This window comes from Bradyrhizobium sp. BR 1433 (assembly GCF_051547665.1).
GTDB classification, from domain to species: domain Bacteria; phylum Pseudomonadota; class Alphaproteobacteria; order Rhizobiales; family Xanthobacteraceae; genus Bradyrhizobium; species Bradyrhizobium australafricanum.
This window is the reverse complement of sequence record NZ_JBPUGG010000001.1, coordinates 6659730-6716858: the sequence shown is the minus strand read 5'-3', so window position 1 is coordinate 6716858 and position 57129 is coordinate 6659730. Positions and strand designations below refer to the sequence as shown.

Here is a 57129-nt window from a genome sequence, read left to right as displayed (position 1 = left end):
AGCGTGCGGGTCACCGCAGCGGTGACGATGGCGCCGGCGAGCGCCAGCCCGATCGTGACCTGCAGCACCGCGCGGTTGTCGGCGAGCTCCAGCCCGAACAGCGTCACCGCAGGCATGCCGACCAGTCCATTGGACCCGCCGGTCCATCCCGGCGTTTCAAACAGCAACAGTTGCGTGATCTCGGTGAGGACGAACGTGACCAGCACGAAATAGACGCCGGTCAGACGGAGGACCAGCGCGCCGAGCGGCAGCGCGAACAGCGCCGGCACCACGAAGCTCGCAAGCCCCAGCAGCAGCACATCGGTCACGCCGTGACGAAGTCCCAGGATCGCGACAGTGTAACCGCCGATCGCCATGAAGGTCGGCACCGCGAAGGTCATCAGATTCATGCGCAGCATGATGTAGACGCTGAACGCGGCCGTAATCGCGATCAGCATCTGGTTGGCCAGCGAATAGACCATCGGGTTCTGGCTGAGCCAGGGGACTACGAAGGCGGCCGCGATAACCACGACGCTTGCTGCCTCGGCCAGGTCGCCGCGCTTGGAAAGGGTGCGGGCTGTCATGTGCTCAAGCTCCCCGAACCCGGTGACCGAAAAGACCCGATGGCTTGACGACCAGCATGACCAGGACGAGCACGAACAGCGCGAGTGCGCCCTTCGAGCCACCGAGATAGACCGCAGAGAACGCCTCCGCCATGCCGACGATGAAAGCCGCGACTGTCGCACCACCGACGCTACCGAGACCGCCGAGAATGACGATCAGGAAGGACGTCGCCAGCACAGGATCGCCGATATGCGGCGCGAGCGACAGGATCGGTGTGACCAGCGCGCCGGTGAGGCCGGCGAGCCCCGTCGCCAGGGCGAAGGCGGCCGGGAACAGAATCGCGGGACGCAGTCCCTGCGCTGTCGCCACCGCGCGGTCATCGGCCAGCGCTCGCAGCGCGCGGCCGAAATCGGTGTAATAGATCAGGCCGTAGATCGACAGGATCCCGACGATGCAGACGCCCAGCACCACGAGATTCTCGATCGGCACAAAGAAGCCATGGCCGTGAATGACACCGGTCAATGGAAAGGCGAAGGCCGGAGATTGCGGTCCGAACACCACCAATATGCCGCTCGACATCATCAAATAGAGGCCGAGCGTCAGCATCAGCGTCGCCAGATGATCGTCGATCACGCGATCCAGCACGAAGCGTTCGAACAGGAATCCGAGCAGCGTGGTGCCCAGCGCCGCGCAGATCACCGCCAGCGCGTAGGGCATGCCAAGATAGGTCACCGCGGCATAGGCGAGATATCCTCCGAGAACGTAGAAGCCGCCATGCGCGAAATTGACGACTCCGAGAATGCCGAAGATCAGGGTGAAGCCGAGGGCGAGCAGCGCGTACTGCGCACCCAGGCTGATGCCGATGAGGCAGGTGGCGACAAAACCTTGCACGGAGTACCCGCTACTTGCCGCCGGCCGCTTCGACCCTGATGGTCGGTTGCAGCTTGCCTTTTTCCACGAGTCCGACACCGAACGGGAACGACAGTTCCTGGTTGATGCCGAAGAAATCCTGCCCGATCCAGTGACCGGGACCGATATTGGGATCCTCAACCGGCAACGATCGCAGGGCCTCGGCAACCTTGGCCGTGTCCGAGATGGTACCGGCCTTGGCGATGGCTTTGGTTACCATGCGGGCGGCGGAGACCCACTGAAAGAACAGATTGTTTTCCGGCCGCTCGGCACCGAGCAGCTTCTTGTACTCGTCGGCGATCAATTGCACTTTCTCGTCGATGAGAACCGGCTCGTACCAATAGAAGTCCTTCAGCACCTCGTCGCCACCGGCGACGCGGGAGATTTCGGTGTATCCCGGACCGCCGAGACGTCCGATCGGTCCCTCAAAGCCAGCCTGACGCAATTGCTTCACGATGATGCCGGCGTCGCCAGGGGGCGATGAAGCGAGATCGACGGCGTCGGGCTTCGCGTTCATGATCCGGGTCACGATCGGCGCGAAATTGGTGGTGCCACGCTGATAATATTCTTCGGAAGCGGTGATGCCGGTTCTCTTGTATGCGTCGGCGTCGACGCTCGCGATATCCGTGCCACCCTGGTCGTTCGGCGCGACCAGCACCACGCTCTTCATGCCGAACTTCTGCTTGGCGATCTTGATGATCGGCTCGGCCCAGCCCGAAGGACCCGGCCCCATGTGAAAGACCAGCGGCAACTGCGGCGATAGCGCATCCTTGGCGTAGCCGTTGCCCATCACCAGCATCGAATTGCGCTTGGCGATCGGCTTCACGCCGGTGAGCTCGGGCGAGCCGATCGGGCCGATGATGAATTTAACGCCCTGCCCTGCCAGCGTGTTGGCTGCAGCGGCGGCGCCTTCGGCCGTGTACTTGCTGTCGATGGCAACGACGTTGACCTTGCATGGCGTCCCGTCGACCTTGATCAGGCCGTCCCGGTTGGCCTCGGCAGCGACGAGCTCGACCGCGCCGCGCAGCGCGAGGCCCCATTGCGCAGCGGGACCCGACAGAACGCCGACGACGCCGAGCGTCAATTCCTGTCCCGCCGCCATCACCGAAACATTCGAACTGGCCAGCGCAGCGCCGATGGCGATGCCGGACAACAGCAAATTTCTCCGCGTAGTGCTCATCACTCCCCCCGTAATTTGTTGCGGCTCATGCGCCGTCCACTTGTTGCGTGGAAACCCGAAGCGTTCCGCTCCGGGGCCGCGCGTATCGCTCGGCGCCGGGACGCTAGGCGCGCGGAGGTCGCCCTGTCAATGAAACGTTTCATCGAAAATAGGGCAGATCAGCTATGCTTGAGATGAGCCACCGTTCTCGACATGCAATAAATATGAATAATAACAGTAATTTACCCTGTCGATCGAACGATCCATCAGAACTCCAAACGACGCACCGCTACTGACACACCTATGCAATGAAACGTTCCACTTGAATCAACCTGGCCTGCCCGTTAGCTTCCGTGACCCGTCGCGGACAGAAGACGACGGCCAAGGGGAGAAACTCGATGATGCGGGGCGCCGTGACGGCCGTGCTTGCCGTGCTTGCGATTCAGTGCAGCCAGGGAGCGCTAGCAGCCGAACCTCAGTTCAAGCTGCGGGCTTCGGTGGACACGTCGGCGACACACGGACGGACATTGTCTGCCGCCGACTACCTGAAGAAGCTGCAGGAAAAATCCGGCGGCCGGATCACGACCGAGCTGTTCCACAGCGGCCAGTTGTTTCGCGACCGCGACGTGGTGAAGGCGCTGCGTCAGGGCGCCGTCGAGATGGCGATCCCCGGCACCTGGGTGCTGACCGGCTTCGTCCCCGATGCAGACGTCTTCCAGCTGCCGGCATTTTTCGGGCAGCCCTACCCGGTGGTCTATGCTGCTGCCGACGGCAAGATCGGCGAGATCATCAACAAGCAATTCGAGAGCAAGCTCGATGTCAAATTGCTCGGCCCCTGGCTGCAGCTCGGATATCAAAACACCTACAGCACCAACAAGGCGATCCGCGACTTCGCCGATCAGGCCGGCATGAAGATCCGCAACTCCGGCGGTGCCGGACAATCGGCGCGAGCCAAGTTCTTCAATGCAACACCGAACGTCACAGCCTGGCCGGACGTTCCGCTGGCGCTCTCGCAAGGCACGTTCGACGGGCTGAGTTCGACCGATGAAAGCCTTGCCAGCGCAAAGCTCTGGGAATCCGGCGTGAAATATGGATTTGCGGATCGCGAATTCGTCGGGTTCTACGTGCCGATGATCAGCGAGAGCTTCTACAAGAAGCTGCCGCCGGATCTCCAGAAGCTGGTCTTCGACCTCTGGCAGGAGAACATCCAGGCCTACCGCAAGAGTATGGAAGAAGCTCAGACCGAGGCGCGCCACACGCTGGAAAAGAACGGCATCGTGTTCGTTTCGCCGTCCGAGAGCGCGCTCGCTGCGGTCCGCGCCAAGATGCTGCCTTTGCAGGACGGCATCGCGAAGGAGTTGCGGATTTCGCCCGCCTTGCTGCTGCAGGTGCAGGCGGATGTAACGACCGTCGGCCATTGATTGCCACCCATGATGAAGATCTGGAACAGGCTTGAACTCCTGTTGATAGGAGTTCTTGGTGCCGCCGCGCTGACGGTCGGGACCGCTCAGGTCATCGGTCGCTACGTGAACAAGGACTTCGCCTTCATCAATGGCGAGGAGGTAGTGGTCTATCTGACGGTCTGGGCGGTGTTTCTGGCGTCGAGCCAGTTGGTCCGGACCGATGGGCATGTCAGGCCCGACGTCGTGCTGCGACTGTTGCCGCCGCAAGGGCAAAGATGGGTCGAGGCATTCAACTGCTGTGTCGCGATCTTGTTTTGTGGCGGCCTGGCCTATTGCGGCTTCCAGGTTGCGGATGTCGCCCGCAGCCTCGACGAGCGCAGCATCACGGGCCTCGAATTCCCGATGTGGATCTACTACTCGGCCATCCTGACCGGCGCCGTGCTGATGCTGTTGCGCTACGTCATCAAGCTTTATTTGCTCGTATTCCGCTTCGATCCCGCCACCATGGTCATCGCCGTTCACGATCACTGAGCGATCGACGACGTCAGCCGTCTTGATGACCGATCTGCCATCGGCAAACTGACCGTCGTGGTCCCGCATCGGGACGCTTCAGGTCCAGCAACAACGAGACCGACACGATGTGGACGATGCTTTTCCTGCTGATGTTCTTCGGGCTGCTCTGCGCGGGAATGCCGATCTTTCTGGTGTTGGGCCTCTGCGCGGCGGTCCTGTTCGGCTTCAGCGACCAGCCTCTGGTGGCGATCGCGCAGAAGATCGCCGATGAAATGAATTCCAGCACACTGATGGCCTTGCCCCTGTTCGTGATGGCCGCCGCATTCATGCGGCGCGGCGGCGTCGCCAAAGCGCTGGTCGATGTCGCGATCGCCTGGTTCGGACGATTGCGGGGCGCACTCGGTCTCGTGACGGTGGTGTCATGCACCCTGTTTGCCGCGATCTGCGGCTCCTCAGTTGCGACCGCGCTCGCCATGGGCACCATTCTGGTGCCGGCGATGATCGAGCGCGGCTATCCGCGTCATTTTGCGCTTGGCGTGGTCGGCGCTTCCGGCACGATCGGCATCGTGATTCCTCCCAGCCTGTCGCTGATTCTTTACGGACTGATCGCGGAGCAATCGGTACCGCGCCTGTTCCTGGCCGGCATCATGCCCGGGCTGCTGCAGGCAGCGATGTTCTTCGGCTGGGTGTTCTACTACTCGCACAAATACGAGCTGCCGCGCGAACCGTCCGTGCCTCGCGCCGAACTGGTGCGGATGAGTCTCAATGCCCTGCCCGCGCTGTGCGTACCTTTCATCGTGATGGTCGGAATCTACGGCGGCCTGATGACGGTCACCGAAGCAGCCGCGGTCTCGGCCACGGTGGCTCTTCTCGTCAGCCTGTTCTTCTATCGCGGCTTTAAGGTCAGCCAGACGCTCGAGGTGATCGCCGAGGCAATCAAGAGCGCCGCGACGATCATGATCATCGTCGCGACCGCTTTGGCGTTCGGCCACTGGATGACGGACTCGGGCATCCCGGCCTCGCTGGTGAAGTTCACGCTCGACAACCAGCTTCATCCCTGGCAATTCCTGCTCGCGATCAACGTGCTGCTGCTCGTGCTCGGATGCTTTCTCGAGGTCGCCGCCACGCTGCTGGTGGTGATGCCGATCCTTGCGCCTGCGCTGAAACCGCTCGGAATCGATCCCGTCCATTTCGCGATCGTCTTCACCCACAACATGGAGATCGCGCTGGTTCATCCCCCGGTCGGACTGAACCTCTACGTGCTGGCCACGATTTCGACGGCGCCGGTCACCGAAGTGGTGCGCGGCGTTCTGCCGTTCCTCGGCCTGCTGCTGCTGTGCCTTGCAATCATCACCTATGTCCCACAGCTTTCGCTTTGGCTGCCCAATCTGGTCTATGGCGCGGGCTAGCAGCGCGGATGGTCTCGACGGAGAACTCGAGCATGTCATCGAAATCAATTCATTGGGCCGGCGAATTCTCCACGCTCGCGCTCCGCTACGGCAACAGGCCGGCTGTCGTCGACGCCGCCGGCACGACGTCCTATGCGGAGTTGTTCGCCAAAGCCGCCGGCGTTGCGGATGCCCTGATGCAGGCCGGGATCGGCCCGGCAGATGCCGTGGCTACATTGTTCCGCAACAGCGCCGACGCCGTTGCGGCCACTTTCGGCGTCATGCTGGCGGGCGCCGTCGAAGTCCCGATCAACCCTGCGCTGAGCAGCGACGAACGCGCTTACTGCCTCGCGGTCTCCAACGTTCGTCTGTTGATCACCGGCGCGGCCCTCGCGACCGAAAAGGCCGCCGGCGGTCCGATCATCATCGAGGTCGAAAGCATCGAACGGACCGCGTTGGATCCGGCCGCCTTTCCGCAGGTCGACGGCGACGCGCCGGCGCGTATCGTCTTCACCTCTGGTACCACCGGACGCCCGAAAGGCGCGGTTCACAGCCAGATCGGCCGCTGGACGGCCAACATAGTGCTGCGGGCGAACCTGCCGTTCCGCCCGGATGCCGGCAGCAACGTCCTGCTGATGACGCCATTCTCGCACGGCTCCTCGTTGATGACGCATGCCTATCTGTCGTCGGGTGCGGCCGCGACACTGCTCGACGGCGTCGACCCGCCGCGCGTACTTGATATCCTTGCACGCGGCGCATGCGATGCGATGTTCGCGCCGCCGACCGTGCTGGCAAAGATCGTGGCTGCCGCGGGCACGCGCCAGTTCTCGTCGCTGCGCACGATCTTCTGCGGCACGGCCGTGCTGAAGCCCACGCTCTACGCGCGCGTCAAGGAGATGTTCGGCCCCGTGGTGCGGGTGACCTATGGCAAGAGCGAGGTATTCAATCCGATCACAGTGCTTGAAGCCGAGGAGACCGAGTCCTGGTATGCATCCGGAGGCGAGGACGCCTGCGTCGGCTGGCCCGCTCCCGGTGTTGAAATCGTCATCCGCGGCGAGGACGGCCGGCCCGCCGCGGCGGGCGGCGACGGCGAGGTTCTGATCCGTGCACAACACCTGATGACCGGGTATCTCACCACCGAGGGTTTTAGCGCGCTCGCACCGAATGAATTCCACGAAACCGGCGATCTCGGCTACGTCGATGCACGCGGCCGGCTGCACCTCACCGGCCGTAGCGCCGACGTCATCAAGTCGGGCGGCTACAAAGTAGCGCCGGAAGAGGTCGAACGGTTGCTTGCGCCGGCGCTGCAGCCATCGGAAGTCGCGGTGGTCGGCATTCCCTCGGACTATTGGGGCGAGGTCGTTCTGGCAGCGGTGGAAAATCCCGCACCAGGCTGGGAGGAGCGCATCAATCGCGTGGTGCCGAACATGACCGACTACAAGCGTCCGCGCCTGCTGATTGCCCTCGACGAATTGCCGCGCAACGGAATCGGCAAGATCCTCCGCGGCGCCATTCGCACCGACGTGCTGTCCCGGTTCCGCATCACCGAAGGGCCGCGGCCGCGGCTCGAAAAGCGCTCCTAGTTCAGCGCGAGCGACGAAGCCGAGTTCGCGTTGCAAGCGCAGAGAATGTGGCCGCATTACGGGCACTTTACTCCGGCCGAACGCACAGCACGCCGTTTTCACGAGAACGGCACCGTCCAGCGAACGAGAAGGCTTACGTAGCGCCCCAATCGACGACCTGTCGCCATTACGTGGCGTTTGCCCCAATAGTTGGAGTCGTGATCGCCGCCCTTGGCCTTATTTCGTGGCTCATCGGACGAGTCTGCTGCGACATCCTCTCCGGTGATTGACACAGCCTGGTTCAGGACTCCCATCATCGGGACGCTGCCCTGCAGTATCGCTGGATCAATCTGTCAGAGATATCGGGCGGGGTGTTGCGTGCACGCAAACAGACTGCGGGCGCGGGGCTGGTATGCGTCGGGGCCTCCCACTCCGTTCCGCTACGGAACAGAAGCCCGACAGTGACTCTCCCTATTGGCTCGACAAGCACTGCAGGCCCGCGCTTCGCTCTCGGTCGTCTTCGAGCTCGCCCCCAGTTCCATGCGAAGATAGTCATCTATCCACCGACGCGTTGCGCCGGGACGTGATCTGCAATGCATAATGCGCGTCACGAAAGTTCCAAACTCGCCTAACGCCAAGCGTCTCTCGTCCTTACCGTGAGCAGCCCGCGTTTGGCGCAGCCTGTTGCACCCAAGTTACAGCAATTCCGCACGTGTCTGATAGGCGATGAACTTGGGGCTGGGCTAGTACAAGAAAGTTGGAATGAAAAGATGAAGAAAATTCTGCTTGTCACCGCCAGCATGATCGCGCTCGGCGCGGTCGCGCCCGCTTCCGCGGCTGATCTCGCGCCGCAGCCCTACACCAAGGCTCCGCCCTATGTTGCTCCGACCCCGATCTACAATTGGACCGGGTTCTACATCGGTGGCCACGTCGGTGGTGCGTTCGGTGGCAACGACAACGTCCTCGCCCCCGGCTTCGGCGGTGGCAACGACGGTGTGTTCATGGGCGGCGTGCAGGCCGGCTATGATTACCAGTTCGCGCCGAGCTGGGTGCTGGGTCTTGAAGCCAACTATAGTTTTCTGGATACCGGTTCGAGCTTCGCTAATCGTGGCCTCGGTTCGGTAACCGGCCGCCTCGGCTACACTTGGGGTCCGGCGCTGCTTTACGTCAAGGGCGGCTATGCCTGGGCTGACACGCGCTTCTCGAACGGCTTCGGCGGCGACGGCGGCCGTGACGGCTACACCGTCGGTGCCGGTCTCGAATACATGTTTACCCAGAACTGGTCGGGCAAGCTCGAATACCAGTACTATGACTTCGGCACCGTCAACGTGTCCGATTCTCTCGGCTTTATCGGCAGCTTCCGCAACGACCAGCACACCATCAAGGCGGGCTTGAACTACAGGTTCAACCTGGGCGGCCCGGCCGTCGCCAGGTACTGATCGCTCGCTTAACTCCAAGCGACATGAGAGCTCCGGGCCAAACAAAGGCCCGGAGCTTTTTCGTTGAAACGGTGGTATCTCCCGGATTGGAAGCCTCTAGCGCGGTCGATTGACGCACGTTGACGGGCTGATCCGTGACGACATGACGCACGACGATCAATGCGTCATGGAACTGACCTCCAAGGGACGATGGCAGCTAACGCTCATCGGGATGATGGAGCGCGAACAGGAGGCCCGTTGCGAGCGGTTCGGCCGGGGCTGGTTATTTGGACAGGCCGGTCGGATTTGCCGCGTGGGCGCCGCGCGCTGCGAAGCTTCAGCGCCGATGCCTGATCTGCACGGCCTTCAGATAGTCGGCAACCTGCTCAGCCCAATCGGCGGGTGGCGCCACGCCTGTAACTTGCGGGCTGCGACCGCAGCCAACGCAGATCGGGTGGGTGTCCTGATCGCTCTCGAAGCTATAGGCATCCGCGCCGTCGGTAATCACGCACGGCGTCATGTCGGAGCGCTTGCGGTCGCAGCGTTTCATCATGGCCTCCGTTCCCCGGCGAGTGCTAGCCGACACACTTTGCGAGTCCAGTGCTGGATCATGAGTCGCCCACCACCGCCGAGGAAAATGCAAAGTGAAACGCATTCGATGGAACAGCAACACGCGTGGGTGTTTTGGTTGTTGATTGATTATGATGCAATCGTGACCATGGAACCGGTGCTGTTGGCACGGACTGCACATCCCATCACGAAGCGGTTGTGATCTCATTACGCACATCGGATCGACCGAGCACGCGCATCGGCTCGGCCAATCCGAAAATACTGGCAAAGACGGCTCCGGCGCGGCCCTCAGACAGCACGTCGGGGCCGTCGCTTGTGTCAGCGGAGCTTGCGAGATGGGCGACAGCCGTGAAGTGCCATTGTCGGATATGCACGCGCGCGTGTTGACGCGGCGTTGCGGCGCTCAATAGCTTTGCCGGTTGGGGTGGCTTGATGCGCGGTGATGGCGATGTCGAGAATAGAAGTGAGCGCGGAAGAGAAGGAATTAATTCTAATGCTGCGCGAATGGAAACGCGACGTGCGCGGATTTGGGTCGTCCGAGGTTTTGATTTCACGCCAGCATGGACGCGGATGGGAAATCAGGCTTGCGCTCAACGCGGATCAAGTGTCGTCCATCGGACTGAGCTTCGGCCTGGCCTGGAATGCACTGGCGGCAACACAATTGGGTGCCGCACGATAGGACGACCTGCGTTGTGCATGAACCATGATACAAGCACGGCAGCGGAACTGGTTATGTTGGCACAAAGTGCACTTCCATCCAAGGCCGCGTGTGATCTGATCGTCACTCGGATCAGCCGAGCCCCACAGCGCATCAAACTCGGATAGTCCGAAGCACTGGCGAAGACGGCTCCGACGTTGAAACCCCTCAGACTCACGTCGGAGCCGTCGAAAAAGGTGGCGCCAATGAAAACTCGAACAGGTACCGAATGGGCCATCATCGCCGCTGAATGCTGGCTCGCAGTGGTCGCGGTGGCGATCCTACTGATCGCGCTACACCCGGAAGTTGGCTGATGGCGATACGCGCGGCTGTCGGGATCGAAGGGACGATTTCGGTTAGGGCTGGTGCCCAAGCGCATGACGCAAGTCGATATTCGTCGTCGCCTTCAGGACGATCGCCGCAGACGAGCGAGCAGAGCATCGCCGCCCCTCGGGCCAGCGCCTTGACCGCGTCTACCGCCCAGGAAGCCGAGAGACGGACCACGCGGCCGGCATGCTTCAACGAGCAACCGTAGACGGAGATCTCACGAGTTGCGCTGTTGGGCGCGTCATTCGACTGTTCGGCGGCAACGACGGAACGAATCTCGTCGATCCGTCGACACGCGCGGATCGCACACTCTCTCAACTCATCGATCGATTGCGTTTCTGCCCGCGTCTTTTCAACCGCTTCGATTTGCGAATTGAGGGCTGCAAGTTCTGCCTGGAGCAGCTCGAGTAGCGATTGGTTGGAACCAACCGCCCTTTCCACTCTTTTTGCCCGCATTGTCATCCCCAAATACGGTTGTACATTCGTGACAACGATTCGTGGCTTCATTATGAATCACGCTGCCGAAGTGATCGTTCATTGCGTGATGCGCAATTTCGTCCGGGACCTTGAGCACAACTCATCGGCGATGGTCGAACCTCGAACGAGAACGCCCCTGATCGTGTTCTCGTATTTATCGCGACTGCAAATGCACGGCCTTTGCCAGGGCTCGCGCCGCCTCTTCCGGAGAAGCCTTGTCCGTATCGCCGTCGACCATAAGGTTAGCGGCGCGCATAGCCTCAACAGGCACCGAGCCGACAAGCGGAACAAGTGCTCGCTTCAGCCGCGCATCGGCGGCGCGCTTTGGCGCGATGAGGATCAGCGCATCATAGGAAGGTATCGCATGCTTCGGGTCAGCCAGCACGAGCAGATCAAGCGCCGCGATACGCCCGTCGCTGGAGAACGCGGAGATGACATCGGCCTCGCCGGCCTCGAGAGCCTGGTACATGATCGTTGGATTGTACGAGCGTCGCGTTCTGAACGACAGACCATAGGCATTCCTGAGCGAGCGCCATTCCGGTCGGCCCAAAAACTCAAGGTCATCGCCGATGCTGAGTTGAGGTGCAACACGAGCAAGATCGGCAATCGAGGTGACATTTAGTTCCTGCGCTTTCTCCCGTTTCATCGCGAGAACGTAGGCATTTTCGAAACCAAGCGCACCGAGTACCGTGACGCCCTGCTCCGCTTTCATCCAGCGGACGATCTCCGCCTGCATCTCCTCGCGCGGTGGCATGTCGGTGCGACCGATAACGTTGCGCCAGAGCGTGCCGGAGTAATCGACGTAAGCATCAATGTCATTGTGAGCCAGCGCGCGAAAGGCGATAGCCGAACCGAGCCCATCCTTGCGCGTTACGCCGACTCCTTCAGCCTTCAGCCGGTCACCCATCAGGTCCGCCAGAATGAACTGTTCGGAGAAGCTCTTCGCGCCGATGACATAGGTTTCTGCTTCGTTCGAGAGCAGCGGCGCGAAACCGGCGAGCGTGCCGAGAGCAAGCCCGGCGATGCCGAACAACACACGCTTCCTGCTGCGTTCAGATGCCCCTGTCTCCACAAGACCGAGACAGAAGTCGGTGATCAGAGCAAGCCCGGCCGCGGCGATGCAGCCGAACAGCACGGAAACCCAGTTCTCGGTTTGCAACCCCGTAAAAATGTAATTGCCAAGGCTGGTTTGGCCGACGGGCGTGGAAAGCGTGGCTGCTCCAATCGTCCATACAGCTGCAGTCCGCACCCCGGCCATGATGACAGGCGTGGCGAGCGGCGCCTTGACGCGTGTCAGAATCTGCTGGGGTGTCATACCAACGCCTTCTGCCGCTTCGACGATAGCTGGACTGACGCCATTCAAGCCAACCACACTGTTGCGCAAAATCGGAAGCATGGCATAGAGCGTCAATGCGATCAGCGTCGGCAAGAATCCCAGCGCGGGGATGCCGAAGCCGAAGAGCCGTGCCGTCAATGTCGAGAGCGCAAGGAGCAACGGATAGAACAGTGCGAGCAACGCAAGTCCCGGTATGGTCTGGATCAAGCTGGCGATGGCAAGCACCAGCCGGCGTAGCCATGGTCGTTCCGCTGCGAGGGCAGCCAGCGGCAGGCTGACGAGCAGTCCAAGCGCCAGCGCCGTGGCGCAGAGTACAATATGTGGTGTAAGATAGGTAGGGAGCAGGCGCCAGGCGTCGAACAAAGCGTCTAATCGGGCACTGGAAAGCAGCTCTGCGCCGGCATCAGGCACGGGCAGATCCGTTCTTGGTCGCAAGCGCGGCGATGCGCTCCGCTTGACGTCGCGGCACTTCCATCAAGGCGGTCACGTCCGGATCGTCAGAACCAGAGCCCATCATCAGAGTATGCGGCGTATCGTCGGCGAGTACGCGGCCGTTCTTCATGACGACGATTCGATCAGCCATCAGCGCAGCTTCCTGGATGTCATGGGTCACCATCAGGGTCGTCATGCCGAACCGGTCGTGCAACTCGCGGTAGGAAGAACCCAGGCTGTCGCGGGTGACAGGATCGAGCGCACCCAGCGGCTCGTCCATCAGAACAATGCGCGGTCGGGCGGCGATTGCACGCGCGACGCCAACCCGTTGGCGCTGACCTCCGGACAACATGTGCGGAAAGCGGCTGGCGTAATCCTGCGGCAAGTCCACCATATCCAGCATCTCGGCCACCCGCGCTTCGATCTCGCTCGCCTGCCAGCCACGCAATTTGAGTGTCACGGCAATGTTGTCGGCAACTCGCATGTGTGGAAACAAACCGATCCCCTGAAAGACATAGCCGATGCTCCGCCGCAGCATCGGCGGTTCGGCTTTGCTTACAGGCACTCCGTCGATCCTGACTTCTCCAACGTCAGGATCGACCAGTCGATTGATGGTCTTCAGCAGCGTGGTCTTGCCGGATCCCGAGCCGCCCACGAGCGCGACCAGTGACCCCTGCTGTACGTCGAGCGATACGTTGGAAACAGCAACACTCCGCCCCCCATCGTAGGATTTCGATACAGCATCGATCTCGATATACGGCACGGAATTGGACGGATTCGAAATCGGCGAAGCTGTCATGAACAGGGCCTCCCTGTGGACTGCAGAACTGCCAGAAAATGAGCAAGCAGGCGTCAGGGCATGATCCACTTGGATGCACAGGTCCCTGGGTCACACCCACGCCCATCTTCGGAAGGCGAACCCGTCACGGCTCCAACGCGACCTGCAGGCCGTCGTCGCCCTCAACATGGACATAACGGGGTCCGATCGGACGCCCCCTGCCGCTGGCAACAGTGACAATGTCTTCCAGGGGAGCGGCGCGCGCATCCGCCTCAGGCCGGGACAACATCAGATCGGCGTGAAACAGCCCTTCCGACTCAAGACCGGTAGCATCGATGCCAAGAGCCGCCAGGCTTGCCAAGCAACTTTCAAACTCTTCAGCATCGCGAAAACGACGCTGGATAAAAGTCGCGCCGGCAAGACGCTCCGTCACAAGGCCACGCTTCGCGAACGTCGCGGCTAGAGAATCGAACGGGAACATTCGTAGCACGAACGAAATGATCCATGGACGCTTCTCCGTCGCATCGAGAATCTTGCTGAACGTCTTCTCGGTGACGTAGCCGATGCACCCAGTCGACATGATGACATCCGCGGATCGGACAAGATGCGCGCTGCCCGCCGAGAGCGCCTCCGTTTCAAGATCTGCGACAATGCCCTGCTCAAGCAGACCTACACCCGTCGCATACCTTATCGCCGGCGCCGATACATCGAGACCGATAAATCGCGCGAGACCGACATCCGGCCAAGCCGAATAAAAATTGCGATCGAGGCGCACCAATGTCTCAGAACCGATCGCCCTCATCTCGCGTCGGGCGTAGCGATGGCGCAAGCCCCCGAAAGTCAGTGGAAACCGATGCACCGCTGCGTTGATTCCGTATGAACAGCCAACATCAAGTACGGTCGGCTTAGCGCCGGTTTCTGAAACCTTCGCTGCCAGAATTTGGCGCACAACCGGCTCAGCCACGTCCGGGATCATGTAATCCAAATCTCCCAGGACAGAGAAATACGCCCTGGGATCATCCAGGGCATAAATATCATCGAAGACGGCCTTGGACTGATTGATGCGCGAAAAATGTGTTTGCAACCCGGTCTCCTATTTCAACTTACAAGCCACTCGACGGCTGCTGCGTTCAAGTGCTTGATGCCTTATTGCAGAGATTGACCGACGCACAAACCTATTGCGCTTTTTTCAACCTCGCTTTGTGGAACTGCGCTGAGCACTGATGCGCACGCGCGTATAACGCCGCCTCCTTTCGAGACCATCGCCGGTTGGGGCGGCTTGATCTGCGGTCAGGATGATGTCGAAAATGCCAGTCGCTCTGGCAGAGAAGAGAATCAACTCTGGTGCTGCACGAATCAAAGCGTGCGGGCAGCCGGCCGCGATAGTCGACAATGCTGGTCAGGCACGGACGCGACGGTTGGGAAATCACGCTCACGTTGCGGGCCCGGTGGCGCCGGTCGCGGCACCGAAGAACATCTCGCAGAAGCATGGAACGCACTCGCGCCAGCACAGTTGCCGACAACAGGTTGAGACCGCGCCAATAGGAAGGCCGCTCAGATGGGAATGATTGGCCCGCGTAGTTGGCCGATGGATCGAACTCGGCCTACGGACAAGGCGCGCTGGAGCAGTTCCTCGGCAACGGCAACTCACGCACGTGGTTTGGGGGCCATGTTCAGAAAATGCGCCAAGCCGCCACGCCGAGGATGAACCAAGCTTGAAGCTGATTTGGTGGAACAGCAACTCGCGCATACGCACAGGGCTATTGACGGTTTGCATCGCTCGCGAGGCCGATGTTCAGGAACTTTGTCGGTTCCGCTGCAACGATGAGGCCCTGACAGCACTGAACGGACCGGGCTCCTCGCACGGTATCGTCAGCGAGATTGAGCGTTTCCAAGCGTCTCGAACACCGTCTGCTGCCACCAATCACCTTCGATTTGATCGAGTACGGCGAGATCGAGCATCGGCCGCAAGGCGCTGTCTTTGGGCAGTACGATCGCATAGCTCTCGCTGCTGAAGCTGGTATCGACGACGCGAGCCGAGGCCGAGAAGTCGCTGCGAACCATCCAGGTCAGCAACGGCTTGTCATGAACAAAGGCATCGATTGTCCCACGCCCCAGCGCGGAGAGGCCGCCTTGGATGTCCGGAAACGTTCGAAACGAAAGCCGCTGACGAGCGAGGTAGTCGGTCGTCGCGGAGTTCGCGACCGCGCCGACGCGCACGGAACGCAGGTCGTTGAAGCCGTGAACGGCGCCCTCGAGCCCTCTGCGCGTAAGGGTGGAGGTGATACCGGCGGTGAACACCGCAATCGCGATCACGGAAGCGATCATCCATCCCATTGCCACGATCCTGCCGGGGAGTGTTGTCGGCGCATTCTGAGCAGCCCCGGCTTGCGTCATGGCGATGGTCGACCACCAGAAGCTGGAGCCGAGTTCCCTTGGCGCCGCCACCGAAGTGCTCCGTTTTGCGCCGTTCCAGCATCCAGATCAGGAATCCGACCGCCATTGCGAAACCAAGCAGCACCGCGACGGCCTGGAAGAATCCGAAAGAGAGAAGCGCCCGCCCGATCGCGACCCAGGGGTTTTCGTTGACCGGCACCGCAACGCCGAGCCCGGTGTTGTAGAACGGCTGCGTAAAATCGACTTTGCGCGCACGCTCGGCAGTCACTGTAACCGCCGCGACGCCAACATCGAATCTGCCGTTTGCGACGCCGTCCAGCAAATCCGGCACGCTCTGGGTTTCGACCAGGCGAAAACGTAGGTGTGCCTGATCGGCGATCCTTTTCCAGAGCGCGATGCTCATACCGCTCCAACTCCCATCCGGCTGCTTGATGGCAAATGGAGGGGCCTGCTTGGTCGCCACGACTAATTCCCTGTCAGGGGCCGCGGCAGCTTGGGCGTGAAGGGCGCCGCAGCCGAACGCGGCCACCGCCAGCGCCAGGATGCATAACCAGACCGGTCGAATCGACGTCCGCTTGCGTTGCGAGATTGGATCTCCCCGCCTGGCGCGGTGGGCAGCCATCTCACACGACACCTGCCCCAAGTGGCGGTCGTGCAGAGCTGACGGGAAAGCCTCGAATGAACTCATTGCTCACCTCGATGCATACCGGGATTGCCGGCCGGAGCTTCGCTACTCTCTTGGCAGCATTCGTCACACGCCTGTCCGTCAAAACAAAGGCGAAGGAGTCTTCGGCCATGTCCGGAGGGCTAACTAACCTCAGGTTGAATTCCACAACGCATACGCTCGATCGTCGACGTTGCGAGTGACGGCCGAAGCTGCGTTCTCGGCATGGTCGGTTGACCGGTTAGTCCATCAGGTTCGCGTTTGCTTCTGGGAATGGAACAGCGCGTCGACGGATTGTTTCGGGTCCTTGATCCCAGAGCGATCCTTGCGATCGGTCTTCTGTGCCTCGAGCTTCTGCACGACGCGGACAATCATCGACGGCCGTACGCTCGGCTTCTGCAAGATGTTTGCCGATCGCAAGACCTGCAAGGTGATCGGCTGTCACGTGATCGGAGAGCGGGCGGTGGACGTCGCCGAGGTGGCGGCAATCGCGATCGCCGCCGGGATGCGGGTCGACGATTTGGCCCAGCTTCCGCTAGCCTACCCCATCTACGTAAGGATCTTGGCCCGGGCTGCGGTGATGGCGGCAGGACAGCTCGGCTCGAGCATAGGCTGGCAAGCGCACCGGTTCGAGAATGTATCGCCTGCGACCCGCCAGTCGGGAGAGGTCGGGGAGCGTCGGTGACCTTCCCGGGTCGCCCGTCGCAAGGGCGATTTCCGCAAATTTCGGTAAGTATCGAGACGTTCGAACGGCCCACGGAGACTGGCTAGCCGTCCCGACCAGTAAGCCGATTCTGGTCAACCCACAGCACTTGAAAACCACCCAATCCCTGCAGTCGGGCAGCACCCCGCGACGGGCAGAACGGCTAGTTCGTTTTGTTCGCGCTGATACCCCCTTTCAGCGACGAACACGGTAGCCACCGCAACGAAAACGCTAGGCAATGGCGGCATTGGCGGGATTACCCAGTCCATGCCATTGAATTTGCTTGGGATATCCCTCCTGCCCGGATCGCCCGTCATTTCCCGGCCCAGTGTTTTCAATAGGTTGAGCCTCAATTTGGAAGTCGAGCTTGTTCAGAAGGCGCCGCCTCATGAAGACTGGAACGAAAGCAAGGCGTCGAAAGCCAAGAGAGCCAGTGACGGTCTTTTGGCGCGCGTTCGCGCCGCGTCATGCGCACGGGTCGGCCGGCCCGTCATGTGCACGTCGACATGCGTGTGAGTGACAAGGTCATCGCCTGTGGTCGCGTTCTTTCCGGATCACGAACGGACCCGAAGTTTGACGATCATTGTGAACCACCCCACAGCCCGGATGCGGCCGAAGTGATAAAAGGCATTTTCAGACATTGGACAAGACCGCTGACGGTCTCCGGCGGTCCGAGAACCGCAGGTTTGTTGATTTTCTCTCCAAGACAGGGTTCCATTCCGGCTCCATTGAGCCGAGGTCGTGCAATGCCTGCCGGAGCTGTCGCGAGGAGCAAGCCGCCCACACGCCAAAATGGGTGAATGCACGCCTCCGGTCTCAGGAGTGGTCAAACAACCCTCGTGCGGACGCCCGGACCGCGGCAGTGCTGCTTATCGACATTGCCGGCTTCACAGCGAAGACCGACCGCGCTGCCGGCGACGGCGCTGAAAGCCTTACCTACTTCATCAACGATTGCTTTGCGATACTGGCCGACGTGATTGATTCAGAGGGAGGCGACATCGTCGCTTTCGCCGGTGACGCCATTCTCGCGATTTCGGGTCGATCCGGACGCTGCCGTCGCTACCGCGCAGGCCGTGCGCTGCGGCCTTGCGCTGCGACAGGCCATGACCGCCGGGCCGGGCCGAGAAGCGATCAGTGCGCGTACGGCGGTGGAAACCGGCGAAGTGTTCTTCTGCAGGCTCGGCGGCTGGCAGGACAAATGGCGCTATGTTGCAGCCGGAGAACCCTTTTACAGCATCGGCCTCGCCTATCAGAAAGCCGCGATCGGCGACATCGCGTTGTGTGCAAACGCCGCGCGGCTGTTGACGGGCTCGTGCGAACTCGAGCCCATGCCCTATGGAGCACGGCTCCTTCGGAATGAACTCGCCTGATGCCGTCGCACCGATAGACCGCACCATCTTCGGAAGCCACACGGGCAAGGCCGATGCCAGCGACTGGGTCGGCGAGTTTCGCACGCTCACAGTGGCGCGGGTCGGCCTCCCCGATTTCAATTTCGATGATGATTTCTTGACGAGACTGCAGGCCTTCGTCGTTGACGTCCAGCAAATCGCCGAACGGCTCGAGGGAACCGTTCATCAGGTCCTGATGGACGACAAGGGCCTGACTCTCACGCTCGTCTTCGGATTGGCTCCGCTTGCCCACGAAGACGATCCCTTCAGGGCAGTCGAGGCGTGTCTGCGCCTCCGTCGCCAGCTGGAAGCGAAGGCCATTCCGATTTCTGTCGGCCTGGCGACCGGCCGCCTGTTCTGCAGCAATTATGGCGGCCTCCATCAAAGGACATTCGGGATTTTTGGGCAGGCCATCAATGTGGCCGCGCATTTCGCCGAGGCCGCACAGGGCGACATCGTCTGCGACGCCACGACGGCCCAGGCCGTCGGCGCAGGATCGTGTTCGATCTGCTGCCACATCTCCAGGTCAAGGGGACGGGCGCATCGATGTTGGCGTTCAGTCCGGCGGCAGTGACCGACGATTTCCATGCTCCACCCCGGCGCACCATCATCGACCGCGTCAGCGAAACCGCGATGCTCAGGAGCTGTCTCGACGGTCTGAAGACAGGAACCGGTAAGCTCGTCCTCATTGCAGGCGAAGCCGGCATCGGAAAATCGCGCCTACTCGAAGACTTCATCGGATCGGCGCAGGCCGACAATCACGCCGTCCTGGTTGCAAATGCCACGGCGATCGAAAGATCGACGCCCTATTTCGTGTGGCGCGCCGTATTGCGGCAGATCTTGCAGTTTGAAGGACCGGGCGACGGACCGCGGGTTCGACGCGAATTGTCGGAAGCGCTGCTCGAAAACGAGTCGCTGCTGAATTGGCTTCCGCTGCTCGAAGAAGTCATTCCACTGGGATTTTCCGAATTCGCCTTCACCGAACAGATCGTCGGCTCGGCTCGCGCGAGCGCGATCGAAGAACTCGTGATCTTCATCCTTCGCCGATCGAGCGTTCGCATCCTCCTGATGGAGGACGTCCACTGGTTCGACGGCCCCTCGATCGAACTGCTAGGCGCCGTCGCGCGCCGGCTTTCGGACTTCCTGATCGTGGTTACTGAGCGGACCCGGACGACAGCGATCGCAGAGCAGCGTCTTGCCGTCGAACTCGCCTCATCGCTGCAGCTGCGGCTCGACCGGCTGTCGCGCGACGACGTGCGGCTGCTGGTGAAGCGGCGCCTGAGATCGTCCGAGGTTCCGCCGGAACTGGTGCGATATGTCTACGGTCATGCCAGTGGAAATCCGTTCTTCAGCGAGGAACTCGCGCTCGCGCTCAGGGACACCGGAAAGATTCAGGTTACGCGGGGGATATGTTCGTTCGATGAACAGAGCCTCGCCGATTCCAGTATCTCGCTCTCGACCAGCGTTGAACGCGCAATCGTCAGCCGGATCGACCTGCTATCGCTCGACGACCAGCTGGTGCTCAAGGCCGCCAGTGCGGTCGGCGACGCCTTCTCCTCCGAGTTGCTGGATCAAATCGTCCCGGAGTTGTCCGCTGCCACCAAGGCGGAATGCATCCGCCGATTGATCGACTTCAACTTCCTGCAACTCGATCGCGAGACGCGGCCACTTTCCTTTGTGTTCAGGCACTCCATAACGATGGAGGTTGCCTATCATGTCTTGTCTTTTGCGCAGCGAAAAACCCTCCATCGGCGGATTGCCAGTTTCATCGAGCAGCATCACGCCGAGGAGCTGCAACCGAATTATGCGCGCCTGGCAAGGCATCTCAAGCTGGCGGCGAGCCGCTGCGGGCGATCGCTTACCTCGAGCTTGCGGCGCAACAGTCGCGCAACAACTCGGCAAATCGCGAAGCGATCCGTTACGTGGAGAAGCTATTCGATCTCACGCAGCGCGAAGCAATCCAGATCGGACGCAGCCGCAAGGCGGCTTGGGAGGTCATCCTCGGTGACGCTTGTCACGAATTGTCGGACTACGAGAGCTCCGCCAACCACTACCACCGCGCGATGGAGTTGCTTGGTCATCGTCTTCCGGCGAGCAAGACCGAACGAATCAGCGCGCTTGTTCGCAACGCCGCAACCCAGTTGAGGTTACGGTACACTTCGTCGAAACAAGTGGCCCTGGCTGAGCAGGACAGGTCCGACATGCAGCGCGTCGCTCATATGCACGAATTTCTGTCGGAGCAGTATTTCTACCAGAATAACTCGCTGGCCGTGCTCAACGGAACGCTGGCCTCGTTGAACCTGGCCGAAAAATGCGGCGCGATCCCGGAACGATTCGAGGATACAGCGCGCTGGCGCTCGGAATGGGGATGTCCGGCATGGTGGGGATCGGCCGCAGCTACGCGGCGCGCGCGATCCAACTTGCGGAAGGTTACGGCTCGCTGCCCGAGATCGCGCGGGTCCAACTCGTGCTCGGCGTTCTCTCTTATGGCCTCGCCGAATGGGATAATGCCGAGGCGCATGGCGAACATGCAAGACGTTGTTACGAGCGCCTGGGAGACCGAAAGCGTGCGCAGAACAGCGAGACGATGTTGATCTTCATCGCGCTGTTGCGGGGATATATTTCGCTCGCCGACGAGCGGCTTGCCAGGCTGTTCGCGGAACTCTCCGACAATTCCCCGCCGCAGATCCGCGCTTGGAGTCTTTCCTTACGGGCGTTGATCGACATCACCCGGGGCGGGGCCGATGCCGGATGCCTCGACAAACTGAAAGCGCTGGCGGGCCAGCGGTTGATCCGCACCGAACAATTGCTTTGCACGGGCGTGGCCGCGGCCGGCTATCTCGAGCGCGGCGAGGCCGCGGTCGCCCTTGAGCTTGCGGAACGGGGACTTCCGATCCTGCGCGAATGCGGCGTTGTGTGGGGCGGATATGCCTTCGGGCCGGCAGATCGCCGATGTCTTACTGAGCCATTGGGAGCAAGCTTCCGGCGCGGTCTCTTCGAACATTCGAAGGCCAGGCGAAGCTGGCGTGCCGGGAGCTTTCCCGGCTCGCTCGAACATCGCCGATCTGCCGTCTCTACAGTCTGTTAATGAACGGCCGATTGTGCTTCCTGACCGGTCAACCGGCGCGGGCGCTCGAGAATTGGAAGCGCGCCGCCGAAGTGGCCGAGCTGCTGCAAACCCCCCGCGAGCAGGCGCAGGCGATCTATCGAATCGGCCTTGCGACCAGCGCGAGCGATCCTGAGCGTGAGTCTCGCCTGCGGCAGGCGGCCGACATCTTTGAACGCCTCGGCGCCGCCAAGGAGCTCGCCGAACTGAAACGTGTCCATCCATCGCCGTCGTCGCAATGGAGACAGGCTTGAGCCAGCGCCGCATCATCATCGTGGGCGGCGGAATGGCGGGACTTTCCGCCGCCTATCAGCTCAGCCTTACATCGGAATTGCGCAAGCAATATCACGTCACGGTCTATCAGCTGGGATGGCGGCTCGGAGGCAAGTGCGCCAGCGGGCGCGATGCGCAGGGCCGCAACATCGAGCATGGCCTGCATATCTGGTTCGGCCACTACCTGAACGCTTTCCAGATGTTGGCCGAAGTTTACCGAGACTTGCCGCGGAAGGGAGCGAAAGTCGATTTGAACACTTTGATTCTCCCACAGGGTTACACGCCGATCGGCGATCCCGATGGGGTTAAGCCGACCGTGTATGACGTCAACTTCCCGACATCGAAGAAAGTCGGTATACCCGGCAGAGAACCGGCTGACCTCAGCATCGCCAATTGTCTGTCGCACGCGATAGGGCTGTTGATCGACTTCCACGACTATGCGCTCGGGTCAGACTCGCCGATCGTCAAGCTCGACGAAGTTTCGATCGAAACGATAAAAATGCGCGACGACCCGCGGTTTCCCCCCTCAAGACTGCTTGGTGTGGTGACGGCAAGGACCTGTCTGGAGATTGCCTCGGCATGGCTGTTGCATCTCGACGAAGACATGATCTCGTTTGGCCCCGCGGACATGGAATTAGTCCGCCGGGTGCTTCAGGGCGCTGCTGGCGCCAGTTGTCATATGACCTTTGCGAATACCGCCAGCCGGTCACTTGTTCGACCAGGCCTTGCGACTAGCGTGGCCGCTGGTGGACGGCATTTTCGACGACATCGTGATTGAGCAACGATCCATCCAGCAGATGGACGGCGAGGACTTTCGCCGCTGGTTGGTTCGTCATGGCGCCGAGCCCTTACTGGTCAAGCAGTCGCCAATGGTGAGAGCGCTCTACGACACGATGTTTCAGTATCCGGACGGAGACATCGCCAACGCGAGCTACGGCGCAGGAACCGCGGTCCAGGTCCTGCTTCGAGCACTCGGAACCTATCAGGGAGCCGTGGCGTGGGAGCTGCAGGCCGGTGCGGGCGAAGTGATTGTCGCTCCCCTGTTCGAGATACTCAAGCAGCGAGACGTCGAGTTTCGGTTCTTTCACAAACTGACCGATATCAGGGTCTCGTCGGATGGGCGATCTGTCGATTCACTGCACTTTGACGTGCAGGCGATACCGAAGTCCGGCTATGAATGGACCGTGCCGATTGGCGATGGACTGTCCGGCTGGAGCAGCCAACCCGACTGGCTTCACCTCGACGTGCCCCCGAACGGCTGCGTTGATTTTGAATCGTTCTGGTGCAACGAGCGGGTCGGCACCGACGTAAAGACACGCGTCGACGATTTCGACGATGTCGTCCTGGCGATACCGCTCGGCGCTTTCAAGAAGTTCACGGGCAACAAGAGTGTCGAGCGACCGCCCGGACCCGGCCTATCTGGCATTGAAGCAAAGCACGAGCCGTTCGACGACCTTTACAACTACAGCACCGGCTTCTGGAATATGGCGGCAAAGCTTCGCCTGGTGCCCAGCATCGCAGTTCAGCTCTGGAGCACGCGCTCGCTTGCCGACCTCGGCTGGCCCGGACAAAAGCCCGCGCTGGTGTCAGGCCCCAATCCTCTCGACATCTGGGCGGACATGTTCCAGCTCCTGCGGTATGAGCGCCGCGCCCCTCCTCCCTACTCGCTTCACTACCTCTGTGACGTCTTCCCTTCGAAATTGTACGCAGCGCCGCAGACAAGCCGGCATGCCCAGGAGATGGCAAATCTGCTCGCCTATCTCAAGACGCTGGATTGGCTCGAGCACAAGGCTAAATTCATCTGGCCGAAGGTGATGACGAACGGTGCGTTTGACTGGACCGTGCTTTACGACGATCAGGATCGCCACGGCTATCGCCGGATCAGGGCTCAGCACGTCAAAGCCAATATCAGTCCCTGGGACTGCTGTGTCGCGACCGCGGCCGGCACCAGCGCCTGGCGCCTGAAGACCGACGAGTCCGGCTTCAAGCACCTGTACCTCGCCGGAACCTGGATCGACACCGGCTTCAACACCGAATGCGTTGAAACAGCCGTGATCTCGGGAATGCAGGCGGCGCGCGCGATCACCGGCGCAGAGCTCGAAATTCCCGGCGAGCGTTTCCTTCACGCTACCCGACAATTTGTGTCTCTCTGTGATGTTATGCGCAGCTGCGCGCCCGCTCCCGCTGAATGAGGATCGGCCGCATGGCGCTCAGAAAGATTGCAATCCTGGGAGGCGGTGTCGCGGCGCTCAGCGCGGCGTTCGAGCTGACGGAACAGGATCCGCAGCATCAGCTGTTCGACATCACCGTCTACACGATCGGCTGGCGGCTTGGCGGCAAGGGAGCGGTCGGCCGCGACAAGGAAAAAGGATATCGCGCCGAAGAACACGGACTTCATGTCTGGACCGGTTTCTACGATAACGCATTCGAACTGGTCGACCGGCTTTATGCCGCGATGAACGATCTCGATCTCAGCCCGCCGTTCGGATCACGCGAGAACGCCTTCGAGGGCCTCGATCGATCCGTGCTCATGGAGCCGTTCAATTCCGGTTGGACTTCATGGACTATCGACATTCCACCCCATGAAGGAATTCCGGGCACGCCCCGTCCAGCAGTCTCGCTCGTCGATTTTCTGCGCTCACTGCTCGAATGCTCGGTGCAGCAGAGCCAGTCGATCGCTGGTTTCACCGACCAATGGCCGGCGGGGACCCAGCACTCCGCCGTGGCGGCCGGAACAACCGACGGTCCGTTCAGAACGGCGCGGGCGAAGATCGATATCCTGCCCCAGGATCCCAGGGCGGTCAGCCCGAGTGACGCCGCCGAACTACAGACGATACTAAGGCATGCGCGGACTCAGGCTCTGCGACAAGCCGGCGTCAGCTGCGATGTCTCGCGACCCGCGCGAGATCGTGGCGGAGGTCGCTCTGACGATCGCGATCGGCATGTTGAGCGACGGCGTGCTGTGGCAGGGCTTCGACTGCATCGACCATCAGGAGTGGACCGATTGGATGAGGTCGAACGGTTGCTCGGATTCGACGCTGGATTCCGCCATTATCCGTGGCTGCTATGATTATGTGTTCGGGTTCTTCGGTAGCCGCCACACGGATAAATACGGGAATGTCATTCCCTGCAGGAATGTGGCGGCAGGCACCGGCACCCGCATCCTGTTGAAACTGCTCTTCACATATCGCGGGTCGTTCTTCTACCTTCTCAAGGCGACCATGGGCGAGCTGCTGTTCGCTCCGCTCTACCAGGTGCTCACGAAACGCCACGTCAAGTTCGAATTCTTTACCAAGGTCGAGCACATCGGACTGTCTCAAGACAAAGCTTCGATCGAATTCATCGACACCACCGTGCAGGCGACCACCCACTCCGGCAATTCTTACGATCCGCTGATCTGGATCGGCGCAGATGGCACAATCCCGAGCTGGCCTTCCCATCCAGACTACTCTCAGCTGGTCCAAGGACAGGCTCTGCGGGACCAAAGAATAGACCTGGAATCGGCGTGGACGAAGTGGCCCGCGTCGCCCCTCCCCGAAAGCTGCTGCGAGGGAGGGATTTCGACGATGTCGTGCTCGGTATCGGCATCGGCGCATTTTGCACGATATGCAGCGACCTGATCTGCCACACGCCCGGCTGGCGAGAGATGGTCGATGCCATCAAGACGACGGCGACGGTAGCCTTTCAGGCATGGACAAACGTCGGCATGCGAGAGCTCGGTTGCAAGCAGGATCGAACGGCTCTTTCGGGATTCGTATTGCCGCTCGATACCTGGGCCGACCTCAGCCTGATGTTGCCACTGGAAAAATGGCCTCACCCGCCTCCCAAGGGGTTGGCATATTTCGTTGGCTCCCTGGTCGACGATCCCCTGAATCCGCCGCCCCCGTTCTGCAAACACAGTTATCCGGCCAGGATGCTCGCGCGGCAAAGGCGAAGGATGCTGCACTGGGTCGAGAGCAATCTTCACTTCCTATGGCCCGGAATTGAAGGCCCCGGCCATGCCATTCGGTGGGAGCAATTCTTCGACTATCGTGCTTATTCTCCCCCGACTCGAAGGCGGTTCTTCGCGCAATATCCGAGGGTGAACATCAATCCCTCGGACCGATATGTGCTATCGGTTCCCGGCAGCGTGTTCAAACGCATGGAGGCCGGCAAGTCGGGGGTCGACAATCTCTTTCTCGCCGGCGACTGGGTTCGTACCGGTATTAATGCGGGTTGTATTGAAGCATCGGTCATGGCGGGCCGCGCCGCGGCAGCCGCAATTGCAGGAGTAGATATTGCCATGCCAAACGCCAACGACTTCGACGACGTTTCGCTGCCAACCGCCTTGTTGCCGGCATTGGACCTGTTGCGCAAGGTTGCCACTAACGCCGTCGCCGGTACCGGCGAAATCGAGGCGTTTTGCGTCGTCCAACAACGGCCGCGCTGCGAACTCGAGAAGATGCTACCCGATGGGCTGACACTCCTCGAACCTCCAGCGCCCCACAGCACGATCAAGACAGCGCATCACGGCGCGTCGTCCGATGCAGAGGGCAAGACGGAAAAGACACCGGAGATTATTCCCGAGCCACCGCATCATGTCGTCCTGATCTTTGCCCGGCAACGCAACGTGCGTCCAGGACCACTACCCTTCGGCGGCGCGCACTACTTGGAAATCGCCCAGCTGATTCCCGACGTTATCCATAAGAACGCACCTTCATTGCAGAACGTCCTGTTCAGCTACATGCCGCAATTGTTCGTGAGCTCGCTGGCAGCCACGTTGATCGGCCAGAATTTTTACGGCTTCAACAAACAGGTCGCACGAATCCAGGATGATAATGACTCCTTCTCCATGCGAAGCTCATCCGGCACCATAAGAACCTGGTTCGAGCGCGACGGCGTGCCCGGTGGCATCGACAGCTATCTCGTCATCAAGCAACTCCGCGACAAACTGGATCAGCCTCTGGTCGGCGTCCAGCCGGATGGCAATTTCATCTACTCGATGCTGAAATACGGTCTTGGCGGTGCGGTCGTTCAACCCATCAAGGGCAAGGTCGCGCTATCCTCGCCTTTCGCCCATAAGGCAGAGGAGATCGAACTCGCACCGATCTCAAAGCCGCCGCAAAAGGACGACTCCTGGGATTCCGGTTCATCGCGCCTTGGACGCTCAGCCTGCCCTTCAACTTTCCGGCGGGGCAGCCGAGTTCGAGCGCAAGAAATCTGGCGAGGGCCACCGGCGAGTACAGCACGGCATTGCTGGGCCGTATCTTGGTACGACGCTGACGGCCGGGAAGCTTGGCGCCACTAATTCGCTCAATGGTCGCCAAGGCACCGCACTCGTACGAAGGTCTTAGAATGACGACCGCCATCAAAACGGCGAGAGTCGAGCGTGAGGATGCAGCGCCCCGACCCGACAGCTGAACGCCAGGCAGTCTTTCACTCGTTACTCGTGCCTTGGCCGCAGAGCGCGCCGGCCCCCGAGCTGGCGGACCGCGTGGAAAGCACCATCCCTTTGGAGGCTGGAGGATAAGGCGGTGGACCGCGACGGTATGACGAATGCCGCATGGTAGCGGGGGTCCGCTACATCGCGAAACCCACTATTTCGGAGGTCCTGTTTTCCTACGAGAGAGCAGCCTAACTCGGAACGCCGCGGCTCCACAGTCCGCAAAAGGCCGCCGTTCGTGCCCGATCTTCGCCGGGCGCTAACGATGCTCGAAAAGAAATGAACCGGAAGGTTCATGGGGGCACCGCGAAACTCTTGTGATCGCTAATCGCGCCATAGGTCGGCACCAATACGCATGTCGCATGGCAAAGCCAACGTGGCTTGTATTAATGACGTTTCCAGTTTTGCGGCAAACCGAGATCGATGAGTCTACGGGATGCACCACCGCTCGACATAAAGTCGAGCTCGCCACGCCGGCACCAATTCCAATCAAGTGCTCCATTCGTTAATCCGCGCCGTGAAAGAAAACGCGAGTGCCTGGAGGCCACGTCCGTTGGCTTCCGATCGGACTTGCTCCAATTTCCCAACCCGCGCCTCCCCATAGGACGTCAACCACACCAAGGTCGCCCTTAGCATCACGAACGAAAAATATGTTGGGCGCTGAATTAGTCTGCAGCGCCCCGCTTTCTCCATTGGCCTGCAGCTCTAACAAGCGCCAGACATCCGCCAGTTTGGTCCCATCGGGAATGCCCAGTTCTCCAACGATCGCGTTGTTATTTGAGGGATTCTTCAAGATGTGGATTTGCAGACATCTATTGACCGCAGTTTCGAACTTGACTGCAAACCTGCGCATAAACATTGCGCCAAGCCACGAGATCCTGACGCGGGCCGTCGGTGTGATGTCTTCCTTAAAGTGTTCCCGCGCGACGAACGTTTCAGCCTCTAACGCCTCGCCAGCCTTCACCTTCAGCGAGCATTGGGTTCTGACATGTGGCGCAACGGGATCATTTTCAGTCCTACTCTCATCCGCAGTCGTGCTGAACCAAAATAGTACCAGAACAGAGACGAGATACGGAATAAGCACCAAGCGGCGCGCGGTTAAATCGCCGGCAACCTGCACGAAATTACTTCCATTGATTAGTCTGCGATTGATTCTGAGCCGGCTGGCTCGCGATGCTTGCCAGCACTCAGCGTGGGACTTAGCCGTTCGGACGGATCGCGACCTACCCTCAGCTTCAACTCTGCTAGGTCAATAAATTCATCCGCCTGCCGCCGAAGTTCGTCGGCGATCATCACCGGCCGACTCGCGATGGTGGAAACCACGGTGACGCGGACGCCGCGACGCTGCACCGCTCTGACCAGGTGACGGAAGCCGCCGTCGCCGGAGAACAGCACGATCTGATCAACGTGCTCGGCGAGCTCCATGGCATGGACCACGAGCTCAATGTCAATGTACCCCTGCGCCTTGCGGCGACCGCAGGCATCTACGGAATCCTTGGTCGGTTTTGTTATAACCTCATAGCCATTATAGTCGAGCCAATTGAGGAGCGGCCGGGCCGCCAAATCTTGCTGATCCTCGATCATCGGCGTGTAATATAACGCCCGCTGCAGTGTTCCGCGACTTTGAAATTCCCCAAGCAGGCGCTTGTAGTCGATCTCGAAGCCGAGTGTCTTGGCAGTTGCGTGGAGGGTAGGGCCATCGATAAAGAGCGCAATCTTGTCGAAGGGAGACATATTTTAATTCACGCTCTTCATCTGTCGTCTCCGATTCTGTGGCAGTCTGCTATGATCGGCGCGTCTATACTTCGATCGCTTTGGCTACACCTCAACGAACATGGTACGCAACGAACGAAAACACTCATTTTTTGCCCGAGTGTGTCATCTCGGCTTGCGACCTTTGCTAACTCATCGGATCGTTTGCTGAGAGTACTGACTGAGGCAAGTCATAAGCGCTCGAGATAAGCTTGTAGCAACAGCACGCCTTCTGCTCGAGGAGCTTGCGTTCATCGATCTGCAAGGCGCCCCGCGTCTTGCTGATGAGCCCTTGTTCTTCGAAGCGGATTAGGGTCTCGGTCACTCCGGCTCGACGCAATCCCAAGACGGACGAGAGATAGTCATGGGTAACTGCCAACACACGAGCGTCAACAGCGTCACTCGCAAGACATAGCCAGCTCGCGAGCCGCTGTTCACGATCGTGCCGAACACCACACAATCCTGTCTGAACGCACTGGAATGTCAGCGCTTGAACGTACTCATAGAGACGCTCTCGGACTTCAGGACGCTCCTTCATCACCCGATCCAAATCTTCAACACGAATCCTGTGCGCGCTTCCGGGAAAGAGAGCGACAGATTGATGTGTTGAAATATGTCCTCCCCACAAAAACGAAGCGCCGACCACGCCTCGATTCCCTATTACCGCTGTTTCGAGCATGCTTCCGGCCGCGACAATCCTTAGTGAGACGAGGCCCGCTTCAATGAAATAGACGTGCTCGACGTGCCGCTTCGGTTCATGCAGAACCAGACGTTCTTCTAGAACGACCGGTTCAAGGCATTTCCCTATTGCCGCGAGGTCTTCCAGAGAAAGGCGCGCCAGAATTGCATTTCTGATAAAAGGCCGCTTCTTCGGCTGTGCCGTAAACGGCCGTTGAAACATCTGCCGCGTGCCGGACGCGCGCTTGAGCGCTGCGCCTCTGGAGCAGTCAGGAGCCCCGGGGGCAGCGCTCTCGCGGTCAGTCATTGACTTCTCTCCTGGCATGCGGTTTGAGCCCCGCCCGCTCACCGTAAGGAAGAATTGATTACGACTGCTTCAATTGAACGGATGTATGCGTGGCATCGGCACTCGCTGGAGCATCAGCGTCACATCGTCGCCCCTGCTTTGTGGTAGGGGCACGCAATCCGAGCCGAACCTCAACGTATCTCACGAGCGCGCGCTGCCCGGCTCAGCATCAAGGAGTTCGACTGGGAAGTGGCCAAGTATTCTCTGCTTACAACGCTCCAGATCAGCCTTGCTCATCTGTCATTCGTTGCTTCGTGGAGAATGCGTTCATGTAGGACCTCTTCGCTGAAGAATGCTCCGACGAAGATTGTACGTAAGGTACGGATGATCTCGTCCCTCAACGGAGTGTGTCGTATTGGCTTCAGATTTGATCGTTTCGTACAAAACGTCATGCGCGCGGCATCGTCACGGTGAGGTGGAGCCTCTGCCAGCACAGCGAAAGAGATTTCAATTACTTAGTCTATCGCGGGACGGAGTCTCATCCGAAGGTAGACGATAAAGGCAGCCCTTACCCCATCGACCATTGCTTCGAAGCGGTGACGTTCGAAATTACCCGCAATGGTTGATCGTCTGGTGGTTGTGATGCTATATGCACGCACGCCGGAATGTTGGGGTATTATTTCAGATGAATTGGATCGACGGGCGCGCAGAGTCGCTGCGGGCGCTGACAAGCTTGCGCTTTTTCGCAGCGGTCATGATTGTGCTGTACCACGCTAAAAGCTATTTTCGTTGGCCTTGGCTCTCCGAAGTGCCGGAAGCCGCCGTGTTCGGCGTGTCATTTTTCTTTGTGCTGTCGGGCTTCATTCTGACGCACGTTTATAGTTCGAAGCCCTTGCCGGGATATTGGCGATTTATCGGACTGCGGATCGGCCGCCTTTGGCCCGTACATATCTTTGCGGTTGCAGTCGTCGGCGCGGCCTTGTTGTTCCCGGATGGTCGCCTGATTAGGCACGATTATCTCTGCTTCGATCGGAACGATATCCTATTCAACCGCTGGGTTGAATTCGGCCTAGTGGTGGCCTTAATGCAATCTCTGTCGCCGTATATGGCGCATATCTACGCTTGGAACTCAGTCTCTTGGTCAATCTCAACCGAGTTCTTCTTCTACTTGGCGTTCCCCTGGCTCATCGTCGACATTTCGCGCTCATGGCACTGGAAGCTTTTTGCATCAGCCGCTCTTGCAATCTTACTGACTGCGGTACTTCAATTCTTTGGAATTCCAGATGCGACGAGCGATCCATTCAGGGCGTCGGTCCAGGAAACTATTAATACCAATCCACTAGGTCGGCTCTTTGAGTTCTGCCTTGGCATGTCGGGGTGGGTTCTGTGGAAGCGCTATCTGCAGCCACTCAGCGCAACTGTTACCGCGTGGACGATCGCCGAACTTATGGCCCTTGCATTCGCCATGTTCTGGTGCCTCGACGCCTATTGGAATGTCAGAGTGTCCCTCCCGGCAATCTTTGGGCCTTGGTTCGCCATCTCCGGACCGTCCTGGTCCTTTCTAATCGTGGTGACCGTATTTGCAGGTGGGAAAGGACTGATAGGTAGAATACTGAATGCGCCGCCGTTGGTTTTGCTAGGTCAGATGAGCTTCTCGGTCTACATGCTGCATCAAATCCTAATGAAGATCTATTTCACACATAATCTTGTTGATCAGCCATCGATCGTGTTCTTTGCACCACTGCTGGCGTTCTCGGCACTTTCCTTCTTTCTGATAGAGACCCCCGCACGAAACTTCTTCGCGCGGATTGTCCATGGCAGGGCGACAGTGATCGTCAGGCACTCAAGTTATTCAAGCACCTAGTTCAGCCTCTTCGCGGAGGAAGTCGGGAGCCGCTGTCTTTCTCGTAAGGTCATACCACCGGCAATTCCTACGCCCAGGACATACATCCACCCCTCGTGAAAGTCGAACAGGTGTGAGTTGAAGAGCGAGCTGGTGATGTTCTGGATAACTACAAGGAGTCCGATCCAGCTCGCTAATCCGTCGCTGCGAAACAGCAACAGATGAGAGGCCCACATCGCATAGAGCGCAACGATACCGACGATGCCCCATTGAATTGCAACGTTGAGCGTTTGATTGTGCGGGTTCCTCGTTACTTCCGCAGCGAGCCCTGTCTTCCCGACGGCCTCTCGCTCGAACAACGTCTGCGTTGAGCCGGTCCCATTTCCAAAGATCGGAGCGTCCGCAAAGAATTTGAGCGATTTTTGCCAGTACTCCAGGCGCATCCCAGTCGATTTCGGAACGTTATTCTTGGAGTATTCATATTCAGTCCGTATATCCGCGACGCGCTTACGCAGATAGTCGGAGGTGAACCAGGCGGTAGCTGCAAGTACGCTAACAGCCACAAGAAACAGCACTGACTGACGACGGTCAAGATACCTTACCGCGAAGGCGATGAGCAGCACCGGAACGTAGATGAGTGCTGCGCGCGCCGACACAACAAATGCCAAGTTGGCGATAAAGCCAAACATCAGAGCGGCGCATGCCGCTGTAGCGCAATAGCGACACTCTTTATAAAGGCCAACCGTCCAGGGCGCGAGCGCTACCATGCACAACGCAAACTCCTGACTTTGGTCGATGTAGTTCTTTACCGGGACTCCGGCACTTTGAGTGACCGTCAGTTTCAAGTCGGGCTCAACTAGAACAATCCATGAAAGCGCCATCAGCAACGTACAAGATGAAACAAAGCCGATGAAGATCCAGCTGCCGCGCTCCGAGCGCTGAAAATGGTAAACTAACGATGGTATTACGAGCAGCTTTATGAGCGGCTTAACGCCCAAGAGCTTTGCTTGCCACGGAGCATCAGCCCACAGTGTCCCAACGACCGCAAGCACAAACATCATGAGGGGCAATAGGCAGTAAGGTTGAGTGACTACTCGGAGGAACGGACGAGCGTCGGCTGTTGAGATCAGCGGAATTAGCGAAAGTAACCACAACAGCAGCAGGATTGTGAAGCCGGATGTCGACCACGGCAACATCACAACAGCTAGAACAGCGAGGACATCAGCGCATAAAAATCGAGCGTCTCGTCCGAGGGAGAAGCCAAATCGTTTGGACAACGTGAGTTCGATCATGTTCGAAAACTGTAGCCGGTATGATTGAAGGAAATGACCCCGCGCCAATCCCCTAGAAAATCCACTGATTGGTATGACCATCCGCTCGATCAATAGCCGTCCGCACGTGAGTACTCGCTCAAACCGGCATCAGCTCCGGCGGATTATCGAGCTCCCTGCAAAATGCAGACGTTCTCTAATTCGAATCATTCAAGGCGTCACAGCTGGACCTGATCGACGCGCAGTGTTCGGGACGCTCTCCATTTTGGATCAACGCCCTTAATGCTTGCTCGTATCGAGAGAGCATGGTGCTTGCGTCTAGGTTCCGCTCGGCGCTGCGACGGGCGGCCTCTTTCATCCGTTTCAGCAGCTCCCGATCGCGAACAAGCGTTTCAAGCCTATCGACAAACTCATCAATCATGCGCGGCTGACAAAGAAATCCGTTTGCACCGTCGCGAATGAGTTCGGGCAAGCCGCCAACGGCTGACGCAATAACGGGAACGCCCATCGCGAGCGCCTCTAAGACCACCACCGGCCTGCCGTCTAATCTCGATGGCAGGACCAGCGCATCATACGATGATATCCAGGGGCGAACGTCCCCGACCTCGCCGATGAGGTGAAAGCGGTTGCCGACGTTTGTTGCCGCCACTGCCGTCTTAATCTTGGAGTGGAGCGCGCCGGCTCCCGTCATCACAAAGTGAATTGGCAAGTGCGATGACCTTCGAGCGATTTCGACGAAAGCGAGAGGATCTTTCTCGTCAGACCATCGCCCTGAAAAGCCGACAATGAGTTCTTCCGGCATCGCGCCCACTGAATGGACTACGGCAGCGTCGCGTGGGCGTGGCAGATATTCCTGCAAATCAATTCCGCTGGGGATCTGCAGCACCCGAGCTCGGGCCTCCCCTGCGTCCAACAGAAACTGCAAGACCTCCCTGTTCTCTACAAAGTCGATATCGATCAGGTGGGCGTATTTCCTGTTGTTCTTTGTGTGGCCACTGGTATTGAACAACAAATCCGCCACCCTGATCTTCGGAAATTTGGCGCGAATTACGGGCAACAAGTGGTACATAAAAGCGCTTCCAGCGATCCAGAGCGCGTTTATCTCGCGTGAGGCGATCAGATAGGATACGAACTCTGACCACCGATCTGGAGCGACGAAACGAGGCAAATGAAAGATTTCGGCGGTCGCTCGTTCAAACCAGCTCGTGGAGTCGCCATGTTCGTGCCCGGGATCGATAGAGGTCACGACCGTTATTCGCCACCCTTGCTTTGCGAGATGAGCGACAATCCCGCTCAGCAGGCGTTCCGCTCCCCCTATGAGCGTAAACGGAAGCGCGAGCAGGATCGCAGGTCCTCCGCTATTGGAAGAGCGCACTGAAGCCTGGACCAAAGGATTGTCAGAACGCCTATCGGCTGCCGCGACGAGGCGCGAGTTACGAAGCGAGGCGGGAGTGACGAGGTCACCGAGAGCCTGCCGGATCAGCATACGATGAACAGCCATGCCATGCAGGTCGGACTGGGTGCTCAGGCTCGGCCCGTGCCGCCGGTATAGGAAGAGGTGGTCACCGGACATGTTATGGATTCGAGCGCCCATTGCTGCGAGTTGAGCCCAAAACAGCCAGTCCTCATACACATGTCCAGTTGTTGCGCGATCAGTATCGCGGTAGCCGCCGGCCTTTTCCCATAAGCTTCGACGAAACACTGCGCATGTCAGAACGTGATTGCCCTCGAGCATATCGGAGAGTACAGGCTCGCCGAGGATACCGACCCGTTCATCAGAGCTTCCAAATTGCTGCATTGCGCAGGAAACCACATCGTACCCGTAGGTCTCCAATAGGTACGTAGCTTTTTCGATGTATGTTGGCTTCAGCAAATCATCGGCATCGAGACAGCAGACGTATTTTCCGCGGGCCTGGCGAATACCAAAATTTCGATTTGCGCCAACCTGATGTGCCTCAGTCTGGACAACTACTTTTGTCCTCGGTCGCTTCAAGGACAGCGTTCGCTCTCGCGATGCCGGATCGGTCGAGCCTCCCTCGACGACAATCACCTCTATGTCCTTGAAGGTTTGGCTAAGGACTGAATCAACCGCCTCCTCAACAAAATGACCGTAGTTGAACGATACAACGACTACCGAGACGAGCGGCCGATTGCTTGGCCATTCGTTGGCCTCATCAACATCTGCTGCTACATATCCATCAAGGCCGGTTCGGTCGTCGAAGACGAGCTTCGGGAGTTGCGCTTGGCTCGCGGCCAATTCCTCCTCGCGACGTTTTCGTCGAGCGGCAAACGCATAGGACAAGTTTTTCCGAAGCTCGAAAGTTGTCGACCACTTTATGAGCTTTAGCGTCCGGCGCGTCAGACGAGCCAGCTGCGGCACTCTATGTCCCGCTCGCCGGATGAGCGCGGTTGCCTTCCAGATCGTGCTGCGAAGAATTAGGTCAATTTCGGTACTCAACGCCGACACTTGATCGGTCAAGGCCCGGACACGTTCTTTTAGATCTGCCACTTCTCGCTCTTTTGAGTTCTTGTCAGCCTGAGCAACTCGATTGAGTTCGGCATAACTTTCCTTCAGAAGCCTGACGTGGGTCCCGAGGCGTGCTCGGTCCGTTGCGATCTCGGCCTTTTCCTCGTTAGCGCGTGCCAGTCGACCCGAAAGCGAATTAATGTGCAGAGCTAGTTCTTGTACTTTTTGCTTTGTATCTAGCTCCAGCGAGCAATAATCGGCCGCTGCTTGATCGAGTTCACCGGAAAGAGAGGTTATGCGAGCTTCACATTCCATGACCCTATTTCGGCTTTCGCGCTCCAGCGTTTCATGATCTGCGGTAGCCTGCCTGAGCTGCTCGGAGAGCCGATCTATGGTCGCTTCCAATGCCTTAGAGCGATCTGTGCTCTCGCGTACCAACCTCGCGTAGTTCGTGGCTTCCTCGTTGAGCTGATCGGAGAGCCGTCCGACCTGTGCCTGCATGGCGCTGGAGTGGGCGTTGCTCTCGTGCGCAAGCGTCGCGTAGCGTGCTGCTTCTCGATTGAGCTGCTCAGAGAGCTGCTCTATTTGTGCTTCCAAGGCGTCGGCATTTGCCTTGCTCTCTCGGGCCAGCACTGCGTAGTTTGCGGCCTCTTCTTTGAGGTGATCAGAAAGTTTCTCTATCTGCGTTTCTGATGCCTCAGACTGAGCCCTACTTTCCCGCGCTAACGTCGAGTAGCTTGCTGTAATCGCAGCGTGTTCGTTCAGTGCCGCGCTCAATCTCCGCAGATCACCGACCCAAAGTTGTTCAATTCGATGCAACAGGGGCGCCTCTTGAGGCGACTGAGATAACTCGGACAGGCCAGCGACCAAATCGGGCGCGCTCTGTGCTGCGTGTATGAGCATCAGCTTTTGGCGGGCAGTGCGCAGCTTCCGATCCGATACACGGCCGCCGTTGCGGGTTATGAGGGCAAACAAGTCCCTAAGATCATGAGCGCGTGCGGCGTCCTTAAATACGATTCCGATAAAGTTTGATGCGAAATCTCGGATAACAACTTCGCCACCAACCAGATGGTATCCCAGCTTCTCTACCAGGAGGCGCATCGAGTTCCCCGACGGGTAGAAGACATGCTCCAAGGAGCTCTCAAACCACACGCGGTTTTGGTGCGCTTCAGAAATATAAGGCACTTCAAACAACAGAAAGCCGTCAGGCTTAAGCACTCTTAGTGCGGCTTCGATCCCACGACGAAAGTCTGGAAGATGTTCGAAGACGGCGATTGCCGTAACGCAATCGAACTGATGTGCGTAATTCTCCAAGATGCCGCGATCGAGCAAATCGCGACCAAGGATCTTAATGTTGGCTTGCGCCGCCTGCGCTATCATTCGTTCATTGACCTCTATGCCATAAAGGTCAAAGCTGCTCGGGAGCCGTTTGAGAAGACTGCCGTCGGCGCAGCCTATATCGAGAATCTTCCCGCCGTCCTTGAGACAACAGACCAGCGCAGCTGCCCACGACAAGCCGTGTTCGGCCATCAACTGATAATCATCGTAGCCAACAGCGCCATCGGCTTGCTCGGCGCCGTAATATGCATCATCGTAAAATGACCCGAGGTCATCTGGTATTGCCTCTATGACGCCGAGACCACACTCTTCGCATCGAAGGACTGCAACATTGTCCTTGCGCCGCGCCATCAACGTGCATCTTTGCCCCTGGCAAGCATTACATCTGAAACTCGATGCGGCGCGAATATTCATGGGATCAACGCGCCTCCTTGTCGAACGCTGTTGCCTCGCGGTTTGCACTCATGGATGACCACGCCACCGTCAGCGAGACGTCACTTCATCGCGATAGGCATTCAATACCTCATCGATAGCACCGACGGCTTTCACCTGTCCGCTATCGAGCCAGATCGCCTTGCTGCACCACGTCCTACAAATCTGTTCGTTGTGCGAGGCTAGGACGAGGACACTCGCATTCTCTACGAAAGCTTCGAGGCGGCGTTCCGCTTTGGTCAAAAATGCGGCGTCACCCGCAAGAATCCATTCGTCCATTAGAAGAATTTCTGGCGCGAAGCACGTCGCTGCTGCGAATGTGAGCCGCATCAGCATACCGGATGAATAGGTGCGCGCCGGAAGCTCAAGATAATCCGCGAGTTCAGTGAAGTCTGCAATCTCCGGTATGAGACGTTCAATCTCGTCAGGACGGAGCCCCAGTAGAAGTCCGCGAAGCCTGATATTCTCAAGCCCGCTCAACTCCGGATCGATGCCGAGTCCAATGTCGAACATCGGCGATATTCGTCCCGAAGCGCGCACCACGCCTGAGACCGGCTCATAAATGCCAGCCATAACGCGCAGCAAGGTCGTCTTTCCAGCGCCATTTGCCCCCACTATCGCGACGCGATCGCCAACCGAGAACCGTAATGACACATTTCGCAAGGCCTCCACGACAAGCCTGTCATTCGCGTCGCTCGCTATTCGGCCTCTCGATCCCCGATACAGTAGACCTTTCTTAAGCGACCGAGATCCCATGCTGTAGATCGGAAATGAGACACTTACGTTGTCCATCACCAGTCGTTCGATTGTTGCGTGCATCAGATCTCGCCTTTCTTAGACCCAATACGAAATGCGTTCGCGGTATCTGGCGAAGAACAGTCCGACCGCAACAAAGTTGACCAGGGTTATGGTGGCGACCACGGCGTAAGTCGCGACTGACGGAACCTCGCCCAAGAGAGGCTCTCTAACGACCTGGAGCAGGTGATAAAACGGATTCCATTCGGCAATAAAGATGCGTTCCTTGAGCACGTCGGGCTTCCACATGATTGGCGTGATGAAGAAAAGGATTTGCACCAATGAACCGATCACTTGGGGAATGTCCCGGAAGCGCGCCGAGATCATCCCGATAAGCAGCGTTGACAATGCTCCATTGAGCGTGAGGAGTAAGAGGCCCGGGAGGGCCAGCAATGCGGGAAGGCCCGGCCAGCTCTGGAAATACGCAACGACGCCTAGATAAATTACAAAGTTGTGCGCGAAGATGATGAGCTTGCTCCAGGTTGCGCGACAGACATACAGAACGTAGGGCAACCTTATCTGCTTAATGTAGGACTCGGAGGCGACGAACAACGAGCCTGCCTCGATCAAGAAGCTGGAGAAATAGCCCCAGACGACGAAGCCGACGCACAGATATGGCAGAAAATCATCTACCGGGATTTGGAAGAGCTGCGCGTAGAGAAGTCCCAGAGAGACAATCATAATGGCCATACTTACCGTGAGCCACAGAGGCCCCAGAACTGAGCGACGGTACCTCTGCAGGATGTCGTTCCAGCCAAGTCTGAGCCAAAGCCGTCGCTGCTGGATCGCCGACACCACGTCAGCGATAGCGATCGAGGCACGCGGCTTCCGTTCGTGAGCGGAGTTGCCACCTGAAGGCGCCTGTGGGCTGCTCTTCTTAATCCTGTTATCTCTCATGCAGAGCATGTCCCTATCAGAGCTCATTCCGTGTCCGGCGTAGCTGCGCGTCGCACGCGCCAAACAACGTTTCGCGAGCGCGCCAATTACGGTTGACGAACAACTCAGCCCTCCAGACTCCGGCTCGGGCTCGCATCTAGTCATTTTCTTGTCGTAGCCAAAGTCACAACGCTTCGTGCTTTCACGATGGAAATGCGCCTCAGGTACTTCAGTAAAGTCCAGGCAACGAGAGGGGCGTACTCCCACGCACTAATCAGCCCATTTCTCAAAAGTGAGAAGTGAGTGCGCATCTCGCCGAGCTGCATGGCATTCAATCGGCCGCTTAATCCACTTGCCCCGAACGCCGGTTTATCTGACCGCGCGAGCGTCTGATCCATTCTGATGAATTCAACGCCTGAGAGCACGTGTGCGGCAACGAACCAGTAGTCTTCGCAGGCATACGTTCTTGGAAAACGATGCTGAACAGCATCTCGTCGGATCACGACCGTTGAGATCGACGCTACGTTGGACGTCAGAATTGCCCGTCTAGTGATACGTCTTGCGTGCGCCCATCCGTTGAAGGTCGGCCACGCAGCGCCGGCGAAACTTTTACGATGTGAGCTGCCCGCCGGCGCGTCCGAAGCCAGCATGAGTCCCATCTGCAACCTCAACTTGTGCGGATGCCACTCATCATCCGCATCGAGGAAGGCCAGAAATGGCTCTGAACTTGCCGAAATACCCGCATTCCGAGCGCCACCAGGGCCCACGTTTCGAGGCAGCTTGATTAGCTTGATGGGTTGAAAGGGACACTGAGCGCAAATGGTATCAGGGTATTCATCGTCACCGGTCGCATCGTCCACCACAACTACTTCGCGTGGTTGAAGGGTCTGGCTAGCTACGGAATGCAGCGCTCGCCGCAGCGCATCGCCATCGCGGTAGGTCGGAATGATGACGCTGATGGGTGCCGTTTTCAAAGCGCTATCCGCCATTTTCGACCATCGCGACGGAAAGCATTTCACGTAAGATCGCATCGACATCGGGGGGAGGGATTACGACACCGAGTTGTCTAAGTCGGGCCGTATCGCCGATGATTGTCTCGATATCGCTAGTCCCACGTCGCGTCGGCTCGATTTCGTGGGCTATCGGTGCGCCCGCGACGCTTATCAAGCGGTCAACGACATGCTGAACGGTTCTGCCACTCCCCGAGCAGACATTCACAATCTGACCTGCCGCGCCGGGAGTGTCAGCCAAATCAACGAGCGCGCGCGCGACGTCGACGACGTTCACAAAGTCACGTACGGCATTTAGCGAACCGGTCTTCAGCGTCCGTCGATGGGGGGAGCTTGCGGATAGCTGGCTGACGAAGCTTCCGAGCGCCGTTGTGCGTGGCGCACCAGGCCCTATTGGATTGAAGAGCCTGGCCACGACGACGGGCAATCCGCGGGCGTGCGCGAAAAGACCGTGGTACGTTTGACACAGTTTTGAAGCGCCATAGAGGCTCAATGGTGTACAGGGATCAGTTTCCCGTACGATGCAGTCCCTATGTACCGAGCGACCGTATTCCGCCGCGCTTCCGGCCAAAACGACCGTGGGTAGTCGCTGCGCACTACTCAGCGCGGCCTCAAGAAGATGAATCGCGAAGAACACGTTAGCTTGATAGAGATCCTCCAGCGAGCCGGCGCGCGCGGTGCCAGCCAGATGAAAAATAGTTGAAGGCTGCACTTTATTCACAAGCGCGCGCAGCTCGCATGGAGTGGGCCTTTCGGAAACGAGAACCGAACGTGGGTCTGCGGAGGCGTGCGATCTGCATAGGCCAATGACTTCTATGCCCCGATTTATCAGCTCCCGCCGAACATAACGCCCAAGGAAGCCGTTCGCCCCGGTGACCAGTGCGACTGTCATTGCTCAGCCTGCAAGAACAATTCTCGCTTCTGCTCAAAGAGTTCCTGTGCTGTTGCGTAGTCCTCCGGACGCCCAATATCGAGCCATAGGCAATCCTGCGTTCGGCATACCACCGCTTTTCCAGCATCAACGAGAATTTGCAAAAGTTGCGGCATATCGAGGAACTTGCCTGGCGCGAGATGGGGCGCAACCGACGCGCGATTGAGTACATACAGTCCCATGCTGACCAAATGTGAGTAGGTCGGCTTTTCGCGGTAGCCTGTAAGGCGCATGCTCGCGTCAACCTCCACCAATCCGAAATCAATCTTTTGGCTCCGCTCAAATACGGCTATCGAGGCCGCTGTTGGCTGCTTGCGATGCTCAGCGACCATTTTCGCTATGTTGTAGTTCGTGAGCAGATCGCCGTTCGCAACGATAAAGTCATCGCTGAGCATCTCGAGCGCATAGGCCAATGATCCGGCGGTCCCAAGCGGCTCGTCTTCCAGCACATAGGCGATCTTCAGGCCAAACTTGGAGCCGTCCTCGCAAAACGCACGGATCAGATGATGCAAGTGATTGACGGAAAGGATGACCTCGCGAACGCCAGCACTCTTCAATTGGCGCAGCAGTAGTTCGAGCACCGGCAGATCGCCGAGCGGGACGAGCGGCTTCGGAAAGGATGCAGTGAACGGCCTCAGGCGCGTACCTTTGCCGCCTGCCATAATGAGGGCTTTGGGGGTCATTACGAATCTTTGCTAAATATTGTAAACGTTTGCGCGATACGAGGCGATGTTGGCTTTCACAAAGCTGATGGTTCGCTCCAATCCCTCGTCGATTGAGGTTTCAGGCGTCCAGTGCAGCAAGCGTTGGGCTTTTTCATTGTTGGAGACGAGCCGGAGCACTTCGCTCATTGCGGGGCGAATGCGCTTCGGGTCTTGGACAATTCGTTTTCGTACATTCATCAACGACAATATCCGCTGCGCGAAGTGACCAACGGAGAATGTCTGGCCAGTGCCGAGGTTGATTGTCTCGCCTTCAATCCCCGATGTCGCTCCTGCCGCGAGAAAGCCGCCGACCGTGTCCCCCACAAAGGTCATGTCGCGCAATGTATCCAGGGCGCCGAGCTCGATTACCTCCGACGTCGCGGCTTGTGAAATAATAGTGGGAATGAAGGCCCGAGCTGATTGCCGCGGGCCGAAAGTATTGAATGGCCGAACGGTGACTACGGGCGTCGAGAAGGAGCGAAAATAGCTCTCCACCATCTTATCGGCGCCAATCTTGGACGCGGAGTAAGGTGATTGCCCCTGGAGCGGGTGGCTTTCGGAAATCGTGTCGGTGAGCGCGGTTCCGTAGACCTCCGACGTCGATGTGTGGACAACGCGGGTGACGCCAAGACGCCGCGCCGCCTCAACAATGTTTAGCGTCCCTTCGATATTCGTGCGGACGTAGCTTCGAGGCGCAACATACGAATAAGGAATCGCGATCAACGCCGCGAGGTGAAATACAATGTCTTGGCCTTGTACCGTCTGAGAGACAAACTCCGGATCTTCGATGTTTCCAGCGACCACCCTGATCGAGCTCTTCAGATCGGGTGATAAATGCTCGAGATTTCCCCAAGCGGGGACGAGCTATACCGGATCATCGCCGTAACATCGGCGCCGGCTCTCGCGAGAGCTTCCGCGAGATGACTTCCTATGAAGCCACCAGCACCTGTAACTAAGACCTTTCGTCTATGGTAGAACCGATTGAGATCCATGATTGCACAATGTTTTGGTTGGACTTGCATCCCCACGATGCGTGATGAGGCGTGAATAGATCTCGAGAATCCTCGGTACGACCACGTCTCTCGAAAACTGTTTCTCAAATCTTTCGCGAGCCATTTGGCCCATGCGCTTGCGAGTCGCTGGATCTTGCGCGAGGCGCACAATGACTTCTGCAGCAGCCGCGGGGTTATTGTGCGGAATCAGGAAGCCATCAATTCCGTCCCGGACGACAGAACGACAGCCGGGTACATCAGTCGCAATCATTGGCAGGCCGTATCCAGCGGCCTCCATGAGCGCCCGCGGCATTCCTTCGCTTTCGGATAGGAGGATGGCAATGTCCGCATGCGCCCAAACCGTCGCAATGTCAGGGGCCGCCCCCATCCATTTGACGCCATCAATAAGCGAAAGCTGGGCGAGCTCCCCAGAAGTGTAGCTCGTCGGATTAGCCTGATCCGGCGTCCCCCAAAGCTCCAACTCGATCTGGCGCTCCTGAGCCCGCGCAAGGCGCACGGCTTCCACCGTATCCTCGAGTCCCTTCGATTTGAGCATTCGTCCCAAAAAGGCGACGCGAACGGCGCCATCATCGGCTCTCTTGCCGGATTGGCCTGGCTCGATCTCGATACCCCATCCACCGATAACCACAGAGTTTGACAGATGCGGAAACTCAAGGCGATCGTCCGCATTCTCAAATGAAACGAGAGCAACCGGAGCTTGGGCGAGCCAGCCGGTCAGCAATCGAACGAATTGTCGGACGATCCCAGCCGCCCAACCGGCGCGATCCCACAAACGTCCAAGGCCCGTAAATGAGACAAGAAGAGGATATTTGCGCCCGATCAGACCCGATAGGCCTAACAAAACAATGGATCTTATGGTGAGAGCATGAACCAGGTCCGGCTGCTCTTCCGACAGAATTCTACGAAGACGCAAGATCGAGCGAAGCAGGGAAAAGGCTGAGAGAGAGGCACGCTCCGTCGGCATTTCCAGTACGCGGAAGCCTTCCCGCTCGATCGCACCTCGGCAGCGTCCCGCGAACGTGGCAACCAGAACTTCGAGTCCCACGGCGCGCACTGCGCGAGCAGGCTCTAGAAAGTGCGTCGTGAATGTCGAATCTTCCGGTACGACATATAAGATTCGAGGCCGAGCCTCGGCGCGCCCAACACCCGCCCCCACGGAAAACCCCACTAACCAAACGTTAATTCGCGAAACTGAATATTGTAAGTTGTATTGGCCTGCGCGCTCGCTCGGCCGCGCCGGTAGTTAGGTTAGAGCGCGTAAAGTTACCAGAAGAAACTTTGTACGGAATCGACCGACGCACGTGAGCACTTGCCCAGGCGTGCTCAAACTGCAGCACAAGTGCTGCCACGACAGTGCCACCCTCCGCGGCAGCCACGTCCAAAAAGAGCCGAAGCTGCGCAAGCGCCAAGACGAGCGGGGGGAATCTGGGGGAAGCGACTATGATCAATGTGACCCGAAGGGCGCTGCGCGTGTACGCGGCGCTCAATGAGCTACGCGGAAATGAGAACGATGTTCTCGACGCCCTGATCCCGTTCTTCGAACCGATCCTTGCTCTGATGAACAGGACGGTCTTTGACTCCTACGTGTTCTCAGTCGGCGTCTGTACCGGTGGCGCTTCACAGGCGACATTGCTTCCACGTTCATCCCCGTCTCGAGCGCAAGGGCATCCTGAAGCGGCGGGCGCGGGCCGGCAATGAAACCATCTGATTCGTGAACTTCACCGATCCGCAAGGTGACGGTGCTCCTCCGGCTATCATGACGGCGCTCGAAAAGATCATCGATGAGTTCGAGCAATTTCCGCCGAAGGTCACTGACCTGCTCTTGTACACGAAGACCCGCGAAGAACTGAAAGACATCCTCATCCGGTTCCTCGTGATGATGAATACCGCAGGTGAAGGCGCGAGCCGAAGATCCGCCGGCAACTGCGCAAGAGTTGCTTTTTGAAGAGATTCACAAGCAGTCAATGGAGCTCATCAGGCGCATCGAAAATATGTTGGTGACCGTTGTAAGGACACAGGTCATCATCGAGAGCTTTATGATCGAACTACTCGAAGCGCACGGGAGAGACCCGCAACGATTCTTCTACGCAGGGCAGAAGATGGCGGAGTGCAGGGACAAGATTGACCCGCCAGAAGTCGGACAACCGCTATGGGAGCTTTTGAGATCGCGAAGAACACCTCCTCGGGCGGAATATCAGGCGCTGATGCCCATTCACCACGTAGTATCGACGCTGTACTGGCTGTCCTTTGCGACGGCAATTTATATCTTCGCTGCGCTGCTGACGGCCCTGGTGTATAAATTTTGGTGAGGCGCACCGCTCGTGCTTGATCGCGCAGCCGGTCGAGTAGCGCGACCGCCCGCCGCCTTGCGTTCTCGCCTTCGGGGTGCGACCTTGCCGCTGCGAAAGTCGAGCGCGCGGGCCGTCTACGGCCGCGCGCGCAAGGCGCTCCTTCTGCCGAGCGGCCCCGTCCGTGGCGCGATCGCAGCGCTTAGCCTCGGGCTTGCCGGAGCGCTGCTCGGAGCCGCTCCCTCTATTTCCTCCATCGCGCCTCCTCAGCCCGCGATCGTTTCTTGAGAACCCCGGCTTCGGCTTGGATGACCGCGGCCTTCTTGTCGTGCTCGCCCTCTGCTTCTTCTAGCGCCGCCTGTGCTCTTGCAATTGCTTTCTGGCGCCGTTCGCGTTGCTTTTCCCTGGCGGCTTCGTCGCGCTGGCGCTCGGTACCGCGGGTCTCCACCGCCGAATCCGGTGGCTCTTGGTGCCCCTTGTTTTACAGGGTTTTGCGCGCGTCGCAGTCAGATGGCGGAAAGGGAGGAATTCTCACCCAAGTCACGGTCGAGTTCGCGGCCCATCGTGTTACCGACCACGACTACTTTGTCGAATTTTACCGATTGAGAGCAGGACAGGAATATGATTCCTGTGTTCAAGAGCTACGTACTGGCGGATCGCATATTTGTGCCTAGGATGCCGATCGCCCCCCCAGCGATTCACAATTGCTCTCAAGCTCTCGGCAAAGGGGGCGTGATTCGTCCTATTAGTACGCCACAGCTACCCAGCAGCCTTACCTGCGCTCTAGCTCTCTTTCTTCGTTGAGGAGGCTCCGATCTTGTTGCCGCAGACGTCACGGTTCGGGGCGCAGGCATGGATGGCAAGGACGAAAAGGGCCGGATCGAGGCATTAGAGTCTAGGTAATCTGAAAATGCCGCCCACCACGAAGCGCCGTCGCAAGAACCGTGGCATGCCGCCGCCCGCGACATTTGATATAGATACGCTGCCGAACAGCTCAAATTTAACGGCATTAGAGACGGCCGCGGTTATCCGGCGCACGCCGGGAGCGCTGGAGCAGTGGCGGCGCGATCCGAACCACCCGCTGAAATGGCGCTACGTCGACGGCCGCCCGCTTTATCGGGCGGACGCCGTGCGCGACTATTTGGCCAAATGCCATAAGGCCACTAAGCCGTCTCAGCCGCATAGTGCTCACGGAGACGGCCCAGCAACTCGGCCTTGATCGGATCGAGCGGATTCGTTCGCTGCAGGCGCACGACCTTCCCGACCCGCATCGCGCCGACCAGCTCCGCGATGTAATCATGAGCCGCTTCGAATGCCATCTTGCGGATGATCCACTGTTCGTCGTGATTATAGACCTGATCGATTCCGCTTGGCTTTTGTCCGACACATAGCCGCTGGATTTCGTTGTCGTAGCCGCAGCGCGACATGATGGTACGCAGACTACGCCTCAAGTCATGCATGGTGAATTTTGCGACGCCCGCGTCCTTGACCAAACGGTTGACCATCTTGGTGAAGCCCGACATCTGACCACCGGTCTTCGGTGACGGGAAGACATAGTCGGACGTTGCGCGCTGGAAATGCTTCGCGGCCGCGAGCACCTCATCAATAAGGTGAGTGCGCGGCACATCGTGGTGCAAGCCCATCTTCGTCCAAGCCGCATCGAAGGTGATGCGGTCGTCCATGACGTGCTTTTGCCATTCGATCATGGTTGGCTCACTCCGGCGCGGGCCACCGAGCAGGCACGTCCTCACCAGGAGCCCAAAGGTGCCGAGCTTGCCGGATGCATGCCAGACCTTGATGATTTCTTCATCGGTAAGTGCGCGGCCCTTCGTTCGGCGTCCGACCCTTTGCGCGCGGGTTTCCTTGGGCTCGCGATATCCCGCCAGCACGTTGTGGTCGACATAACCCTCGCCAACGCACCATTCGAGGAACGTATGGGTGTGCTTGCGCAGGTCCTTGGCCGCGCCCCGCTTGCCGGTCTTGGCAATCTTGTCGACCGCTGCCATGATTTGCCGCCGAGTCAGGTCCCCGACGCCGCTATCGGCGTGATCCGTGAGCCCGCGCCGCAACGCCGACATGGCCGGCTTCCAGTTGACGACCTGACGACCGGTCAAGGACGTCTGGTAGGGACCATCTTCGACGACCAAGTCCGCCAAGGTAGTGCGCTGCTTTTCGGCTGCCTGTTGCCGCCTCGCCTCGCGTTTCGCATCGTTGGGGTCCATGCCCTTGAATACCTCGCCTGCGGCGATGGTGGCGGCCTTGCGCGCCGCCTTCTCATTATACTTGGGCCACGGACCGAGGGTCTTGCGTTGGGTCCCTCTCACTCCCGGCTTGGTGAAGAGGTAAACCCAGGTCCGGCCGCCGGTGGCGCGCATGCGCAGGGCGAGGCCGGGCAGCTTGTCGTCATGGAGATAATGCTGCGCCTTGCCCGGCGGCAACACAGCGCTGCGGATCACCGCGTCGGTAAGTGTCAGTTGGTTGCTCGGCTCCGGCATGGTCCCTACGCTCCTTGTCGTCGCAGTGTGCCCCCGCAGTCGCCCGGATCATCCAAGCGACGGGAAAGCCGCATTGACTTTCCTTCGCTTTTCCCGCCTCGGGGCACACCAGCGTGGAAGGACGGCCCTTCGAGAACAGAGGGGGCACAGACCCTCCCCGATTTGTGTGCCCCAAGGGAAAATCTGCGGCGGGCACAACGGGGGCACACAAAATGCAGTATGGCCGCTTATGGTCCCTTGAGGTCAAAACGACCATAAACTACTGTAACAGATTGAATTATTTCGACAACACTATGGCCGGGTGCGATCAGTATGGATCTACGGATTGTGGTTCACACGGGAGAGGTCCAAGGTTCGATCCCTTGTGCGTCCACCATCCCCTTCGGGACCGCCTCGTCAAAAAATATCGAAAACAACCCCATGCAAAGTAGCCGACGCGTTAGCGGCGGCGACCCGGCCTTTCCGGCTTACTGCCGGCGGCGGTGCGGGGCGGGTGACGGGTTGGCGGGGCGCCGGCTGAGTTCGCCGAGCAGGTCGCGAACGGCGCCGTCGAGTTCATCGGGTGGCGGGATGGCGTGATCGGCGCCCTGCGTGCCGGTCGGCCGATACCAGCCGCGGGCAGAGCTGTCGTCATTTGCGGCGCGAACCTGCGGCGCGCGAACGTGAACGCGCGGAGTAGACCGCCGTCTGCGGCGAGAGATCAGCTCGCGCACGCCGTACCCCGCCGCGAACCCGATCCCGGCGACGACAACGACAATCAGAAGCTCGAGCATGTGTGTCCCCCAATCACCGTGCCGCAATGCAATATGCGCGACAATGCGGCGGCGGCTTGACCGGGCCGGTTCCTTTTCACTGTATCGAGCACAACCCTGCCCCACGGAATCGTACGGGGTTTTGTTTGCTGGCCTCCTCGGCTACCTTCCCGGAACTCGCGGGGGCCGGGAGTTCTGGATGCGCAACGGTAACGACTACATTTTGAAGCTGCGGCCTTGGTCGTTGTCGACATTCGTCGTCGCCCTGCTTGCGGTGGTGCTGGCCACCGCGACCCAGGAGATGTTCGCGAGCTTCGGCATGCAGTTCTATTTCGCGGGCTTCGTGCCGGCGATCCTGATCGCCGGCCTGATGGGCGGCGCGCCCGCCGGCGCCTTTGCGACGATCATCACGGTACCGATCGTCTGGTGGGCGTTCATGCCGCCCTATTTCGAGTTTTCCTGGCCGACGGCGGACGACTATGACAGCCTGGCGATGTTCCTGCTGTCGAGCGCGCTCTTGGTCTGCTTCTCGCAGCTCTATCGGGAAGCGCTGGCAATTCTGCGGAAGTAACGGACGGCGCAGGCCGCGACCGGCCGCCGGGCGATAGCGCGCCGGCTGCCTATCGTGGATCGTCGGCTCTCAGATCCCGAACATCCAGATCGCGACGATGGTGGCCAGCGTCGCCACGCCGCTGATGGTCCAGCCCACCGCGTAGAAGCTGTCCTCGGGGGCGGTGTCGAGCACCGTATTGGTGGTTTCCGTCACTGACCGCCAGCGCATGGCGTCTCTCCTCGGAACTCCTGCCCGGCCGGATAACGCGGCGCCCGGTTCCCGGTTCCGCGGCGGCCATGCCGTTCACGCAGAGCTCACGGACTGCTGATCGAGGCGGCGGAACCCTGCGACATTCTGTCCCGTTAAGGGCTCGCCGGAAACCAACTTGGGAGAATATCCGATGCGAACACTGATCCTCGCCGCCACCGCCCTTGCCTTCGTCTCGTCCACCGCGCTCGCGCAGGACAAGGCGGGCGGCAGCCCGGCCCCCGCCGCGCAAAGCGGCGACACCGCGACCAAGGGCGAGGCGGCCAAGGCGAAGAAAGCGAAGAAGACCGCCAAGAAATCGAGCGCCAAGACCGGCGCCAAGACTGGTGCCGCCACGACCGGCAGCGATGCTACCAAGCAATAAACAGAAACAATCGCGCTCGGTGATCCACTTGGCGATCACGGAAAAGGCCGCCCGAAGGCGGCCTTTTTACTGTCTCGGTGCGGATGCTGCCCCGGCCCGTCGCGTCGCAATCACAAGTGCGCCGACCACCTCGGGCAGTGGAAGTTGGGGCGTTGGAAGTTGGGGCAGTGGAAGTTAGATCAGTGCAAGCTGGACCAGCGAGAGCTGCATCAGCGAATTCAGGTGCGGGAGGGGGAGCGAAAGAGTTGCGGAGCTGATAATCCGCACCGCCATCGGATCGTTCTGAAAATTGACCACCAGCTCCAGGAATTGCTCCACCTCCCGCACCTTCTGTTGTGCCGCGCGTGCAGGGGCCACGCATGATCCAAACGGGCTATCACTGCAAACGCGAGGAAAGATTCATCGATAGACTTAATGCGGAGCGCCATTGTCGCGCCTGCTCGTGAGCCCGCTCTCGCGTAGCCGCTCGGCAAACCAGAGCGATGTCGCGCTATCGATGGCTCCCCCGGCATAGACCTCGGAGAAGCTCACCCCGCTTTGTCCGACGATCACCAGCACGCCCATCGCATAGGCAAACCAGACATTCGGATCGGTCAGCGCCTGCAGCTTGCGCTGATCGTGCTCGATCGGCTGGTGATTGCTGTCCTTGCGCAGTTCGATGGCCAGGAGATTGTTCGGGATGTCGCGCTGATGCACGACGATATCGGGATAGATCGACTTGCCGAGATGGTCGTCGGTCGAGCTCCCCGAGCCGCGCGGCAGCCGCAGCGTGCGTTCGCCGAGCCGGTCGTAGTTGCAATCGACCTGCCAGCCGGAAAATTGCCGCTCGACATAGACCGCCAGTCGGTGAGTGAGCGTTCGCTCGCCGAGATCGCGCTCCAGCAGGAATATCTCCTGCGCATAGAATTCCTCCACGGCGGCGATCACCTTGTTCAGCTCGGTCTGCATTGGCGCCTCCTAGAGCACCGTAGGGCAATCGCATATGGCAGCGAAGAGCTTTGCGCTGCGATTTCGGCATTCGTCATGGCCGGGCTTGTCCCGGCCATCCACGTCTTTCTTGATGTGGAAACCAAGGCGTGGATGCCCGGGACAAGCCCGGGCATGACGAGTTTGTGGAAGCACTGCTCTGGGCCGCCGCCGCGGCCTTTCAGCTACGCCCCTACATCTGCACTTCGATCAGCCGCGGTCCCGGCTCCGCAACGGCTTCCGCGAGCGCCTTGTTGAACTCGTCGGCCGTCGTCACCCCCCTGCCCGGTACCCCCATGCCCCTGGCGAGCGCGACGAAGTCGAGCGTCGGCCGGTCGATCTTCAGCATGTCCTGAGCCCGCTTGCCCGGCTCGCCGGCGCCGACGCCGTCGAACTCGCCGCGCAGGATCTGATAGATGCGGTTGGCGAACACGATGGTCACGACGTTGAGCCCTTCGCGCGCCTGGGTCCACAGCGACTGGATCGTGTACATCGCGCTGCCGTCGCCGACCATGCAGATCACCTTGCGGTCCGGACAGGCGACCGCCGCGCCGGTTGCCACCGGCGTCGAGAAGCCGATCGAGCCGCCCATGTTCTGCAGCCAGTCATGCGGCGCGGCCGCCGCCGTCGGCGGGAAGAAGCCGCGGCCCGTGGTGACGGATTCATCGACCATGATGGCGTGCTCGGGGATCGCGCACGCAATCGCCTGCGCGATCGTGGCGTGGTCGAGCGCACCGGTCGGCTTGACCAGTTCCTGCAATTGCTGCGGCTTGACGTCCTGCGCGGTCGCATGCAGCGCGCCCGCGAGCGCCTCGAGCGCCGCGACCGAATTCTCGCCCCAGGCGGTCATGCGATGCACCTCGCAGCCTTCCGCCTTCAGCATGCTCGGCTTGTTCGGATAGGCGAAGAACGCCACGGGATCGTTGGCCTCGACCAGCACGATGTGACGGAATTTCTTCAGGATCGGCAACGCCTGCTCGATCACATAGGGAATGCGGTTGATCGAGAAGCGGCCGCGGCCGCGCGCCATGCGCGGGTGATAGGTCTGGCCCATCACCGTGCAGCCGGTCTTGCCGGCGATGCGCTCGGCGAGCGCCAGCCCGTGCTCGGTCAGCGCGCTGCCGGTGACGAGCAGCAGCGTATGCGCGGCATCGCCGTGCAGGATCTTCGCCGCGGTGTCGACCGCCTGCGGCGAATAGCTCGGGCGCTGCGTGTCCACGGGCACCTCGGCGATGCCGTCGGCTTCGTTCCAGGCGGTGTCGGCCGGCAGGATCAGGGTTGCGATCTGCGGCGGCGCGCTCCTGGCGGCGGCGATCGCGGCCGCGCCGTCGGCCGCAACCGACTTGGCATCCGGCGAGGTGCGCACCCAGGACGACATCGGCCGCGCCAAGCCCTCAATGTCTGACGTCAGCGGCGCATTGTAACCGATGTGGTAGGTGGCATGCTGACCGACGATGTTGACGATCCCGGAATGCGCCTTCTTGGCGTTGTGCAGATTGGCAAGGCCGTTGGCGAGGCCGGGCCCGAGATGCAGCAGCGTCGAGGCCGGCGTTCCCTTCATGCGGAAATAACCGTCGGCCGCACCGGTCACCACGCCTTCGAACAGACCGAGCACGCAGCGCATGCCCGGGACCTTGTCCAGCGCCGCGACGAAATGCATCTCCGAGGTGCCGGGATTGGTAAAACAGACATCCACGCCGCCTGCGACCAATGTCTGCACCAGACTTTCCGCACCATTCATGCTCTCGCTCCCGTTTCGAGATGTTCTTGAGTCGCTCAGAGCATGATCCGATCCGATTGAATCGGATCATGCTCGTATCCTTTTGTTTGGTCGCATTTTCTTCACGCGAACCGGTGCCCACTTCGCTCGAAAACGCTCCAGCTTTTGTTTGGTCGCGTTTTCTTGACGCGAACCGGTACCCACTTCGCTCGAAAACGCTCCAGATCAACCATTCTTCAGCGGCTTCGTCAAAGGCTTGGCCGGACAATGCAGGTATCGCTTCCGATCTGTTGCCTTTTTAAACCGTGTTGTTTGAAAATACCTGAAGTCACGGCTTCGTCGCTTGCGAAACGCCGGCAATTGTGGCCTCTCTGACTGCATATTTGATTGTTCGCGAGGACGACGACCATGCGCCCGATTGCCTTGATGTTTGCCGCGCTCACGATCCTGGCAGGTGCCGGCCAGGCCCACGCACAGTTCTTCGATTCCCGCGGCTATCAGTCCGAGCCCCCGAGCTTCTTCGGCGGCGGCGGCGCAAGCCCGATCCCGCGCACCACCGTCAACTACCCGACCAACTACGCTCCCGGCACCGTCGTGGTGAACACCGCCGAACGCCGGCTCTATCTCGTGCTGGCGAACGGCCAGGCGCTGCGCTACGGCATCGGCGTCGGCCGCGACGGCTTCCGCTGGAGCGGTGTCCACCGCATCTCCGCAAAGAAGGAATGGCCGGCGTGGACGCCGCCGTCGCAGATGCTGCGCCGCCGCCCCGATCTGCCGCGCCACATGAACGGCGGCATCGAGAACCCGCTCGGCGCGCGCGCGATGTATCTCGGCTCGACGCTCTACCGCATCCACGGCTCGAACGAGCCGGAGACGATCGGCCAGGCCGTCTCGTCGGGCTGCTTCCGCATGACCAACGACGACGTCACCGATCTCTATGGTCGCGTCTCGGTCGGCACCACCGTGGTGGTGAAGAACAACTGATCGCGTCGATTTCAACGGAACCAGGCGCCGGCCATTCGGCAAGATCGCTGATCCCGCCTTGCGCTGCCGCAAACCTTGCGGCAGCGTTGTCACAATGTCCCAGCACCGTCCTTCGATCCTCGTTCTTCTCGCCGCAACGCTCGCCGCTTGCCTCGCTGATGCCGCGCTGCCCGCGGCCGCCACCGAGGTACCGGCGATCGCCGCTCGCCAGCGCAACGAGAAGAAGGTCTTCACCGACGCCGAGATCGTCGAGGGCTTTCTGAAAACCGCGTTCGGCGCTGAATATCATCTCGCCGGGCGCGTCGACCGCATCCGCAAGTATGACAGTCCGGTACGCGTGTTCGCCGACGGCAGCCGCGCCGACCGCAAGGCCCAGCTTGCCAAGGTCGTCGCCGACATCCGAAGCAAGGTGCAGCATCTCGACATCGCGATGACCGAAAGCAACGAAGCGGCCAATGTCGTGGTCAAGCTGGTGCGCGACCGCGAGCTGTACCGCACGATCGCGACCTTCTACGGCCAGGAGCGCGCCAGGGAGATCCGCTCCTCGCTCGACCCGCAATGCCTGTCCGGCTTCCGCAAGAACGAGAACTACGAGATCGAACATTCCGACGTGATCCTCACTGTCGACAACGGCGATTTTGTCTTCCTCGACTGCGCCTATGAGGAGCTATTGCAGTCGCTCGGCCCGATCAACGACACCGCCACCGTGCCCTGGACCATGTTCAACGACAACGTCTCGATGGGCTATTTCGACGTCTACGACCAATATCTGCTCAACCTGCTCTACGACCCCCGCATCAAGCCCGGCATGACCGTGCAGGAGGTCAAGGCCGTGCTGCCCGCCGTGCTCGCCGACGTCCGCGCCTGGGTGGCGAAGGTGAACCATCTGGAGTGAGGGGGGCGGGCGCCGTCGATCGGCGCACACGCTCGCGGCATTCACAGCCGTCGTCCCGGCGAAAGCCAGGACCCATACGCCGCGGCCGATGTTGTGAACGGGACTCGTCGTTCCGACATCGCGCAACAATGAACTTCGGTGGTAATGGGTCCCGGCCTTCGCCGGGACGACGATGAAGTCGGAGAGCAGTCAGGCCCCGTCATGAGGCGCACTGGGCGCATCTCGAAGGATACACGGCCACAGTCGGGCCGTCGTGCTTCGAGACGGCCGCTGCGCGGCCTCCTCAGCATGACGGTGATGGAATGGCGTACGGTCTCCCCAATCGTCGTCCTGGCGAAAGCCAGCGACCCATTACCACCGCACTTGATGATGAACGAGATCGCGGCCACAGCATCGCGCAACAATTGACATTTGGGGTAATGGGTCCTGGCCTTCGCCAGGACGACGAGGATGGTTCTCGCGCGACGTAACGTAGCGTCATTGCGTAGACCTCGCCCGGCTTTGACCGGGCGATCCAGTATTCCGGAGACAGTCATTGTTGAACCGCGCGCACCGAAGGCATGGTTGCATGGCGGCCGTCCTGACTTCTCGTATTGGTTGTATTATAATCGCATAACAATGCACGACGCAGGTCGGATGCGCGCCAAAAAAGTGTGCTATAAGCATGCGCGATGATCGAGCTTCCCCGTACCCAGGCCTTGCGTTGCTTCATCACGGTTGCCCGTGAGGGCACGGTATCGCGCGCAGCGGCGATGCTGAAACTGACCCAGCCCGCGGTTAGCCTGCAACTCAAGGCACTCGAGGAAAGCACCGGGCTGCAGCTGTTCAACCGCACGCCTGCCGGCTTCACCCTGACCGAGGCCGGCGCCGCGCTGCTGCCGCTGGCACACCGGGCGGTCGCGGCCGCCTCCGACTTCAAGGCGATGGCGGACTCGCTCAACGAGGCGCAGCGCGGTACGCTGCGCGTCGGCACCATCCTCGACCCCGAATTCACCCGGCTCGGACCGTTCGTGCGCAGCCTTGCGATGTCCTCGCAGCGCACCGAAGTCTTCCTGCGCCATGGCGTGAGCGACGACGTGCTGGCGCAGATCGGCCGCGGCGAACTCGACGTCGGCTACTATGTCGACGCCACGCCTCAGGACCAGCTCGTCCATCACAGCTTCACCGAACGGACCATCGCCGACGGCCGCTACCAGCTCGCCCCGCTGCTCTGCTACGACTACCGGGTGATCGCACCGATCGCCTGGCGCGACCGGGTGATGGGCAAGGGCTGGGCCGAGCTCGCCGAGTTGCCCTGGCTGGCGACACCGCCGCACTCCGGCCACCGGCGGCTGCTCGACGACATCTTCCGCCCGCTCGGCGCATTGCCGAAGCGGATCGGCTACACCGACCAGGAAGAGGCGATGATCGACTTCGTCGAATCCGGCCTCTGCCTCAGCCTCGCACGCGACACCGTGCTGGCGCCGCGGATGGCGCGGCCGCATCAGTTCGTGGTCGCCGACAAGGTGAAGCTGACCTGCGATCTGTCCTTCGCCAGCCTCGCCGCCCGCCGCCAGGAGCCGGTGATCGCGCACGCCTTCGCAAGCGTGCGCGCGGTTTGGAATATCAAGCCGACGATCGCCGGCGCCGGACCGACGCGGACACGGAAGGTCGCAAAGAACGTGTGACGCGGACGCTCGGCTTAGGCCGCGGCGACCAGCGGTCTCGTCATCTCCGCCATTGTCGGCACCAGCGACGGCGCTTCGCAATCCTGCAGCGAGAGCTCGTTGATGAGCTCTCGCAGCCTTGGCGGCAGATCAGCGTAATCGCCGCGCAGGGCATGGCGCAGCCGCTCGCCAATCTCTTCGCAGATGGCGCGCGCGTGCTCGGACGCAATCGGATGAGGCTCAATCATGGACGTGGACCGCTGGCGATGACTGCGCGCCGTCCCACTGCACTTCCGCAACCACGGATCCCGCATGTGCACATGCGATCAAGACGAGGATCCGAACAATGCTGAACATGGTTCGTACTCCCTTTTCCTGTCCTTCAATAACAGCAGGACGTTGCCGCCCGATTAGGGAAACTGGTTCTCACGGCCTTTAAGGGATTGGTAAACGCGAGGTTGAGGACGGGCGGAGCCCGTTCAAGAGCTCCGGACGATGTCGGCCTCGCCATCCGCGTTCCCCGTTCCGGCACCCCGGCCGATCAGGGCAGGACTCGAAGGGCGCACGGCCCTGCCCAGCGCCGCGCAGTGTCCCCAATCAGGGGGACAGACGGATCGGGCGGAATCAATATGATGCGCGAGCGGACGGCGGTCGGCTATCATCGGCCGCAGATAAAAAGAACCTGCTGGGAGGATTTGCAATGAAGCTGGCCATGGCCGGACTGTTGACATTTGCGAGCGCGATCCTGATCGCGCCGGGCGCGCGTGCCGACATCAAGGTCGGCGTCGTGGTGTCCGGATCCGGACCGGGCTCGGCGCTCGGCCAGCCGCAGATGCGCACCATCGCCGCGCTGCCGAAGGAGATCGGCGGCGAGAAGGTGACCTATATCGCGCTCGACGACGAGTCCGACCCGACCAAGGGCACGCAGAATGCCCGGCGCCTCGTGATCCAGGACGGCGTCGATATCCTGATCGGCTCCTCGCTCACCCCGGTGACTATGCCGATGCTCGACGTCGCCGTGGAGAGCAAGACGCCGATCATCTCGCTCGCGGCGGCGACCGCGATCGTGCAGCCGATGGACGACCGCCGCCGCTGGGCGTTCAAGGTGGTGCCCAATGACGACCTGATGGCGGCGGCGATCCTGAAATACATCGCCAAGTCCGGCATCAAGACGCTCGGCTATATCGGCGTCTCCGACGGCTATGGCGAAGGCTATTACAAGGAGGTGTCGCGGCTCGCCCCGCAGCTCGGCCTCACCGTGACGACGCATGAGGTCTATGCGCGGGCCGACACCAGCGCGATGGGCCAGGCGCTCAAGGTGATCGCGACCAATCCGGA

The 57129-nt window shown here is 59.9% G+C and carries 57 protein-coding genes and 1 pseudogene (2 of these 58 running past the window's edge); 27 read left to right on the top strand and 31 right to left on the bottom strand.

Going from position 1 to position 57129, the window contains the following annotated elements; all coding sequences use genetic code 11:
- The 3 genes in view from ACSKB9_RS32325 to ACSKB9_RS32315 are tightly spaced (at most 10 nt apart) and all read right to left on the bottom strand, a layout consistent with a single transcriptional unit that may run on beyond the window.
- A protein-coding gene (locus tag ACSKB9_RS32325) for a branched-chain amino acid ABC transporter permease (protein ID WP_168855312.1) crosses the window boundary here: on the bottom strand, window positions 1-563 show its 5' portion. Its footprint begins 478 nt before the window's first position; the window shows 563 of its 1041 coding nt (coding positions 1-563); it begins with the start codon at window positions 561-563; its stop codon lies beyond the left edge, outside the window.
- A gap of 4 nt (window positions 564-567) precedes the next feature.
- Window positions 568-1434, bottom strand: a complete 867-nt coding sequence (locus ACSKB9_RS32320) for a branched-chain amino acid ABC transporter permease (RefSeq protein ID WP_438078203.1) — start codon at window positions 1432-1434, stop codon at window positions 568-570.
- A gap of 10 nt (window positions 1435-1444) precedes the next feature.
- Window positions 1445-2605: an ABC transporter substrate-binding protein gene (locus ACSKB9_RS32315; RefSeq protein ID WP_438078201.1), complete on the bottom strand. Its 1161-nt coding sequence runs from the start codon at window positions 2603-2605 to the stop codon at window positions 1445-1447.
- Between the two features lie 404 nt (window positions 2606-3009).
- Between ACSKB9_RS32315 and dctP the strand changes: the two genes are divergently transcribed.
- From dctP to ACSKB9_RS32290, 5 genes are all read left to right on the top strand, one after another.
- Complete coding sequence (dctP, locus tag ACSKB9_RS32310; protein ID WP_438078199.1) at window positions 3010-4032, top strand: TRAP transporter substrate-binding protein DctP; 1023 nt, start codon at window positions 3010-3012, stop codon at window positions 4030-4032.
- 9 nt (window positions 4033-4041) lie between these two features.
- Window positions 4042-4545 carry a TRAP transporter small permease gene (locus ACSKB9_RS32305; RefSeq protein ID WP_438078197.1) on the top strand — a complete coding sequence of 168 codons (504 nt, stop codon included), beginning with the start codon at window positions 4042-4044 and terminating at the stop codon, window positions 4543-4545.
- Window positions 4546-4652: 107 nt separating this feature from the next.
- A complete protein-coding gene (locus tag ACSKB9_RS32300; protein ID WP_253589162.1) occupies window positions 4653-5936 on the top strand; it encodes a TRAP transporter large permease in 1284 nt (427 codons plus the stop codon).
- A gap of 32 nt (window positions 5937-5968) precedes the next feature.
- Complete coding sequence (locus tag ACSKB9_RS32295) at window positions 5969-7498, top strand: class I adenylate-forming enzyme family protein (RefSeq protein ID WP_438078195.1); 1530 nt, start codon at window positions 5969-5971, stop codon at window positions 7496-7498.
- A 749-nt stretch (window positions 7499-8247) separates the two neighbouring features.
- A complete protein-coding gene (locus tag ACSKB9_RS32290; RefSeq protein WP_092081550.1) occupies window positions 8248-8916 on the top strand; it encodes an outer membrane protein in 669 nt (222 codons plus the stop codon).
- 316 nt (window positions 8917-9232) lie between these two features.
- On the opposite strand, the gene ACSKB9_RS32285 is transcribed toward ACSKB9_RS32290, so the two are convergent.
- Window positions 9233-9448, bottom strand: coding sequence for a hypothetical protein (locus ACSKB9_RS32285; RefSeq protein ID WP_050387521.1), 216 nt, complete (start codon window positions 9446-9448; stop codon window positions 9233-9235).
- A gap of 459 nt (window positions 9449-9907) precedes the next feature.
- On the opposite strand from ACSKB9_RS32285, the gene ACSKB9_RS32280 reads away from it, so the two are divergent.
- Window positions 9908-10144, top strand: coding sequence for a hypothetical protein (locus ACSKB9_RS32280; protein WP_283068412.1), 237 nt, complete (start codon window positions 9908-9910; stop codon window positions 10142-10144).
- A gap of 255 nt (window positions 10145-10399) precedes the next feature.
- On the opposite strand, the gene ACSKB9_RS32275 is transcribed toward ACSKB9_RS32280, so the two are convergent.
- The 6 genes and pseudogenes from ACSKB9_RS32275 to ACSKB9_RS32250 form a co-directional block, all read right to left on the bottom strand.
- Window positions 10400-10996, bottom strand: coding sequence for a hypothetical protein (locus ACSKB9_RS32275; protein ID WP_438078192.1), 597 nt, complete (start codon window positions 10994-10996; stop codon window positions 10400-10402).
- 124 nt (window positions 10997-11120) lie between these two features.
- On the bottom strand, window positions 11121-12665 hold the full coding sequence (locus ACSKB9_RS32270) for an ABC transporter permease/substrate-binding protein (protein WP_438080497.1): 1545 nt from the start codon (window positions 12663-12665) through the stop codon (window positions 11121-11123).
- A 40-nt stretch (window positions 12666-12705) separates the two neighbouring features.
- Entirely contained in the window at window positions 12706-13533 is an 828-nt protein-coding gene (locus ACSKB9_RS32265) for an ATP-binding cassette domain-containing protein (RefSeq protein ID WP_438078190.1), read from the bottom strand.
- 124 nt (window positions 13534-13657) lie between these two features.
- Window positions 13658-14596 (bottom strand): class I SAM-dependent methyltransferase, encoded by a 939-nt coding sequence (locus ACSKB9_RS32260; protein WP_253625486.1) that lies wholly within the window; start codon window positions 14594-14596, stop codon window positions 13658-13660.
- A 788-nt stretch (window positions 14597-15384) separates the two neighbouring features.
- Window positions 15385-15909: a hypothetical protein gene (locus ACSKB9_RS32255; protein ID WP_438078188.1), complete on the bottom strand. Its 525-nt coding sequence runs from the start codon at window positions 15907-15909 to the stop codon at window positions 15385-15387.
- A gap of 136 nt (window positions 15910-16045) precedes the next feature.
- Window positions 16046-16531 (bottom strand): annotated as a pseudogene (locus ACSKB9_RS32250) (transporter substrate-binding domain-containing protein); the annotation flags it as partial.
- A gap of 241 nt (window positions 16532-16772) precedes the next feature.
- Between ACSKB9_RS32250 and ACSKB9_RS32245 the strand changes: the two are divergent.
- The 11 genes from ACSKB9_RS32245 to ACSKB9_RS32195 all read left to right on the top strand — a co-directional run bounded on the left by ACSKB9_RS32245 (window position 16773) and on the right by ACSKB9_RS32195 (window position 27330).
- Window positions 16773-17258 carry a hypothetical protein gene (locus ACSKB9_RS32245; RefSeq protein ID WP_438078186.1) on the top strand — a complete coding sequence of 162 codons (486 nt, stop codon included), beginning with the start codon at window positions 16773-16775 and terminating at the stop codon, window positions 17256-17258.
- Window positions 17259-18253: 995 nt separating this feature from the next.
- On the top strand, window positions 18254-18646 hold the full coding sequence (locus tag ACSKB9_RS32240; protein ID WP_438078185.1) for a hypothetical protein: 393 nt from the start codon (window positions 18254-18256) through the stop codon (window positions 18644-18646).
- On the top strand, window positions 18633-19238 hold the full coding sequence (locus tag ACSKB9_RS32235) for an adenylate/guanylate cyclase domain-containing protein (RefSeq protein ID WP_438078183.1): 606 nt from the start codon (window positions 18633-18635) through the stop codon (window positions 19236-19238). The genes ACSKB9_RS32240 and ACSKB9_RS32235 overlap by 14 nt, the downstream gene beginning before the upstream one ends.
- The gene (locus ACSKB9_RS32230) at window positions 19163-20809 is read left to right on the top strand and encodes an ATP-binding protein (RefSeq protein WP_438078181.1); all 1647 of its coding nucleotides are present in this window, start codon (window positions 19163-19165) and stop codon (window positions 20807-20809) included. The genes ACSKB9_RS32235 and ACSKB9_RS32230 overlap by 76 nt, the downstream gene beginning before the upstream one ends.
- 166 nt (window positions 20810-20975) lie before the next feature.
- Window positions 20976-21752 (top strand): hypothetical protein, encoded by a 777-nt coding sequence (locus ACSKB9_RS32225; protein ID WP_438078179.1) that lies wholly within the window; start codon window positions 20976-20978, stop codon window positions 21750-21752.
- Window positions 21753-21763: 11 nt separating this feature from the next.
- Window positions 21764-22024, top strand: coding sequence for a hypothetical protein (locus ACSKB9_RS32220; RefSeq protein ID WP_438078177.1), 261 nt, complete (start codon window positions 21764-21766; stop codon window positions 22022-22024).
- The gene (locus tag ACSKB9_RS32215) at window positions 22021-22821 is read left to right on the top strand and encodes an NAD(P)-binding protein (protein ID WP_438078176.1); all 801 of its coding nucleotides are present in this window, start codon (window positions 22021-22023) and stop codon (window positions 22819-22821) included. The genes ACSKB9_RS32220 and ACSKB9_RS32215 overlap by 4 nt, the downstream gene beginning before the upstream one ends.
- Complete coding sequence (locus ACSKB9_RS32210) at window positions 22790-24235, top strand: hypothetical protein (protein ID WP_438078174.1); 1446 nt, start codon at window positions 22790-22792, stop codon at window positions 24233-24235. The genes ACSKB9_RS32215 and ACSKB9_RS32210 overlap by 32 nt, the downstream gene beginning before the upstream one ends.
- Before the next feature lie 11 nt (window positions 24236-24246).
- Window positions 24247-25113, top strand: coding sequence for an NAD(P)-binding protein (locus ACSKB9_RS32205; RefSeq protein ID WP_438078172.1), 867 nt, complete (start codon window positions 24247-24249; stop codon window positions 25111-25113).
- Window positions 25052-25663 carry a hypothetical protein gene (locus ACSKB9_RS32200; RefSeq protein ID WP_438078170.1) on the top strand — a complete coding sequence of 204 codons (612 nt, stop codon included), beginning with the start codon at window positions 25052-25054 and terminating at the stop codon, window positions 25661-25663. Before ACSKB9_RS32205 ends, ACSKB9_RS32200 begins: the two co-directional genes overlap by 62 nt.
- Entirely contained in the window at window positions 25549-27330 is a 1782-nt protein-coding gene (locus ACSKB9_RS32195) for a hypothetical protein (protein ID WP_438078168.1), read from the top strand. Before ACSKB9_RS32200 ends, ACSKB9_RS32195 begins: the two co-directional genes overlap by 115 nt.
- A gap of 640 nt (window positions 27331-27970) precedes the next feature.
- Here ACSKB9_RS32195 and ACSKB9_RS32190 read toward each other — a convergent pair.
- From ACSKB9_RS32190 to ACSKB9_RS32180, 3 genes are all read right to left on the bottom strand, one after another.
- A complete protein-coding gene (locus ACSKB9_RS32190) occupies window positions 27971-28585 on the bottom strand; it encodes a hypothetical protein (RefSeq protein ID WP_438078166.1) in 615 nt (204 codons plus the stop codon).
- Window positions 28586-28602: 17 nt separating this feature from the next.
- Window positions 28603-29199 carry a LabA-like NYN domain-containing protein gene (locus tag ACSKB9_RS32185; protein WP_438078164.1) on the bottom strand — a complete coding sequence of 199 codons (597 nt, stop codon included), beginning with the start codon at window positions 29197-29199 and terminating at the stop codon, window positions 28603-28605.
- A gap of 166 nt (window positions 29200-29365) precedes the next feature.
- Window positions 29366-30202, bottom strand: coding sequence for a Crp/Fnr family transcriptional regulator (locus ACSKB9_RS32180; RefSeq protein WP_438078162.1), 837 nt, complete (start codon window positions 30200-30202; stop codon window positions 29366-29368).
- 664 nt (window positions 30203-30866) lie between these two features.
- Between ACSKB9_RS32180 and ACSKB9_RS32175 the strand changes: the two genes are divergently transcribed.
- Window positions 30867-32045 (top strand): acyltransferase family protein, encoded by a 1179-nt coding sequence (locus ACSKB9_RS32175; protein WP_438078161.1) that lies wholly within the window; start codon window positions 30867-30869, stop codon window positions 32043-32045.
- Here the strand turns inward: ACSKB9_RS32175 and ACSKB9_RS32170 are convergent.
- The 10 genes from ACSKB9_RS32170 to ACSKB9_RS32125 form a co-directional block, all read right to left on the bottom strand.
- Window positions 32042-33316: an O-antigen ligase family protein gene (locus tag ACSKB9_RS32170; protein WP_438078159.1), complete on the bottom strand. Its 1275-nt coding sequence runs from the start codon at window positions 33314-33316 to the stop codon at window positions 32042-32044. The two genes, ACSKB9_RS32175 and ACSKB9_RS32170, sit on opposite strands and share 4 nt — an antisense overlap.
- Before the next feature lie 175 nt (window positions 33317-33491).
- Window positions 33492-37451: a glycosyltransferase gene (locus ACSKB9_RS32165; RefSeq protein ID WP_438078157.1), complete on the bottom strand. Its 3960-nt coding sequence runs from the start codon at window positions 37449-37451 to the stop codon at window positions 33492-33494.
- Between the two features lie 132 nt (window positions 37452-37583).
- Window positions 37584-38351 carry an ABC transporter ATP-binding protein gene (locus ACSKB9_RS32160; protein WP_438078155.1) on the bottom strand — a complete coding sequence of 256 codons (768 nt, stop codon included), beginning with the start codon at window positions 38349-38351 and terminating at the stop codon, window positions 37584-37586.
- A 15-nt stretch (window positions 38352-38366) separates the two neighbouring features.
- Complete coding sequence (locus ACSKB9_RS32155; RefSeq protein WP_438078154.1) at window positions 38367-39224, bottom strand: ABC transporter permease; 858 nt, start codon at window positions 39222-39224, stop codon at window positions 38367-38369.
- A 140-nt stretch (window positions 39225-39364) separates the two neighbouring features.
- A complete protein-coding gene (locus ACSKB9_RS32150) occupies window positions 39365-40192 on the bottom strand; it encodes a glycosyltransferase family 2 protein (RefSeq protein ID WP_438078152.1) in 828 nt (275 codons plus the stop codon).
- Window positions 40182-41105 (bottom strand): NAD-dependent epimerase/dehydratase family protein, encoded by a 924-nt coding sequence (locus tag ACSKB9_RS32145; protein ID WP_438078150.1) that lies wholly within the window; start codon window positions 41103-41105, stop codon window positions 40182-40184. Before ACSKB9_RS32145 ends, ACSKB9_RS32150 begins: the two co-directional genes overlap by 11 nt.
- Window positions 41102-41827, bottom strand: coding sequence for a nucleotidyltransferase family protein (locus ACSKB9_RS32140; RefSeq protein ID WP_438078148.1), 726 nt, complete (start codon window positions 41825-41827; stop codon window positions 41102-41104). Before ACSKB9_RS32140 ends, ACSKB9_RS32145 begins: the two co-directional genes overlap by 4 nt.
- 12 nt (window positions 41828-41839) lie before the next feature.
- Entirely contained in the window at window positions 41840-42652 is an 813-nt protein-coding gene (locus ACSKB9_RS32135; RefSeq protein WP_438078146.1) for a GDP-mannose 4,6-dehydratase, read from the bottom strand.
- Between the two features lie 14 nt (window positions 42653-42666).
- Window positions 42667-42840, bottom strand: coding sequence for an NAD-dependent epimerase/dehydratase family protein (locus tag ACSKB9_RS32130; protein ID WP_438078144.1), 174 nt, complete (start codon window positions 42838-42840; stop codon window positions 42667-42669).
- Entirely contained in the window at window positions 42815-44017 is a 1203-nt protein-coding gene (locus tag ACSKB9_RS32125; RefSeq protein ID WP_438078142.1) for a glycosyltransferase, read from the bottom strand. Before ACSKB9_RS32125 ends, ACSKB9_RS32130 begins: the two co-directional genes overlap by 26 nt.
- A gap of 284 nt (window positions 44018-44301) precedes the next feature.
- On the opposite strand from ACSKB9_RS32125, the gene ACSKB9_RS32120 reads away from it, so the two are divergent.
- Genes ACSKB9_RS32120 through ACSKB9_RS32110 form a run of 3 tightly spaced genes read left to right on the top strand, consistent with a single transcriptional unit; the run spans window position 44302 to window position 45170 of the window.
- On the top strand, window positions 44302-44559 hold the full coding sequence (locus ACSKB9_RS32120) for a hypothetical protein (RefSeq protein WP_438078140.1): 258 nt from the start codon (window positions 44302-44304) through the stop codon (window positions 44557-44559).
- Window positions 44560-44572: 13 nt separating this feature from the next.
- On the top strand, window positions 44573-44806 hold the full coding sequence (locus ACSKB9_RS32115; protein ID WP_438078138.1) for a hypothetical protein: 234 nt from the start codon (window positions 44573-44575) through the stop codon (window positions 44804-44806).
- Window positions 44754-45170, top strand: coding sequence for a hypothetical protein (locus tag ACSKB9_RS32110; RefSeq protein WP_438078137.1), 417 nt, complete (start codon window positions 44754-44756; stop codon window positions 45168-45170). Before ACSKB9_RS32115 ends, ACSKB9_RS32110 begins: the two co-directional genes overlap by 53 nt.
- Before the next feature lie 223 nt (window positions 45171-45393).
- On the opposite strand, the gene ACSKB9_RS32105 is transcribed toward ACSKB9_RS32110, so the two are convergent.
- The 3 genes from ACSKB9_RS32105 to ACSKB9_RS32095 all read right to left on the bottom strand — a co-directional run bounded on the left by ACSKB9_RS32105 (window position 45394) and on the right by ACSKB9_RS32095 (window position 48417).
- Window positions 45394-45597, bottom strand: a complete 204-nt coding sequence (locus ACSKB9_RS32105; protein WP_438078135.1) for a hypothetical protein — start codon at window positions 45595-45597, stop codon at window positions 45394-45396.
- Window positions 45598-46312: 715 nt separating this feature from the next.
- Window positions 46313-47644, bottom strand: a complete 1332-nt coding sequence (locus ACSKB9_RS32100) for a tyrosine-type recombinase/integrase (protein WP_438078133.1) — start codon at window positions 47642-47644, stop codon at window positions 46313-46315.
- Between the two features lie 467 nt (window positions 47645-48111).
- Window positions 48112-48417: a hypothetical protein gene (locus ACSKB9_RS32095; RefSeq protein ID WP_438078131.1), complete on the bottom strand. Its 306-nt coding sequence runs from the start codon at window positions 48415-48417 to the stop codon at window positions 48112-48114.
- A gap of 178 nt (window positions 48418-48595) precedes the next feature.
- On the opposite strand from ACSKB9_RS32095, the gene ACSKB9_RS32090 reads away from it, so the two are divergent.
- Window positions 48596-48967: a DUF4118 domain-containing protein gene (locus ACSKB9_RS32090; RefSeq protein ID WP_438078129.1), complete on the top strand. Its 372-nt coding sequence runs from the start codon at window positions 48596-48598 to the stop codon at window positions 48965-48967.
- Window positions 48968-49036: 69 nt separating this feature from the next.
- Here ACSKB9_RS32090 and ACSKB9_RS32085 read toward each other — a convergent pair whose 3' ends face one another.
- The gene (locus ACSKB9_RS32085) at window positions 49037-49177 is read right to left on the bottom strand and encodes a hypothetical protein (RefSeq protein ID WP_411782496.1); all 141 of its coding nucleotides are present in this window, start codon (window positions 49175-49177) and stop codon (window positions 49037-49039) included.
- A 172-nt stretch (window positions 49178-49349) separates the two neighbouring features.
- On the opposite strand from ACSKB9_RS32085, the gene ACSKB9_RS32080 reads away from it, so the two are divergent.
- Window positions 49350-49580 carry a hypothetical protein gene (locus tag ACSKB9_RS32080; protein WP_438078127.1) on the top strand — a complete coding sequence of 77 codons (231 nt, stop codon included), beginning with the start codon at window positions 49350-49352 and terminating at the stop codon, window positions 49578-49580.
- Window positions 49581-49754: 174 nt separating this feature from the next.
- On the opposite strand, the gene ACSKB9_RS32075 is transcribed toward ACSKB9_RS32080, so the two are convergent.
- From ACSKB9_RS32075 to ACSKB9_RS32065, 3 genes are all read right to left on the bottom strand, one after another.
- On the bottom strand, window positions 49755-49937 hold the full coding sequence (locus ACSKB9_RS32075) for a hypothetical protein (RefSeq protein ID WP_438078126.1): 183 nt from the start codon (window positions 49935-49937) through the stop codon (window positions 49755-49757).
- A 54-nt stretch (window positions 49938-49991) separates the two neighbouring features.
- Complete coding sequence (locus tag ACSKB9_RS32070) at window positions 49992-50528, bottom strand: hypothetical protein (RefSeq protein WP_438078124.1); 537 nt, start codon at window positions 50526-50528, stop codon at window positions 49992-49994.
- Between the two features lie 211 nt (window positions 50529-50739).
- Window positions 50740-52287: an acetolactate synthase large subunit gene (locus tag ACSKB9_RS32065; protein WP_438078122.1), complete on the bottom strand. Its 1548-nt coding sequence runs from the start codon at window positions 52285-52287 to the stop codon at window positions 50740-50742.
- Window positions 52288-52674: 387 nt separating this feature from the next.
- Between ACSKB9_RS32065 and ACSKB9_RS32060 the strand changes: the two genes are divergently transcribed.
- From ACSKB9_RS32060 to ACSKB9_RS32050, 3 genes are all read left to right on the top strand, one after another.
- Window positions 52675-53250 carry a L,D-transpeptidase gene (locus ACSKB9_RS32060; protein ID WP_438078120.1) on the top strand — a complete coding sequence of 192 codons (576 nt, stop codon included), beginning with the start codon at window positions 52675-52677 and terminating at the stop codon, window positions 53248-53250.
- Between the two features lie 94 nt (window positions 53251-53344).
- Window positions 53345-54145, top strand: coding sequence for a DUF2927 domain-containing protein (locus ACSKB9_RS32055; protein ID WP_438078118.1), 801 nt, complete (start codon window positions 53345-53347; stop codon window positions 54143-54145).
- A gap of 671 nt (window positions 54146-54816) precedes the next feature.
- A complete protein-coding gene (locus ACSKB9_RS32050) occupies window positions 54817-55812 on the top strand; it encodes a LysR family transcriptional regulator (RefSeq protein WP_438078116.1) in 996 nt (331 codons plus the stop codon).
- A 14-nt stretch (window positions 55813-55826) separates the two neighbouring features.
- Here ACSKB9_RS32050 and ACSKB9_RS32045 read toward each other — a convergent pair whose 3' ends face one another.
- Window positions 55827-56039, bottom strand: coding sequence for a hypothetical protein (locus tag ACSKB9_RS32045; RefSeq protein ID WP_438078114.1), 213 nt, complete (start codon window positions 56037-56039; stop codon window positions 55827-55829).
- Window positions 56040-56491: 452 nt separating this feature from the next.
- On the opposite strand from ACSKB9_RS32045, the gene ACSKB9_RS32040 reads away from it, so the two are divergent.
- A protein-coding gene (locus ACSKB9_RS32040; protein WP_438078112.1) for an ABC transporter substrate-binding protein crosses the window boundary here: on the top strand, window positions 56492-57129 show its 5' portion. It continues 511 nt past the right edge of the window; 638 of the gene's 1149 nt are visible here — the first part of the coding sequence; the start codon lies at window positions 56492-56494; the stop codon falls past the right edge of the window.

Excerpts from the sequence above, each read along its gene's own strand:
- ACSKB9_RS32255 (WP_438078188.1), bottom strand. The coding sequence starts at position 15,909 with ATGACGCAAGCCGGGGCTGCTCAGAATGCGCCGACAACACTCCCCGGC.
- ACSKB9_RS32120 (WP_438078140.1), top strand. The coding sequence starts at position 44,302 with ATGATCAATGTGACCCGAAGGGCGCTGCGCGTGTACGCGGCGCTCAAT.
- ACSKB9_RS32300 (WP_253589162.1), top strand. The coding sequence starts at position 4,653 with ATGTGGACGATGCTTTTCCTGCTGATGTTCTTCGGGCTGCTCTGCGCG.
- ACSKB9_RS32280 (WP_283068412.1), top strand. The coding sequence starts at position 9,908 with ATGGCGATGTCGAGAATAGAAGTGAGCGCGGAAGAGAAGGAATTAATT.
- ACSKB9_RS32160 (WP_438078155.1), bottom strand. The coding sequence starts at position 38,351 with ATGCACGCAACAATCGAACGACTGGTGATGGACAACGTAAGTGTCTCA.
- ACSKB9_RS32235 (WP_438078183.1), top strand. The coding sequence starts at position 18,633 with ATGAACTCGCCTGATGCCGTCGCACCGATAGACCGCACCATCTTCGGA.
- ACSKB9_RS32055 (WP_438078118.1), top strand. The coding sequence starts at position 53,345 with ATGTCCCAGCACCGTCCTTCGATCCTCGTTCTTCTCGCCGCAACGCTC.
- ACSKB9_RS32165 (WP_438078157.1), bottom strand. The coding sequence starts at position 37,451 with ATGGCGCGGCGCAAGGACAATGTTGCAGTCCTTCGATGCGAAGAGTGT.
- ACSKB9_RS32170 (WP_438078159.1), bottom strand. The coding sequence starts at position 33,316 with ATGATCGAACTCACGTTGTCCAAACGATTTGGCTTCTCCCTCGGACGA.
- ACSKB9_RS32295 (WP_438078195.1), top strand. The coding sequence starts at position 5,969 with ATGTCATCGAAATCAATTCATTGGGCCGGCGAATTCTCCACGCTCGCG.
- ACSKB9_RS32070 (WP_438078124.1), bottom strand. The coding sequence starts at position 50,528 with ATGCAGACCGAGCTGAACAAGGTGATCGCCGCCGTGGAGGAATTCTAT.
- ACSKB9_RS32265 (WP_438078190.1), bottom strand. The coding sequence starts at position 13,533 with ATGACAGCTTCGCCGATTTCGAATCCGTCCAATTCCGTGCCGTATATC.
- ACSKB9_RS32225 (WP_438078179.1), top strand. The coding sequence starts at position 20,976 with ATGCGGCGCGATCCCGGAACGATTCGAGGATACAGCGCGCTGGCGCTC.
- ACSKB9_RS32085 (WP_411782496.1), bottom strand. The coding sequence starts at position 49,177 with ATGCGCTGGCGGTCAGTGACGGAAACCACCAATACGGTGCTCGACACC.
- ACSKB9_RS32180 (WP_438078162.1), bottom strand. The coding sequence starts at position 30,202 with ATGACTGACCGCGAGAGCGCTGCCCCCGGGGCTCCTGACTGCTCCAGA.
- ACSKB9_RS32080 (WP_438078127.1), top strand. The coding sequence starts at position 49,350 with ATGCGAACACTGATCCTCGCCGCCACCGCCCTTGCCTTCGTCTCGTCC.
- ACSKB9_RS32145 (WP_438078150.1), bottom strand. The coding sequence starts at position 41,105 with ATGACAGTCGCACTGGTCACCGGGGCGAACGGCTTCCTTGGGCGTTAT.
- ACSKB9_RS32100 (WP_438078133.1), bottom strand. The coding sequence starts at position 47,644 with ATGCCGGAGCCGAGCAACCAACTGACACTTACCGACGCGGTGATCCGC.
- ACSKB9_RS32290 (WP_092081550.1), top strand. The coding sequence starts at position 8,248 with ATGAAGAAAATTCTGCTTGTCACCGCCAGCATGATCGCGCTCGGCGCG.
- ACSKB9_RS32200 (WP_438078170.1), top strand. The coding sequence starts at position 25,052 with ATGAGGTCGAACGGTTGCTCGGATTCGACGCTGGATTCCGCCATTATC.
- ACSKB9_RS32045 (WP_438078114.1), bottom strand. The coding sequence starts at position 56,039 with ATGATTGAGCCTCATCCGATTGCGTCCGAGCACGCGCGCGCCATCTGC.
- ACSKB9_RS32050 (WP_438078116.1), top strand. The coding sequence starts at position 54,817 with ATGATCGAGCTTCCCCGTACCCAGGCCTTGCGTTGCTTCATCACGGTT.
- ACSKB9_RS32175 (WP_438078161.1), top strand. The coding sequence starts at position 30,867 with ATGAATTGGATCGACGGGCGCGCAGAGTCGCTGCGGGCGCTGACAAGC.
- ACSKB9_RS32140 (WP_438078148.1), bottom strand. The coding sequence starts at position 41,827 with ATGACCCCCAAAGCCCTCATTATGGCAGGCGGCAAAGGTACGCGCCTG.
- ACSKB9_RS32305 (WP_438078197.1), top strand. The coding sequence starts at position 4,042 with ATGATGAAGATCTGGAACAGGCTTGAACTCCTGTTGATAGGAGTTCTT.
- dctP (WP_438078199.1), top strand. The coding sequence starts at position 3,010 with ATGATGCGGGGCGCCGTGACGGCCGTGCTTGCCGTGCTTGCGATTCAG.
- ACSKB9_RS32090 (WP_438078129.1), top strand. The coding sequence starts at position 48,596 with ATGCGCAACGGTAACGACTACATTTTGAAGCTGCGGCCTTGGTCGTTG.
- ACSKB9_RS32275 (WP_438078192.1), bottom strand. The coding sequence starts at position 10,996 with ATGAAGCCACGAATCGTTGTCACGAATGTACAACCGTATTTGGGGATG.
- ACSKB9_RS32185 (WP_438078164.1), bottom strand. The coding sequence starts at position 29,199 with ATGTCTCCCTTCGACAAGATTGCGCTCTTTATCGATGGCCCTACCCTC.
- ACSKB9_RS32095 (WP_438078131.1), bottom strand. The coding sequence starts at position 48,417 with ATGCTCGAGCTTCTGATTGTCGTTGTCGTCGCCGGGATCGGGTTCGCG.
- ACSKB9_RS32065 (WP_438078122.1), bottom strand. The coding sequence starts at position 52,287 with ATGAATGGTGCGGAAAGTCTGGTGCAGACATTGGTCGCAGGCGGCGTG.
- ACSKB9_RS32155 (WP_438078154.1), bottom strand. The coding sequence starts at position 39,224 with ATGAGAGATAACAGGATTAAGAAGAGCAGCCCACAGGCGCCTTCAGGT.
- ACSKB9_RS32150 (WP_438078152.1), bottom strand. The coding sequence starts at position 40,192 with ATGGCGGATAGCGCTTTGAAAACGGCACCCATCAGCGTCATCATTCCG.
- ACSKB9_RS32130 (WP_438078144.1), bottom strand. The coding sequence starts at position 42,840 with ATGGATCTCAATCGGTTCTACCATAGACGAAAGGTCTTAGTTACAGGT.
- ACSKB9_RS32285 (WP_050387521.1), bottom strand. The coding sequence starts at position 9,448 with ATGATGAAACGCTGCGACCGCAAGCGCTCCGACATGACGCCGTGCGTG.
- ACSKB9_RS32205 (WP_438078172.1), top strand. The coding sequence starts at position 24,247 with ATGGCGCTCAGAAAGATTGCAATCCTGGGAGGCGGTGTCGCGGCGCTC.
- ACSKB9_RS32060 (WP_438078120.1), top strand. The coding sequence starts at position 52,675 with ATGCGCCCGATTGCCTTGATGTTTGCCGCGCTCACGATCCTGGCAGGT.